Annotated in this window: 71 protein-coding genes and 2 pseudogenes (2 of these 73 cut by a window edge); 72 read left to right on the top strand and 1 reads right to left on the bottom strand. The window is 43.3% G+C overall.

Annotated features, from left to right (window positions below; all coding sequences use genetic code 11):
- The 46 genes from BQ5364_RS11940 to BQ5364_RS11730 form a co-directional block, all read left to right on the top strand.
- Positions 1-168: the final stretch of a hypothetical protein gene (locus BQ5364_RS11940; protein WP_071144362.1), read on the top strand. 204 nt of this gene lie to the left of the window's left edge; 168 of the gene's 372 nt are visible here — the last part of the coding sequence; its start codon lies beyond the left edge, outside the window; its stop codon occupies positions 166-168.
- Positions 131-454, top strand: coding sequence for a long-chain fatty acid--CoA ligase (locus BQ5364_RS11935; protein WP_207729753.1), 324 nt, complete (start codon positions 131-133; stop codon positions 452-454). Before BQ5364_RS11940 ends, BQ5364_RS11935 begins: the two co-directional genes overlap by 38 nt.
- A gap of 11 nt (positions 455-465) precedes the next feature.
- Positions 466-660, top strand: a complete 195-nt coding sequence (locus tag BQ5364_RS11930) for a hypothetical protein (protein ID WP_071144360.1) — start codon at positions 466-468, stop codon at positions 658-660.
- On the top strand, positions 657-968 hold the full coding sequence (locus BQ5364_RS11925) for a hypothetical protein (protein WP_071144359.1): 312 nt from the start codon (positions 657-659) through the stop codon (positions 966-968). Before BQ5364_RS11930 ends, BQ5364_RS11925 begins: the two co-directional genes overlap by 4 nt.
- An 18-nt stretch (positions 969-986) precedes the next feature.
- A complete protein-coding gene (locus tag BQ5364_RS11920; protein WP_071144358.1) occupies positions 987-2,135 on the top strand; it encodes a hypothetical protein in 1,149 nt (382 codons plus the stop codon).
- A 77-nt stretch (positions 2,136-2,212) separates the two neighbouring features.
- The gene (locus BQ5364_RS11915) at positions 2,213-2,881 is read left to right on the top strand and encodes a single-stranded DNA-binding protein (protein WP_071144357.1); all 669 of its coding nucleotides are present in this window, start codon (positions 2,213-2,215) and stop codon (positions 2,879-2,881) included.
- A gap of 5 nt (positions 2,882-2,886) precedes the next feature.
- Positions 2,887-3,204, top strand: a complete 318-nt coding sequence (locus BQ5364_RS11910; protein WP_136017824.1) for a hypothetical protein — start codon at positions 2,887-2,889, stop codon at positions 3,202-3,204.
- A complete protein-coding gene (locus BQ5364_RS11905; RefSeq protein WP_071144355.1) occupies positions 3,201-3,527 on the top strand; it encodes a hypothetical protein in 327 nt (108 codons plus the stop codon). Before BQ5364_RS11910 ends, BQ5364_RS11905 begins: the two co-directional genes overlap by 4 nt.
- Before the next feature lie 177 nt (positions 3,528-3,704).
- Positions 3,705-4,460, top strand: coding sequence for a rolling circle replication-associated protein (locus tag BQ5364_RS11900; protein ID WP_071144354.1), 756 nt, complete (start codon positions 3,705-3,707; stop codon positions 4,458-4,460).
- Positions 4,457-4,600, top strand: a complete 144-nt coding sequence (locus BQ5364_RS17960) for a hypothetical protein (RefSeq protein WP_159431689.1) — start codon at positions 4,457-4,459, stop codon at positions 4,598-4,600. The genes BQ5364_RS11900 and BQ5364_RS17960 overlap by 4 nt, the downstream gene beginning before the upstream one ends.
- A 113-nt stretch (positions 4,601-4,713) precedes the next feature.
- Positions 4,714-5,133 carry a VRR-NUC domain-containing protein gene (locus BQ5364_RS11895; protein ID WP_071144353.1) on the top strand — a complete coding sequence of 140 codons (420 nt, stop codon included), beginning with the start codon at positions 4,714-4,716 and terminating at the stop codon, positions 5,131-5,133.
- 19 nt (positions 5,134-5,152) lie between these two features.
- Positions 5,153-5,941: a ParA family protein gene (locus BQ5364_RS11890; RefSeq protein ID WP_071144352.1), complete on the top strand. Its 789-nt coding sequence runs from the start codon at positions 5,153-5,155 to the stop codon at positions 5,939-5,941.
- 6 nt (positions 5,942-5,947) lie between these two features.
- Positions 5,948-7,231, top strand: coding sequence for a ParB/RepB/Spo0J family partition protein (locus BQ5364_RS11885; protein ID WP_071144351.1), 1,284 nt, complete (start codon positions 5,948-5,950; stop codon positions 7,229-7,231).
- Positions 7,228-7,611 carry a hypothetical protein gene (locus tag BQ5364_RS11880; RefSeq protein WP_071144350.1) on the top strand — a complete coding sequence of 128 codons (384 nt, stop codon included), beginning with the start codon at positions 7,228-7,230 and terminating at the stop codon, positions 7,609-7,611. Before BQ5364_RS11885 ends, BQ5364_RS11880 begins: the two co-directional genes overlap by 4 nt.
- Positions 7,580-7,873 (top strand): hypothetical protein, encoded by a 294-nt coding sequence (locus BQ5364_RS11875; protein WP_071144349.1) that lies wholly within the window; start codon positions 7,580-7,582, stop codon positions 7,871-7,873. The genes BQ5364_RS11880 and BQ5364_RS11875 overlap by 32 nt, the downstream gene beginning before the upstream one ends.
- The gene (locus BQ5364_RS11870) at positions 7,863-8,207 is read left to right on the top strand and encodes a hypothetical protein (protein WP_071144348.1); all 345 of its coding nucleotides are present in this window, start codon (positions 7,863-7,865) and stop codon (positions 8,205-8,207) included. Before BQ5364_RS11875 ends, BQ5364_RS11870 begins: the two co-directional genes overlap by 11 nt.
- Before the next feature lie 209 nt (positions 8,208-8,416).
- Positions 8,417-8,731: an HNH endonuclease gene (locus BQ5364_RS11865; protein WP_071144347.1), complete on the top strand. Its 315-nt coding sequence runs from the start codon at positions 8,417-8,419 to the stop codon at positions 8,729-8,731.
- A gap of 85 nt (positions 8,732-8,816) precedes the next feature.
- Positions 8,817-9,170, top strand: a complete 354-nt coding sequence (locus BQ5364_RS11860; protein WP_071144346.1) for a hypothetical protein — start codon at positions 8,817-8,819, stop codon at positions 9,168-9,170.
- A 5-nt stretch (positions 9,171-9,175) separates the two neighbouring features.
- Positions 9,176-10,828, top strand: coding sequence for a terminase large subunit (locus BQ5364_RS11855; RefSeq protein ID WP_071144345.1), 1,653 nt, complete (start codon positions 9,176-9,178; stop codon positions 10,826-10,828).
- Between the two features lie 17 nt (positions 10,829-10,845).
- Positions 10,846-12,105, top strand: coding sequence for a phage portal protein (locus BQ5364_RS11850; protein WP_071144344.1), 1,260 nt, complete (start codon positions 10,846-10,848; stop codon positions 12,103-12,105).
- Entirely contained in the window at positions 12,095-12,694 is a 600-nt protein-coding gene (locus tag BQ5364_RS11845) for an HK97 family phage prohead protease (RefSeq protein WP_071144343.1), read from the top strand. The genes BQ5364_RS11850 and BQ5364_RS11845 overlap by 11 nt, the downstream gene beginning before the upstream one ends.
- 30 nt (positions 12,695-12,724) lie before the next feature.
- Positions 12,725-13,963: a phage major capsid protein gene (locus tag BQ5364_RS11840; protein WP_071144342.1), complete on the top strand. Its 1,239-nt coding sequence runs from the start codon at positions 12,725-12,727 to the stop codon at positions 13,961-13,963.
- 17 nt (positions 13,964-13,980) lie between these two features.
- On the top strand, positions 13,981-14,367 hold the full coding sequence (locus tag BQ5364_RS11835) for a hypothetical protein (protein WP_071144341.1): 387 nt from the start codon (positions 13,981-13,983) through the stop codon (positions 14,365-14,367).
- A 10-nt stretch (positions 14,368-14,377) separates the two neighbouring features.
- On the top strand, positions 14,378-14,665 hold the full coding sequence (locus tag BQ5364_RS11830) for a phage head-tail connector protein (RefSeq protein WP_071144340.1): 288 nt from the start codon (positions 14,378-14,380) through the stop codon (positions 14,663-14,665).
- Between the two features lies 1 nt (position 14,666).
- Positions 14,667-14,945, top strand: coding sequence for a phage head closure protein (locus BQ5364_RS11825; protein WP_071144339.1), 279 nt, complete (start codon positions 14,667-14,669; stop codon positions 14,943-14,945).
- A complete protein-coding gene (locus BQ5364_RS11820; protein WP_235837166.1) occupies positions 14,942-15,322 on the top strand; it encodes an HK97 gp10 family phage protein in 381 nt (126 codons plus the stop codon). The genes BQ5364_RS11825 and BQ5364_RS11820 overlap by 4 nt, the downstream gene beginning before the upstream one ends.
- On the top strand, positions 15,319-15,669 hold the full coding sequence (locus BQ5364_RS11815) for a hypothetical protein (RefSeq protein ID WP_071144338.1): 351 nt from the start codon (positions 15,319-15,321) through the stop codon (positions 15,667-15,669). Before BQ5364_RS11820 ends, BQ5364_RS11815 begins: the two co-directional genes overlap by 4 nt.
- Before the next feature lie 4 nt (positions 15,670-15,673).
- Positions 15,674-16,213, top strand: coding sequence for a hypothetical protein (locus BQ5364_RS11810; RefSeq protein ID WP_071144337.1), 540 nt, complete (start codon positions 15,674-15,676; stop codon positions 16,211-16,213).
- Between the two features lie 50 nt (positions 16,214-16,263).
- Complete coding sequence (locus tag BQ5364_RS11805) at positions 16,264-16,596, top strand: hypothetical protein (RefSeq protein WP_071144336.1); 333 nt, start codon at positions 16,264-16,266, stop codon at positions 16,594-16,596.
- A gap of 2 nt (positions 16,597-16,598) precedes the next feature.
- Positions 16,599-16,874, top strand: coding sequence for a hypothetical protein (locus tag BQ5364_RS11800; RefSeq protein ID WP_071144335.1), 276 nt, complete (start codon positions 16,599-16,601; stop codon positions 16,872-16,874).
- A gap of 1 nt (position 16,875) precedes the next feature.
- Positions 16,876-19,776, top strand: a complete 2,901-nt coding sequence (locus BQ5364_RS11795; protein WP_071144334.1) for a phage tail tape measure protein — start codon at positions 16,876-16,878, stop codon at positions 19,774-19,776.
- Positions 19,769-20,533 carry a hypothetical protein gene (locus BQ5364_RS11790; RefSeq protein ID WP_071144333.1) on the top strand — a complete coding sequence of 255 codons (765 nt, stop codon included), beginning with the start codon at positions 19,769-19,771 and terminating at the stop codon, positions 20,531-20,533. The genes BQ5364_RS11795 and BQ5364_RS11790 overlap by 8 nt, the downstream gene beginning before the upstream one ends.
- Positions 20,530-23,730 carry a phage tail spike protein gene (locus tag BQ5364_RS11785; RefSeq protein ID WP_071144332.1) on the top strand — a complete coding sequence of 1,067 codons (3,201 nt, stop codon included), beginning with the start codon at positions 20,530-20,532 and terminating at the stop codon, positions 23,728-23,730. Before BQ5364_RS11790 ends, BQ5364_RS11785 begins: the two co-directional genes overlap by 4 nt.
- Positions 23,731-23,741: 11 nt before the next feature.
- The gene (locus tag BQ5364_RS17955) at positions 23,742-23,897 is read left to right on the top strand and encodes a hypothetical protein (protein WP_159431688.1); all 156 of its coding nucleotides are present in this window, start codon (positions 23,742-23,744) and stop codon (positions 23,895-23,897) included.
- A 13-nt stretch (positions 23,898-23,910) separates the two neighbouring features.
- Positions 23,911-24,177: a hypothetical protein gene (locus tag BQ5364_RS11780; protein WP_071144331.1), complete on the top strand. Its 267-nt coding sequence runs from the start codon at positions 23,911-23,913 to the stop codon at positions 24,175-24,177.
- 3 nt (positions 24,178-24,180) lie between these two features.
- Positions 24,181-25,182 (top strand): BppU family phage baseplate upper protein, encoded by a 1,002-nt coding sequence (locus BQ5364_RS11775; RefSeq protein ID WP_071144330.1) that lies wholly within the window; start codon positions 24,181-24,183, stop codon positions 25,180-25,182.
- 10 nt (positions 25,183-25,192) lie between these two features.
- A complete protein-coding gene (locus BQ5364_RS11770) occupies positions 25,193-26,470 on the top strand; it encodes a hypothetical protein (RefSeq protein WP_071144329.1) in 1,278 nt (425 codons plus the stop codon).
- A gap of 383 nt (positions 26,471-26,853) precedes the next feature.
- Entirely contained in the window at positions 26,854-28,017 is a 1,164-nt protein-coding gene (locus BQ5364_RS11765; RefSeq protein ID WP_071144328.1) for an RNA-directed DNA polymerase, read from the top strand.
- A gap of 25 nt (positions 28,018-28,042) precedes the next feature.
- Positions 28,043-28,240 (top strand): hypothetical protein, encoded by a 198-nt coding sequence (locus BQ5364_RS17950; protein WP_071144327.1) that lies wholly within the window; start codon positions 28,043-28,045, stop codon positions 28,238-28,240.
- A 15-nt stretch (positions 28,241-28,255) separates the two neighbouring features.
- On the top strand, positions 28,256-28,405 hold the full coding sequence (locus BQ5364_RS17485) for an XkdX family protein (protein WP_083382825.1): 150 nt from the start codon (positions 28,256-28,258) through the stop codon (positions 28,403-28,405).
- A gap of 16 nt (positions 28,406-28,421) precedes the next feature.
- Positions 28,422-28,778, top strand: a complete 357-nt coding sequence (locus BQ5364_RS11755) for a hypothetical protein (protein ID WP_022400540.1) — start codon at positions 28,422-28,424, stop codon at positions 28,776-28,778.
- A 6-nt stretch (positions 28,779-28,784) separates the two neighbouring features.
- A complete protein-coding gene (locus BQ5364_RS11750; protein ID WP_022400539.1) occupies positions 28,785-29,108 on the top strand; it encodes a hypothetical protein in 324 nt (107 codons plus the stop codon).
- A 21-nt stretch (positions 29,109-29,129) separates the two neighbouring features.
- Positions 29,130-29,456 (top strand): hypothetical protein, encoded by a 327-nt coding sequence (locus tag BQ5364_RS11745; RefSeq protein WP_147398051.1) that lies wholly within the window; start codon positions 29,130-29,132, stop codon positions 29,454-29,456.
- 5 nt (positions 29,457-29,461) lie between these two features.
- Complete coding sequence (locus BQ5364_RS11740) at positions 29,462-29,812, top strand: hypothetical protein (RefSeq protein ID WP_022400537.1); 351 nt, start codon at positions 29,462-29,464, stop codon at positions 29,810-29,812.
- Positions 29,813-29,833: 21 nt separating this feature from the next.
- Positions 29,834-30,928, top strand: a complete 1,095-nt coding sequence (locus tag BQ5364_RS11735) for an endolysin-like domain-containing protein (protein ID WP_022400536.1) — start codon at positions 29,834-29,836, stop codon at positions 30,926-30,928.
- A gap of 1 nt (position 30,929) precedes the next feature.
- A complete protein-coding gene (locus BQ5364_RS11730) occupies positions 30,930-31,112 on the top strand; it encodes a hypothetical protein (RefSeq protein WP_054751093.1) in 183 nt (60 codons plus the stop codon).
- Positions 31,113-31,149: 37 nt separating this feature from the next.
- On the opposite strand, the gene BQ5364_RS11725 is transcribed toward BQ5364_RS11730, so the two are convergent.
- Positions 31,150-32,133: an exonuclease domain-containing protein gene (locus BQ5364_RS11725; protein WP_159431687.1), complete on the bottom strand. Its 984-nt coding sequence runs from the start codon at positions 32,131-32,133 to the stop codon at positions 31,150-31,152.
- A gap of 125 nt (positions 32,134-32,258) precedes the next feature.
- On the opposite strand from BQ5364_RS11725, the gene BQ5364_RS11720 reads away from it, so the two are divergent.
- The 26 genes and pseudogenes from BQ5364_RS11720 to BQ5364_RS11600 all read left to right on the top strand — a co-directional run.
- Positions 32,259-32,510 carry a helix-turn-helix domain-containing protein gene (locus BQ5364_RS11720; protein ID WP_022400534.1) on the top strand — a complete coding sequence of 84 codons (252 nt, stop codon included), beginning with the start codon at positions 32,259-32,261 and terminating at the stop codon, positions 32,508-32,510.
- 121 nt (positions 32,511-32,631) lie between these two features.
- Positions 32,632-32,763 (top strand): hypothetical protein, encoded by a 132-nt coding sequence (locus BQ5364_RS18470; protein ID WP_268874316.1) that lies wholly within the window; start codon positions 32,632-32,634, stop codon positions 32,761-32,763.
- A gap of 115 nt (positions 32,764-32,878) precedes the next feature.
- Positions 32,879-33,043: a helix-turn-helix domain-containing protein gene (locus tag BQ5364_RS11715; RefSeq protein WP_083382821.1), complete on the top strand. Its 165-nt coding sequence runs from the start codon at positions 32,879-32,881 to the stop codon at positions 33,041-33,043.
- Between the two features lie 67 nt (positions 33,044-33,110).
- Positions 33,111-34,163, top strand: a complete 1,053-nt coding sequence (locus BQ5364_RS11710) for an IS30 family transposase (protein WP_071144324.1) — start codon at positions 33,111-33,113, stop codon at positions 34,161-34,163.
- 230 nt (positions 34,164-34,393) lie between these two features.
- Entirely contained in the window at positions 34,394-34,882 is a 489-nt protein-coding gene (locus BQ5364_RS11705) for a DUF6106 family protein (protein ID WP_071144323.1), read from the top strand.
- Positions 34,883-35,023: 141 nt separating this feature from the next.
- Positions 35,024-36,478, top strand: coding sequence for an IMP dehydrogenase (gene guaB / locus BQ5364_RS11700; RefSeq protein ID WP_004611383.1), 1,455 nt, complete (start codon positions 35,024-35,026; stop codon positions 36,476-36,478).
- 97 nt (positions 36,479-36,575) lie between these two features.
- Entirely contained in the window at positions 36,576-37,349 is a 774-nt protein-coding gene (locus BQ5364_RS11695) for a carbohydrate ABC transporter permease (protein WP_071144322.1), read from the top strand.
- Positions 37,342-38,181 carry a carbohydrate ABC transporter permease gene (locus tag BQ5364_RS11690; RefSeq protein ID WP_004611376.1) on the top strand — a complete coding sequence of 280 codons (840 nt, stop codon included), beginning with the start codon at positions 37,342-37,344 and terminating at the stop codon, positions 38,179-38,181. The genes BQ5364_RS11695 and BQ5364_RS11690 overlap by 8 nt, the downstream gene beginning before the upstream one ends.
- Before the next feature lie 28 nt (positions 38,182-38,209).
- Positions 38,210-41,227 carry a beta-galactosidase, LacZ type gene (locus tag BQ5364_RS11685; RefSeq protein WP_071144321.1) on the top strand — a complete coding sequence of 1,006 codons (3,018 nt, stop codon included), beginning with the start codon at positions 38,210-38,212 and terminating at the stop codon, positions 41,225-41,227.
- A gap of 77 nt (positions 41,228-41,304) precedes the next feature.
- Positions 41,305-42,042 (top strand): response regulator, encoded by a 738-nt coding sequence (locus tag BQ5364_RS11680; RefSeq protein WP_235837165.1) that lies wholly within the window; start codon positions 41,305-41,307, stop codon positions 42,040-42,042.
- A 115-nt stretch (positions 42,043-42,157) separates the two neighbouring features.
- Positions 42,158-42,679: a DUF5720 family protein gene (locus tag BQ5364_RS11675; RefSeq protein ID WP_005361050.1), complete on the top strand. Its 522-nt coding sequence runs from the start codon at positions 42,158-42,160 to the stop codon at positions 42,677-42,679.
- 29 nt (positions 42,680-42,708) lie between these two features.
- The gene (locus BQ5364_RS11670) at positions 42,709-43,581 is read left to right on the top strand and encodes a DUF6017 domain-containing protein (RefSeq protein WP_005361053.1); all 873 of its coding nucleotides are present in this window, start codon (positions 42,709-42,711) and stop codon (positions 43,579-43,581) included.
- A 77-nt stretch (positions 43,582-43,658) separates the two neighbouring features.
- Positions 43,659-44,639, top strand: coding sequence for a toprim domain-containing protein (locus tag BQ5364_RS11665; protein ID WP_067536870.1), 981 nt, complete (start codon positions 43,659-43,661; stop codon positions 44,637-44,639).
- Between the two features lie 13 nt (positions 44,640-44,652).
- Entirely contained in the window at positions 44,653-44,877 is a 225-nt protein-coding gene (locus BQ5364_RS11660) for a hypothetical protein (RefSeq protein WP_005361058.1), read from the top strand.
- Between the two features lie 32 nt (positions 44,878-44,909).
- Entirely contained in the window at positions 44,910-45,191 is a 282-nt protein-coding gene (locus tag BQ5364_RS11655; RefSeq protein WP_005361060.1) for a helix-turn-helix domain-containing protein, read from the top strand.
- 196 nt (positions 45,192-45,387) lie between these two features.
- A complete protein-coding gene (locus BQ5364_RS11650) occupies positions 45,388-46,176 on the top strand; it encodes a hypothetical protein (protein ID WP_005361062.1) in 789 nt (262 codons plus the stop codon).
- A 126-nt stretch (positions 46,177-46,302) separates the two neighbouring features.
- Entirely contained in the window at positions 46,303-48,231 is a 1,929-nt protein-coding gene (locus tag BQ5364_RS11645; RefSeq protein WP_235837204.1) for an LPD1 domain-containing protein, read from the top strand.
- Between the two features lie 18 nt (positions 48,232-48,249).
- The gene (locus tag BQ5364_RS11640) at positions 48,250-49,080 is read left to right on the top strand and encodes a hypothetical protein (protein WP_071144318.1); all 831 of its coding nucleotides are present in this window, start codon (positions 48,250-48,252) and stop codon (positions 49,078-49,080) included.
- Positions 49,077-49,493: a DUF3846 domain-containing protein gene (locus BQ5364_RS11635; RefSeq protein WP_015542959.1), complete on the top strand. Its 417-nt coding sequence runs from the start codon at positions 49,077-49,079 to the stop codon at positions 49,491-49,493. The genes BQ5364_RS11640 and BQ5364_RS11635 overlap by 4 nt, the downstream gene beginning before the upstream one ends.
- A 17-nt stretch (positions 49,494-49,510) precedes the next feature.
- The gene (locus BQ5364_RS11630; protein ID WP_071144317.1) at positions 49,511-50,326 is read left to right on the top strand and encodes a hypothetical protein; all 816 of its coding nucleotides are present in this window, start codon (positions 49,511-49,513) and stop codon (positions 50,324-50,326) included.
- 51 nt (positions 50,327-50,377) lie between these two features.
- The gene (locus tag BQ5364_RS11625; protein ID WP_071144316.1) at positions 50,378-50,848 is read left to right on the top strand and encodes a PcfB family protein; all 471 of its coding nucleotides are present in this window, start codon (positions 50,378-50,380) and stop codon (positions 50,846-50,848) included.
- Positions 50,845-52,281 (top strand): annotated as a pseudogene (locus BQ5364_RS11620) (VirD4-like conjugal transfer protein, CD1115 family); the annotation flags it as partial. The gene BQ5364_RS11625 and the pseudogene BQ5364_RS11620, both read left to right, overlap by 4 nt.
- A 594-nt stretch (positions 52,282-52,875) precedes the next feature.
- Positions 52,876-54,693 (top strand): reverse transcriptase/maturase family protein, encoded by a 1,818-nt coding sequence (locus tag BQ5364_RS11615; protein WP_032512178.1) that lies wholly within the window; start codon positions 52,876-52,878, stop codon positions 54,691-54,693.
- Positions 54,694-54,800: 107 nt separating this feature from the next.
- Positions 54,801-55,205 (top strand): annotated as a pseudogene (locus BQ5364_RS11610) (TraM recognition domain-containing protein); the annotation flags it as partial.
- 245 nt (positions 55,206-55,450) lie between these two features.
- Complete coding sequence (locus tag BQ5364_RS11605) at positions 55,451-55,666, top strand: Maff2 family mobile element protein (RefSeq protein WP_005361081.1); 216 nt, start codon at positions 55,451-55,453, stop codon at positions 55,664-55,666.
- A 10-nt stretch (positions 55,667-55,676) separates the two neighbouring features.
- On the top strand, positions 55,677-55,922 hold the beginning of the coding sequence (locus BQ5364_RS11600) for a VirB6/TrbL-like conjugal transfer protein, CD1112 family (RefSeq protein WP_071144314.1). 618 nt of this gene lie beyond the right edge of the window; the window shows 246 of its 864 coding nt (coding positions 1-246); it begins with the start codon at positions 55,677-55,679; its stop codon lies off the right edge, out of view.

The following is a 55,922-nucleotide window of genomic DNA, read 5'->3' as shown; positions in this document are numbered from 1 at the left end:
GATTTGGATATTATCACGATTTCAGCATTTTTCATGCCGATAGCATTATCACTTACCTTTAGCAAGGAAATGTGGATAATGGACGCTTATTATTGGGAAGTAAAAGAAAGAGAGGAAAAACGTGAGCGATATGTACATAAGAAGCCAAGACAGAGAAAAGCTGTATAGGCTGGGTGGAAATTACGCATGTGTGGAGTATGGCAGCGCAACAGCAAGAGCCAAAAAGGGGCAAGAGCCAAAAGAAACACACAGCATTTTTATTTCTGACGGAGTATTAGAAGAAATAGGAACATACGAAACAAAAGAGCGTTGTTTAGAGGTCATAGACGAAATACAGAAAGCGTGCGTTTCTTATTTGTATTCAGCGGGCAGTAGCGGATTTTTAAAAGGTGCGCCAGCATTTCCGCCGTTTGCAGCGGAGATACCAAGAATATATGAAATGCCAGAGAAATAGGAGAAAAAGCAATGAAAATTAAAATTGTACAGCATGTACCAACAAAGCCAAGCCCGGAAATAGGCAAGGTATACGAGGTAACAAAAACAAATGAGCCAAACGAAAGAAATGGCGGCACAGTATATTTTGTAATGTGTGAGGGCGTAGAGGTGGGCGTATTTGCAGAAGAAATGGAGATTGTAGAGGACGGGGCTGTAGAAGAATGACGCTAGAGCAATTTATAGAGCCAATACACAACATTACAAGAATACGCATTGTTAAAGGCAAGGGCAGCAGGTACGAAACCAGTGAGGCAGACGTATACATAGGCTGGCTAGGGATATTGCGGGAAGATAAAAGCCAGATCAGTAAAGAGATATGGCAGGCAGAGGTAAAGGATTTTGCAGTAGTGCCGGATATCCAGCATAAGGACTGGCAAAAGCTGGGGTTAATGAAACCATTAGAGCCGGGAGAACACCCGCAGTATAAATTTAGTGATTTGACAATGACACTGTATTACACATTTTGCATATAAGAAACGAGGTAAAAAAGTATGAGTGAAGCAATGGCAGCAGTAGAAAAAGCTGTACGGTTTGGAATTAAGATTAACAAAAATGAAGAGGACAGCAACAAGCGGGTAACATACCTGTATGATGCTGTAGGTATGATACCTGCGGTAATGGATTTTGTAGAGGGTGCATTTAACTATGGTAGCTGGGGCGGTGTGGAATTTGTAAAGAATAACTACCCTTGCATGGTTAAGTTTGACGGTACAGAGGATTACAGATTAAGCCCGGACAATTACGAACTGAAAGAGGACGGGGCAAAGAGCGATATCACAGATATTTATTATGCAGGTAATGCAATGTCCGCTTTTAAAGGCGGCTGGCTGTGTCAGTACGAAACAGCTACAGACGAATATATCATTTGGAGCAACGTAAAATACGATGCTGAATACAACGCATACCACAGAACAGGAAAAGACGGCACATTAAATGCCGGATTCTACAGACACATTTATACACCGTCACTGGTTGAGAATGTAGCACGCAGCCTTAGTGGTTGTCAGACTATCGGAGATATGACAGCGGAGCAGGAAAACGAGGCTTGCAAGGCAAACGGCGATAAATGGGGCATGAGTTCATGGTGGGAATGGAACTACATTATTTGCCTGTTAAAGATTATGGCAAAAACAGACGATTTGCAGACGGCTTACGGAATAGGAAATAGCAGAACCGGGCAGCCAGCAACCACAGGAACATTAAACGACAAAGGGCAGTTTTACGGTACGTCGGATTTCAGAACACAGGTTAAGGTATTCCACACAGAGGCATTGTGGGGCGATAAATGGGAGCGTTTAACAAAGCTGATCTGTGCAGACGGAATTGTAAAGGTATTGCCGTATGGAGAGCCAAACTTTACAGGAGAGGGATATACAGACGTATACCGCTACATGTGGAATGATTGGCGTTATGGCTATGTAGATAAAACCGTAATGACACCATACGGACGCTTGCCAATCTCATTTAATGGGACAAGCCATAAATATGCAGCAGACGGCGGGGCAGTAGATACAGAAATTGTGGCTGTGCCTCTTGTGGGCGGCTGCTGCCACAGCGGGCTGTATTGCGGGGCTTGCGTGTACTTGGGCCTACACCGCTGGCTATGCGTACTGGTGCATTGCGCCCGGTCTTTCTTGTGAAATGCCTGCGGCTGCGGAGCAGTAAAGGGGGAACGGGGGATTTTTCCCCCGCACCCGGAAAGGAGAACGAACAGAAAATGAACAATGAAAATTTTGCCGGAATCATGGGAACGGTAAAGCAGGCAGAGATAACAAACGGGGTATGCGGATACGATACAGAAAACCGTTATGCAGTCCTGCGGGTATGTGTACCGAGAAAAAGCGGGGCAGAGGATACGGTAATTGTAGCTGCAAAGATAAAGGAAAATGAAAACATAGACGCAGAAGCAATAGCAAGAAATATGGTAGCTGGCAGAGATATTATGGCAACGGGTATTTTGCAGAAAGCCATAAATACAGAAAGCGGGCATACGGCTGTATTTATCCTTGCAGAGCAGGTTGCAACAGTAGCGTTTCCGGAATATCAGAACGGTGTGCAATTAACGGCGGAAATTGTGAATAACCCGGAAGTAAGAGAAACACCAAGGGGAAAACATATAGCTGATGTAATGCTGAAAGTGGAGAACCGCATACAGGGCGGAAACGTACATATTCCATGTATTTTCTGGCAGGAGAACGCCAGCGAGATTGCAAAGTACAAAAGAGGCACGATTGTAAAAATCACAGGCAGATTACAGAGCCGGGAGTATGTGAAAAAGCATTACGGCGATAATAACGCAGAATCAGAAGAGAAAAGAACCACTTTCGAGGTATCGGTAGAAAAGATGCAGGTATGGTGGCAGCCGGAAACAGTAGAAAGGAATTAGACAAAATGAAAAACAGATTTTTTGTAAATGGAGATCGTACAGCAAAGGTACAGGAAATTTCAATACCAATACATGGAAAAGGCGGAGAGTTGGGCATAAAGGCAGTTACCGGATTAGTGGGACTGATTGAAACATTGAAAGACTGTAATACATGCAGAGAGGTACAGGCTGTATATGATGGGATTTGTGGTTATAATGCCTGCTGCCTTAGATGCGAATTTATTGACGAAAAGGGCGCAGATGAACTTATGGAGTTGGTAGGTATGCTTACCGTACGGGAAATGGAAAGATGCAAGAAGAATTGCGAGAAAGATAAAAAATGAAATTTGCATGGACAGAAAAGGACAAAGAGCGGTTTTTTAAGAGAGCCGAGAGGCAATTAAAAGCCGCTGGTATTGATTTTGTACAAGTGGACAGGTCACAGATAGGCGTAAAAGAGTGGGACGCAGAGAAGCAGACCGCAGGCACAGTTTATGTATGGCTGACATCATACCCGTATAACCATTTCAGCACAAGGAAACGTGGATTATTAAAAAGGTTGGGAAACTGGGAATGTACAGACCATTTCAAGAGAGGCGAAAGCAAGCCAATACATATGCACTCACGCCTTATTTACACCTCATACAGAGAGGAAAAGAAACAATGAAAAAAGAAAGCCCCTACGGTACTGGAATACCATAGGGGCAAAGCTATAAGCCTTAATAAATTACCTAATAAAAGTATAAACGGCGTATGGCGAAAAGTCAAGGAAATTGCAGGCGTAGAGCCTGCCTTTACCACTTGATAAAAGTATTAACTATCCGACAAAAGAGAGGTAAAACATATGCCGTATGTAGAGAGAATTACAAGAGCAGGAAAGACGATAGAGGTAGAGCGTTACTTTACCAGCAGATACAAAAAACCGGGCATAAAGAGAGGGGACAAAGTAAAGCCAACCAAGGAAGAGCAAAAAAAGGTTAATACCAGAGCAGCAGAGAGAAAATTACGATTACTGTTAAACGCCAATTTTGGATATGGGGATTATCATTTAGAACTGGACTACATACGGAAAAAGGGACAGCCGGATAGAAGCAGGGAGCAGATGCGCAAGGACATGGATATTTTTTTACGTGAGTTACGCAAAGAGTGCAAAAAGACAGGCATAGAGCTTAAATATGTGCATGTTATGGAGATTGGTAAAAGAGGGGCACGCCACCACCATTTAGTTATCAACAAGATTGATACAGAGATTTTGCAACGGTGCTGGTATAAAGCGTATGAGGGACATAACCGGGTTAAAGTATTCCCGTTAGATGATTCTGGAAACTATGCAAAGCTGGCGAGTTATTTTATCAAGTACACAGATACGCACAGAACAGAGGCAGACGGGGCATTACAGGGCAAGCGTTGGAATTGCAGCAAAAACCTTGTAAGACCAGAGCCGGAAATAAGAATAATTTCAGATCGTGCATGGTTCAAATCAGAGCCGAAAGCGATAAAAGGTTACTACGTGGACAAAGACAGCGTAAGCAAAGGAGTACATAGCCCGGAATACTACGGATACGGGTACATGAGGTACACGCTGGTAAAACTGGAATGAAAGGGGTTGATAGTTTGATTGTGATAGCTGCGATAGCAATATTTATGGCAGGCGTGGTTGCGGGCATGGTGTTAATGGCACTTGCAGTTGCTGCCAAAAGAAACAATGAGCGGATAGAGAGGGCAGAAAAACATGATTGACAAAATTATTTACTGGTTATTCCAAACGAGGAAAGATTGCAAGCATTGCTGCCTATGGTGTGAGTATTACGATTTATGTCGTTCAGAAGTAAAACGAGGAAAGGGGCGAAAGAATGAGAAATTTTAGGCTTGACGATGAAAGCGGGCATCAAGAGGCATTATTTGAGTGGGCAGCATACCACATGGACTGTATGCCGGAACTTGAATATATGCACCATATCCCAAACGGGGGAAAGAGAGATAAAAGGACAGCGGTAGCACTGAAAAGGCAAGGCGTAAAAGCTGGCGTGCCGGATATTTGCTTACCAGTGGCAAGAAATGGATATCATGGGTTGTACATCGAACTGAAAGCAGGAAAAAACAAGGCTACAAAGAGCCAAGAAAAGTGGCAGAAGTTTTTAAACAGCCAAGGGTATTATGCAGTGATCTGTTACGGCTGGCATGAAGCGGCAAAAGTGATAGAAGAATATTTATTAAAAGCCGACAATGACAAAGCGGCAGCAGTATTGCAGGAAATGGAAAGCGAAGAATAAACACGAAAGAGGTAAAAGTATGAGAGTGATTAGCGTTTTAAATTTAAAAGGCGGCGTAGCAAAGACCTTTACGGCAGCAAACGTAGCATATGAGCTTTACAGGAGAGGTTACAGAGTATTGCTGATTGACAACGACAAGCAGGGCAATTTAAGCAAAGCGTACAGCAGATACGATGCAGAGAACATAGCACCAGTTACAAAGTTGCTGGCTGGGGACTGGGACAGCGTAGACGAACTGATACAGCATACAGAGTATGAGGGCATCGACATTGTAACGGCGAATATGTCATTGTTTGGGGCTACATGGAATTTAACCAAAGAGGACAGCGAAAACCAGATTGAAAGATACAAAGCACTGGTATACGCCAAAGTGCAGTATTACGGAGATTGCACCGTATACGGAAAATATGATTACTGCATCATTGATAACCCGCCAGATATCGGGCTGAATGTTGTAAATGCATTGGCGATTACGGACGAGGTAATAGTACCTGTAAAGGTGGACGAGGACGCATTAGAGGGGCTGGATATTGTCACAGAGCAGATAGAGGACGCAAAAGCATTTAACCCGGCGTTAAAACTGGCTGGTGTTTTGATTACGTCATACCAGAACACAGACGGAGAGGCAGCAGGCGTAGAGTGGTTGGAGCAGAACACAGATTTTAATATTTTGGGGATTATCCGATATTCCAAGAAAGTAGCAGAAAACACATTTTTACGAAAGCCCATTTATGAGTACAGCCCATGTTGTGCAGCAGCGCAGGGATACAAGAAGTTTGTAACAGCATACACAGGAAAAGCGAGGTAAAAAGATATGGCAAAGTTTGGCATTAACGATATTCTGAACGCAAAGACAAAGGCAGCCGGGCAGCAGGCGCAGGGATACAAAGAAATCTATTTAAGCCCGTATGAGGTAAAGGCAGCCGAAGAGAACACGCACCAGAAGTTAGAGGGCATAGAAGAACTGGCAGACAGCTTTTTACACGTAGGGCAGGAGCAGCCAACGGTTTTGGCAAGGGTAAACGGAGAATACCGCATAATTGACGGGCACAGACGTAACGAAGCAAACAAGCTGAATTTGGAGCGAGGGCACAAAGAGTATGAAAAAGTGCTTTTCCGTTCAAAGGATATGAGCGAGGCTATGTATGAGTTATCGTTGCTGGCTGGCAATGGATACACGCAGGAGCTGACGGCATACGAAAAAACGAGATTGGTAGAGAGAACAAAGGTGGCACTTATCCGGGCAAAGAAAGAGGACGGATTGGAGATTAAAGGAAAAATGCGTGATCTGATAGCCTCAATGCTGAACGAAAGCAGCACAAACGTAGCACGTATGGAAAGTATCAACAACAATGCAACGCCGGAAATCAAAGAGCAGTTAAAAAGTGGCAGTATTGGAGTAACGGCAGCGTATGAGGCTGCGAAGCTGCCAGAGGCAGAGCAAAAGGAAATTGCGGAGCAGGCAGCAGCCGGGAAAGAGATACGGGCAAATGAGATTGCACAGAAAGTTGCGGAGAAGAAAGCAACAGAAAAAGCAGATAAGCTGGAAGAGCCAAGACCGGGGGACGATTACGAAATAGCGCACCCGGAAAGTATTACATCATTGTGCTACTCATGCCTATATTATTCAGAGTGCAACGTAAAAACGGGAACATGCCAGAAGTGCGATAAATACCAGAATAAGGCAGAGGCAGAAAAAACGGACGAACAGCGGTACAGTGAAGAACAGGACAGAATAGACCGGGAAACAAAAGCGAAGCTGCGGCAGCAGGCAGACAATGAAAAAATGGAGCATCTGCCAAGTGATGCAGCAAAGCAGCCAAAGGTACACAGAATAAGATTAGCAAAAATGTTTTTTGAAGATGTGGCAAGCGGCAAAAAGTCGTTTGAACTGCGGAAGAATGACAGAGGCTATAAACAGGGCGATATTTTAGAGCTGGCAGAGTACACGAACGGAGAGGTAACAGGAAGAATCATAAAGGCAGAGGTAACGTATATGTTACAGGAATATGCAGGACTTGCAGAGGGGTACTGCATCATGGCAATTAAGGTAATGGGCATTGTGTCCGAAACGGACACCAAAGGAGCAGAGGCGTGATAGAGGATAAAATAAAACAAGAATACGAATGGCAGCATAGAGAAATAGGGCAACCGACACTTGATGAATTATTTAGCGAAATCAATGAGGCATTGGGGATAGAGCTGTGGATATGGCAAAAAACATACATGACAATGGGAACATACAGACAAATGGGAGCAACCACAGCTCAATGTTTACGGGTGTTGCTTTTTAGCGAAACGACACCGTTAGACTATTCAAGTCCACCAAGAACTGCAAGGGAAGATTGCGAAAGACAACAGTTAAGAGAAATATATCAAAAATTGAATGAGGCAGGAATACAGACAAGAAAGGTGTTTTGGAGCAGGGAAGAAAAGAGGCGATGGTATGAATCACAGACAGTGGAAAAAGAATTATAAAAAGCGATACGGATATAATCCACCTGCATACATGGATAAGCGAAAGAGAAGAAAGGCAAGGGCGCAACAGTCCTTGCCTTGCGCTGGTATATCGGTGGAGCAGATAACGCAGGCAATGGAAACATTTACAGAGGCAGTATTTGCCGCAGCAGGGAACATATGCGATGCACTGGCGCAGATGTTTGGCAGACAGGCGCAGGCATTTAATGCTGTGGCAGAGCAGTACAAAGACGATAAGGCAGGAGCGGTACATGGGAAATAACAAAGAGATACAGAGGCAGCAGTATAACAGAACGGTGGCGATGTTAAAGCAGTACAGAGATGCACAGTTTTTTTTGCAGCACACAACAGACGAAGAGAGCAAACAGAGGACAGAGGCAGCAGTACAGCATATTACGGCGGCACTGGAAGAGATACAGCGGCGCAGGCAGCAGGCGGAAAGAGAGGAAGAGTATACAGCGTTGTGTATGTATTACATGCAGGGCTATACATACGAGCAGATTGAGAAAGAATTGAATACCGGGAAAGATACACCAAGACGCTGGATTACGGCAGCAGTAAAGGAGCTGGCAGTTATGATTTATGGGATTGAGTAAAGCTATGCGGAATAGCTGCACAAATTTTGCGGTATATTTGCACAAATCCTGCGGTGGACAGGGAAACGGTGCGGGCGGTATAATACAACTGTTAAGGACGCACGAAAGAACTTAAATGTTTTTTCGTTGCGCCCTTTTTGTTTTTCATCATACTTTTACCTCCTGCCCAACGCATGAAACCTAGGGCGTTGGGTAAAGAAAGAGGCAACATGAAAGAGTGGGCAGAATTGTTTTATAAATCTAAAGAGTGGGCGCAGACGAGGGACGCATACATGACAGCACAGCATTACTTGTGTGAACGCTGCGGAGAGCCAGCAAAGATTGTACACCACAAGATTTGGCTGACACCAAAGAACATACACGAGCAGAGTATTACGTTATGCTGGGACAACTTAGAGGCATTGTGTCAGGACTGTCACAACAAAGAGCATCATGCAAAGAACGTGCGTGCAAAACGATATGCGTTTACGGCTGACGGCGAACTAATCCCCCCATTCAAAAAAAATATTTTTCACTCACGATAGACCGAGGGGTAACCCTAATTTTACTCTGCAAGGTCGCACATGCGTGGTGTAGAGGGGGTGGGGTGTATCGAAAGGGGTAAAAGAAATGGCAGCACGAAAGGAAAAGAGTAAAGAAGCCAAGATAAAGAGTGAAAAGACAAGATTAAAAGGGATTTTCAAGGACTTAGACGAAAATAAAAAGAAGTTGGTAACGCCGCTGATAGAAAAGGCTGCTTTTATGTCGATAGAACTTGATGAATTGCAGAACGTGATAGAGGAAACGGGCTGGACAAGTGAGTACAAAAACGGAGAGAACCAGTACGGGACAAAGAAAAGCCCGGAAGCAGAAACATACATAGCATTATCAAAGAATTATGCGGCTATCATCAAGCAATTAACAGAGCTTGTGCCTGCGGCAAAACGCAAGCAAAGCAAGCTGGCAGCCCTTAGAGAAGAATAGGGCAAATGCCATATAAAAATTATATCTATGAGTACTACGCAAAGATAAGCAGCGGCGAGATCATCGTAGGAAAATGGATTAAAAAAATATTTGAAATCATCATAAACGGGCTGCAAACGCAGGAGTATTTTTTTAATGCAAAGGCAGCCAATAAAGCTATAAAATTCATAGAAACATTTTGCCACCATAGCAAGGGGCGTAATGATTTAATCACGTTGGAATTATGGCAAAAAGCTATAGTTTCCACCATTTTTGGCATACAAGATGCAGAAAAAATACGTGTTTTTCGTGAAATTTTTATTGTTATCGGACGAAAAAACGGTAAAAGTTTGTTTGCGTCTGCGCTAATCGCATACATGGCTTACTTAGAGCCGGAGTATGGACAGGAAATATACTGTTTAGCACCAAAATTAGACCAAGCAGCCCTTGTATATGACGGATTTTATCAAATGGTACAGGCAGAGGAAGAGTTGGAAGAACTGGCGAAAAAACGGCGCAGCGATATCTATATTGCAGAGAGCAATACCGTTATCAAGCCGATTGCATTTAATGCCAAAAAGTCAGACGGTTTTAACCCGCAGCTTGTTGTATGTGATGAAATGGCGGCATGGAGCGGGGACGCTGGATTAAAGCAGTATGAGGTTATGAAGTCTGCTTTAGGCGCACGTAAACAGCCGATGATTTTAAGCATAAGTACAGCCGGATATATCAACGATAGTATCTATGATGAGCTAATGAAGCGTAGCACAAGTTTCTTAAAGGGAAACAGCAAAGAGCGCAGGTTATTACCATTTTTGTACATGATTGATGATGTGGAAAAATGGAACGACATAGACGAACTGAAAAAAGCAAACCCTAATATGGGCGTATCAGTAAAAGAGAGTTTCTTTATTGATGAAATTGCAGTAGCAGAGGGCAGTTTAAGTAAAAAAGCAGAGTTCCTTACCAAATACTGCAATATCAAACAGAACAGCTCTATTGCATGGCTGGAATATCAGACAGTGGAAAAAGCAGAAATATTAAAAACGCTGGAAGATTTTAAAGAGTGCTATGCAGTGGGCGGCATAGATTTGAGCCAAACAACAGACTTGACAGCTGCAAGCGTGGTTATAGAGAAAGAGGGCGTATTATACGCATTTACGCAATTCTTTATGCCTAAAAACAGGCTGGAAACCTTGCAGGCAACAGATGGAGTACCGTATGACATTTTCGTTAAGAAAGGCATTATCACTTTATCCGGCGATAATTACGTTAATTACAAAGACGTATTTAACTGGTATGTATGGTTGCTGGAAACATACGGCATAAGGGTTTTAAAAATCGGATACGATAGGTACAGCGCACAGTACCTTGTGGACGATCTGAAAAATTACGGATTCCATACAGACGATGTTTACCAAGGCGAAAACCTCACACCTGTAATACGGGAGTTTGAGGGCATTATTAAAGACGGCGATTTTAAAATTGCAAACAATAAATTGCTACAGTCGCATTTCTTAAATGTGGCATTAAAGCACAACATGGAAACAAGGAAGTTCCGCCCGATAAAGATAGAGCAGCGGGCGCATATAGACGGTTTTGTATCTGTCATAGATGCAATGACAGTAAGACAGAAATATCACGAAGAGGTAGGGGAACTACTGAAAAACGCCGCATAGAAAGGAGAGTAAACGGCATGAGATTTTTAGATTATCTTTTTCATGGCAAAGAATTAAAAGCCATAGGAAATTATTTTAAAATGCTGAACGGCTACAGCCCGACATTTACCAGCTTTAGCGGCGGTGTATATGAAATGGATTTGACAAGGACAGCGGTAAACAATTTTGCCACTCATTGCAGCAAATTAAAGCCAGAGATTGAGGGCAGTGCCCTTAAAACATTGGAAAAGACATTACAGCATAAACCAAATTGTTTTATGGACACGACAAAATTTATTAAGCGTCTGGCAACGTATGTGGCTGTAGAGCATACAGCGTTCATTATTCCGATAGAGGACGAATACGGGCGTTTATGCGGCTGGTATCCATTGCGTGCCGAACGCTGCGAGGTAATAGAGTGCGAGGGGCAGTTATATTTGCGTTACCTGTTTGCAAATGGCAGTTATGGAGCTATTGAGTTTGAGCGTGTGGGGATTATGACAGATTTTGAATATAAAGACGATCTGTTTGGAGAGGATAACAGCACACTTGCACCCACAATGCAGTTGATACATACGCAAAACGAGGGAATCATAAACGCAGTAAAAAACTCTGCAAATATCCGATTTTTAGCAAAGGTTGCAAACATGCTGAAACCAGAGGATATAAAGAAAGAGCGCAAGCGTTTTACAGAGGACAATTTAAGCGCAGACAATGATAGCGGAATGATTATTTATGATAATAAATTTTCCGACTTGAAGCAGGTAGAGAGTAAACCGTATACACCTAACGCATTGCAGATGCAACACATACAGGAAAATGTTTGTACACATTTTGGTACGAATATGGATATTTTGCAGAACAAATTTGACGAGAATACATGGAACGCCTATTACGAGGGAAAAATAGAGCCTTTTGCAATTCAATTATCTTTAGTAATGACAAACATGAGCTTTACAGAAAGAGAGCGGGCGTGTGGAAATGCTATTTTCTTTTCTGCAAACCGTTTGCAATACGCCAGCAATGCTACAAAGTTGAGCGTAAGCACGCAGCTATTTGACAGGGCATTACTAAACAGAAATGGCGTAATGGATATATGGAATATGGCGCATGTTGAGGACGGAGAAAAATATTATATCCGCAAAGAGTATACAGAGGTAAGCGAACTGCAAAAAGGCAATGAGCCACAAGTAGTTATACAGCAAGTCCCGCAGGCAGGGGAACAGAACCCACAACCAGAAGCGGGAGAAACACAAGACGGACAAACAGAGAAAGAGGGTGTTAATAATGCCAGTTAAAAAAGAACGGGAATACAGAACGCTGGTAACACCACTCACTGCCCAAGTTGCGAGCGATAAGCGCATAAATACAGAATGTTATGTAGAGGGATACGCCACTACATTTAACGTACCGTATCTTTTATATGAATTTGAGGACGGTACAAAGATTTACGAAAGAATTGACGCACACGCACTGGATAATGCAGATATGAGTGACGTTATCATGCAGTACGACCATACAGGCAGGGTATTTGCCAGACAGTCCAACAAAACATTGATTTTAGAGCCAGATGCGAAAGGATTATTTGTGGCAGCAGATTTAAGTAAAACAGATTTGGCAAGGGGCTTGTATCAGGACATTGACGCAGGCATGATAACAAAAATGTCATGGGCGTTTACCGTAGCAGAGGAAAGCTACGACAGGGAAACACACACAAGAACGATTCTAAAAATCAAAAAAGTTTATGATGTATCAGCCGTAAGTATTCCGGCAAATAACGATACTGAAATAAGTGCCCGTAATTTTGCAAATAGGAGTTATGAGCAGGAAAAGCAGGAGTTGCTTAAAAGGCGGGCTATGATACTAAAGATTAAGACGAGCTTATAAAAGCGAAAATGAAAAGGAGAAAAACAGAGCATGAGATTAAAAGAAATTGAGGCAAGATTAGCAGAAATCAGAGAAGAGCTGAACACCAGAGCGGCAGAGCTTACAGACGAAGAAATGACAGCACTTGAAGCAGAGGTAACAGCATTACAGGAAGAAAGAACCTCTTTGCAGGCGGCAGCAGAAAAACGTAAAAATTTACTTGCAAGAATTGCTGCGGGAGAGCCTACAGGCGGCGCAGGCACAGAGCCTATGACATTTAGAAACTTTGCAGGAGCAGGCGGCGCAGGTGCAGCAGCAACAGAGCCAGAGGATAAGTACGACACTGTAGCATACAGAAAAGCATTTATGAACTATGTGTGCAGGGGCGTGGTTATTCCGCAGGAGTATAGAGCGGCAGAAAACACTACAACAGCAGACAGCGGCGCAGTAATTCCAACCTCTATTATGAATGAGATTATTACAAAGCTGGAAAGCTACGGCAGCATTTACGCAAAAGTACGCAAGATTAACGTACAGGGCGGCGTATCCATTCCGATTGCAGATTTAAAACCTACGGCACACTGGATTGCAGAGGAAAAGAGCAGCGATGACCAGAAAGCATCTGCAAAAACTTCTGTAACATTCAACTATTACGGCTTAGAGTGCAAAATTTCACAGAGCATTTTAGCCAATGTCGTTACTCTGAAAATGTTTACTGATCTGTTTGTACCTATGGCAACAGAGGCAATGGTAAAGGCTATTGAGATTGCCATTTTCAACGGTACAGGAGAGGGGCAGCCGCTGGGTGTCACAAAGGACAGCAGGGTAACAACGGTTGTTACGCTGACACAGGAAGAGTATGAGAGCTGGAATGGCTGGCACAAAGTAAAAGGCAAAATGAAAAAGGCGTACAGAAATGGCAGTTTCGTTATGAATCAGTCCACGTTTGATACAGGCATTGACGGCATGGAAGATAAGAACGGGCAGCCGATTGGACGTACAAACTATGGCGTGAACGGAGAGGAAACATACCGTTTCATGGGCAAGAACGTGGAAACTGTAGAGGACGATGTGTTACCGAGCTGGGACGATGCAAACGAGGGAGATGTAATTGCGGTATTTATGAGTTTCTCTGATTACGTTATCAATACCAACATGGAAATGCAGGTAGTGAAGTGGACAGACCACGACAACAACAAAATCAAAAATAAGTGCTTAATGGTTGTGGACGGCAAGGTAGCCGATGCAAACGGCATTATCTTAGTAAAAAAGGGCGTTAAGTCGGTATAAGGAAAGAGAGGCACAATATGGCACATTTTGATGTAAAAGAGCTTGAAAAGCGAAAAAAGGAAGATTTACAGAAACTTGCAAATGAGCTGGGGTTGAGTGACATCGGAACGAAAGAAGAGCTTGCAAAGAGAATTGCGGCAGTAGATGCAGAAGAGCAGGAAGAGAAAGAAACGCAGCAGGGAGAGCCGCAACAGCCGGAAGTACCGGGAGAAGCAGAACAGGAAACGCCAACGCCGGAAGTGTCCGAAACGGACACCGAAAAAGCCAGTGTGAAAGTAACGATTATTGAAACCTACAAAGATAAACAGGCACAGCAGACATTTAGACCGGGCAAAGAATTTGTTGTAACAACAGAGCGGGCAGAGGTTTTGGTGGCAGCAGGAGTGGCGAAAATCACAAAGTAGAGGCGGTTTTATGGAAACAATATTAACAGATACCATAAAAAGCAGCATGAGGATTTTAAGCAAATCCGCAGTGATTGAACAGGACATAAACAACAGTATTGCAGCCTGCAAGTTGGATTTACAGCTTGCAGGCGTGGTAAATATCAACGAAAATGATGCGCTCATTATCAGAGCCGTTACGTTGTTTGTGAAAGCAGAGTTTAATTACCAAAATGCAGCAGATAGATACAAACAGAGTTATGAGGCGTTGAAAATGTCGCTGTGTCTTGCCGGAGATTACAACACAAAAGAGGGATAAGATGCAGGAAGAAATTACGTTATGTGAGCAGATCAATGACAGCGAGGTAGAGAAAACTATTATTTTCTGTGACGTTGAGAGCATTACGCAAAGTGAGTTTGAGGCGGTAGGGCAAAAGGACATAAAGCCGCAATATAAATTTGTGGTATGGAGTTTTGAATACAGCAATCAAACAGAGATTGAATACAACGGGCAGAGGCTGACGGTATACCGAACATACAAACGGAAGAACGAAGAAAAGACAGAATTGTATGCTGAAAAGCGGGTGGGCAGACGTTGAGCAAAGAAGTAGATATAAAAGACCTTGCAACAGAGATTGCAGCCGGGCTTACAGAGTACGACCAGAATGTAGCAGACGAAATAAAAACGATAGTTGATGATGTGGCACAAGAGGGCGTGGACGAACTGCAACAGAGCAGCCCAAAACTGACAGGCAGTTATAGAAGAGGTTGGAGAAAAAAACAGACCTATGCAGATACCCGCACCAAAAGAAATACTGTGTTTAACAAAACGGATTATCAGATTACGCATTTACTGGAATATGGACATGCAAGCAGAAATGGCGGGCGTGTAAAGCCGAGGGTACATATTAAGCCTGTAGAGGAAAAAATGGTAACAGAATTGCAGGAGCGCATAGAAAAGGCGGTGCAGCAGTGAGATTAGAAACAATTATTGACAGGGCAAAAGCAACGGGGCTGCCACTTGCAAAAGATGCGTTCCGGGAAACAAAGGAAAACCCGTTACCAGAGCCGCCGTATCTTGTGTATATCGTGCCGCAGGTAGTGGGGCGTGGAAGTGATGAAAGAATTTTGTTACATGAGATACACGCAGCACTGGAACTGTACACAGACAAGGTGGTAGACGGCAGTTTAGAGAAAGAAATTGAAGAAAAAGTGTTATTTGATGTGGATTACACAAAGTACCAAGATACGATTGAAAGCGAGGATATGGTACAGACCGCATACGAATTTACAATTTACGAGAAAGTGAAAAAGAAAGGATAAGGATATGGACAGCGAAAGAATTATTTTAGGCAGTGGAAAGCTGTATTGCATGGTTTTTACTGGGGAAATCCCGGAAGATACAGCGATTGAAACAGACGAAAACCAGCTTGCACATATCAAGGGCGGCGCATCGTTGGAGTACACCGCAGAAACATATACAGCAAAGGACGATTTGGGCGTTGTGCAGAAAACGATTTTAACCAGCGAAGATGTGACATTAAAGGCAGGCTTGCTTACATGGTGCGCAAAGACACTTGAAAAGCTGTGTGCAACAGCGAGAGTAACCGAAACAGCCAAAAAGAGAACCGTAAAAATCGGTGGAATCAAAAACCAGAACCATAAAAAATATCTCATTAGATTTTTACACGAAGATAGTGAGGACGGAGATATCAGAGTAACGATTGTGGGAAGAAATGAGGCGGGCTTTAGCTTTACATTTGCCAAAGATGCAGAAAGCACAATAGAGCCGCAGTTTAAGGCACACCCAATGGATAAAGACGGTACATTACTGATTTTTGACGAGGATATCGTTACAGAAGCGTAAAGAAAAGGCTGCGGGGCAATTCCCGCAGCCAAAAATAAGGAGAGTAAAGCATGGCAAACAAAAGTTTTAATTTTGGAAAAATGAAACGAAGTTTTTATACAACAACACTGAAAGACGGCAAAGTAGTAATTGTAAACATGCCGAAGAAAAGCACATTTGAAAAGATGCAGGAAATTAGCGAGCTGGACGAAGAGGAAGTAGACGGCAAAGAGGTATATAAAACAATGCTGTCACTTATGGCTGAAATCTTATCTAACAATAAAAATGGGGAGCGGATTACAGCAGAGTATTTGGAAAGTGAAGAGTACGACATTGAGGAAATCGTGGCATACATTAACGATTACGGCGATTTTGTCAATTCGATTAAGAATAACCCAAATTAAAAATGCCGTATTATCCGGGCGGCGGCAGCGGGGACGAAGTGCATTATAGATTGAATACAAAAGGGGAAAAACTGGTAATTGATTATCTGAATATCACGATATCTGACGTACAGGAAATGCCCATAGATTTGTATTTGTATTTTATGCGAGAGGCAAATATACACAGGCTCATGCAGACGAAAGAGGGCAGAGAGTACTTAGATAATTGCTGGAGAATGGAACAAACAAAGCCGGATAGAAAGAAACTACGGGAAAAGATGCGGAAAGGAGAGCGGTAGCATGGCAGCAGGAAACATTAAAGGCATTACCATAGAAATTGGCGGCGATACTACCAAATTATCAAAAGCACTTTCCGGGGTAAACAGCTCATGCAGTTCTTTACAGAAAGAATTGAGGGAAGTAGACAAGCTATTAAAACTAGATCCCTCAAATACAGAGCTTTTGGCACAAAAACAAAAGATTCTGAAAGAAGCTATAGGAAGTACAAAAGAAAAGCTGGATACGCTGAAAGAAGCGGAAAAACAGGTACAGGAGCAGTTTGAAAATGGCGAAGTAAGCGAGGAACAGTACCGAGCGTTACAAAGAGAAATTGCATCAACAGAAATCAAACTGGGAGATTTGGAGCAGCAGGCGCAGGAAAGCAATAAAGAGCTTGAGGGCGTGGCTGATGCAGCAGACGATACAGCAGAAAAAGTAAGCAAGATTGATGCAGCGGCAAGTGCGCTGGACACTGTGAGCAATAAAGCAGGAGCAGCGGCAAAAGCATTAGCACCGTTATCAGCAGGAGCGGCAGCGGTGGGGGCTGCATCGTATGCGGCAGCAATGGACATAGATAATGGCTATGACATTGTGATAACCAAAACAGGCGCAACAGGCGAAGCACTGGAAAGCCTGCAAGGCAGCATGGAAAACATATTTACAAGTTTGCCGATTGATGCAGAAACAGCAGGTACGGCAATCGGAGAAGTAAATACACGTTTCCAGCTTACAGGGGAAGAACTTGAAAAACTGTCACAGCAGTTTATAGAGTTCTCTGAAATCAATGATACAGACCTCAATACATCAATAGATAACGTTGATACGATTTTAAATAAATTCAATGTTGACGCATCACAGGCAGGCAATGTGCTGGGACTTCTGACAAAGACAGGACAGGATACCGGGTTATCAATGGATACGTTGGAAAATTCATTGATGCAGAACGGCAGCACCTTAAAAGAAATGGGGCTGGGGATTACAGAAAGTGTAAATTTACTGGCTGCATTTGAGAACAACGGTGTTGATGCAACAACAGCAATGGCAGGATTGAAAAAGTCCGTTAAGAATTATACCGCAGAGGGATTAAGCACAAATGAAGCACTGCAAAAGACGATTGACAGAATCAAAAACGCCAGCACAGAAACAGAGGCGTTATCTATAGCGCAGGAAACGTTTGGCTCTAAAGGTTTTGCGGAAATGGCGCAGGCGATCCGAGAGGGTAAGTTGAGCTTAGACGATTTGGGCGCATCGTTGGACGATTACGGGAACGTAGTACAGGATACCTATGAGGCAACATTAGACCCATGGGACGAAGCGAAAACAACGCTGAATAATCTGAAACTTGCGGGCAGTGATTTGGCAGGCACAGCGTTATCAGCATTGAAGCCTGCCATTGAAAAAGTAACAAGTGCAGTAAAGAACTTTACGGACTGGTTTAGAAACTTGTCAGATGGGCAGAAAGAAACGATTGCTATTATTCTGGCAGTTGTGGCAGCTTTAGCCCCGGCATTATTGATTATAAGCAAGGTGGCGGGGGCGATATCGGGCATAATAAACGTATGCAAGATGTTAAAGCCTGCGATTGCAGCAGTAAATGCAGTAATGGCAGCGAATCCAGTAATGATAGTAGTGATAGCAATAGCCGCATTGGTGGCGGCGTTGGTTGTCCTATATAACAAGTGTGAATGGTTTAGAGAAATAGTTGACGGCATTTTTTCTGCAATCAAAGATTTTGTAGGAAATGCCATTGATGCAATCAAAGAATTTATAAGCGCAGTATGGGACAAAATGCAGGAGATATGGGGATTTATACAGCCGTACATAGAAATGATATGGGGCGTAATTCAGCAGATCATGGCAGATATCGCACAGATTTTTAGCGATACATGGGAAATTATAAAGGCTGTGTGGGATTTGGTAGCACCGTATTTTATGATTTTGTGGGAAGCAATAAAAACTGTATTTTCTGTAGTTGGCGAAGTATTAAGCGGCTTCTTTTCGGTTGCGTGGGAGCTGATAAAAACCGTTTGGGACGTTGCGGTAATGTACTTTACTACAATTTGGGAAAATATCAAAATTGTATTTTCTGTGGTAGCGGAAGTGCTGGGGGCGTTCTTTAGTACGGCGTGGGAAGTCATAAAGGCGGTATGGGACGTTGTAGTAGCGTATTTCCAAGCAGTATGGAATGGTATTAAAACAATCTTTTCAGTAGTAAAAGATGTATTAACGGGGAATTTCAGTGACGCATGGAACGGAATTAAAAGCATTTGGGCTGGGTTTGCTAATTTCTTCAGCACAGCATGGAACAGTGTAAAAATAATATTCAGTGCGGTAGGAAATTTCTTTAGGACAACATTTAGTGCAGCGTGGGAGGCTGTAAAACAGGTATTTGCAAACTGGGGCAGCTTTTTCAGCGGTTTATGGGACAGAATCAAAAGCACGTTTTCTAATTTGGGTACTGCAATATCAAATGCAATCAGTGGTGCAGTACGTGCCGGAATCAACGGAGTAATAAGTACGATTGAAAGAACCATTAACAGTGCAATAGGGCTGATAAATGGGGCAATCGGCTTAATCAATAAGATACCGGGCGTAAATATAGGCGGGCTGGGATATTTAAGCCTGCCAAGGCTGGCACATGGCGGTGTATTACAGAACGGTGCGGCAATGGTTGCAGAGGCGGGACCAGAGTTAATACAAATGGTAAACGGTCAGACGATTGTAACGCCATTGACACCAACGGCAAGAAATACCGCAATGGATACCGTAAACGGTAAACAGGGCGGCAGTACAACAAATGAAATTCAGTTAAAAATTGAGAATTTTTACAACAATAGGGAACAGGACATAAGAGAACTTACAGAGGAAATATTGGAAATTGCAGACCAAATAAAAGAAAGGGAAGAGGCGGCATATGCTTAGTGAATATTTTGAAAGCGCAAATAGCTTTACCTATAATGGCATAAATTCGTTGGATATGGGCTTATTTATTACCGGGCAGAGTGCCGCTGATTCAGCAGCAGAGCCGGAGATTGACACCGTAGAAGTGCCAGCAAGAGGCATTTTGATACAGGACAACAGAATAGACACGCTGGACAACCAGAGATTTAAAGACTATGAGCAGAAATATACATGCTGCGTAGATGCCACGCAGGGCAGGAGCTTAGAAGAACTGGCACACAGCATTTATATGTGGCTGTATGCGCCGGGAATAGAGTATAGCAGGCTGTACGACACTTACAATACAGAACGTTATAGGCTGGCGTATATAAACAGTAACGCCAGCGTGTCAGAACTGGCAAAGCGGTTACTGGGAGAGATAGAAATAACATTCATGTGCAAAGCATATGAAAGACGGCTGAACGGGGATAAGACAATAACCCTAACGAAAGCAGCAACCATATACAACACAGAGGGATTTACGGCAACGCCGTATATAAAAATAACGGGAAGTGGTGGCATTACGCTGTATATCAATAACCGGGCACACACCTTTAAAGATGTGAACGAATACATTGAGATTGACGGCGAAATAATGAACGCATATAAAGGTGATCTGCTACAAAACAGTAAAATGGTTACTGAACTTTTCCCGAAGCTGACAGCAGGAGCAAATAACATAAGCTGGGCTGGCAATGTAACAAAAGTGGAAATTATACCGAGGTGGTGCAGACTTTGATACCGATTCTATATGATGCCTTAGAAAAAGATTTTACGACAAATGGAATAGGGTTTTTAACAGATGCGGTAAGCTGCATTGTAACCGAGGAAAGAAACGGAATATATGAGCTTGCGTTGACGTATCCGACAAAAGGACATTTGGCGAAATACTTAGAGAATGACGCAATCATAAAAGCAAAGGCGAATGATGAAGATAACCCGCAGCTTTTCCGTATTTACAACCATACGAAAGCTGTAGGAGAAAATACAACATGGTACGGGGAACATATCAGTTATGAACTGAACGGCAACCCGGTAGACTGTTTTACAGTAAGTGAGGTAAACGGAGAACGGGCATTACATGAGTTGCTGGACGCAGCGATATTGCCGCATGAGTTTACCTGTGCAAGTGATATTACCACAACCAACAGCACCAGTATAGACGGGGCTGTAAGCGTCAGAAACGCTATGGGCGGCACAGAGGGCAGCTTATTGGACGTATGGGGTGGAGAATATCACTACGACAATTACAGAGTAGAGCTTTTAAAAGCAAGGGGCGTAGACAATGGCGTAACGATTGAGTACGGCAAGAATCTGATAGATGCAAAGCAGGAAAAGAATATTGCAGATGTTGTAACGGTAATTTTCCCATATGCGAAATATACCGCAGAGGGAGCGGAGCAGAAAACATACATAACATTGCCGGAAAAGGTATTACAGCATGAGAATGCAAACAAATATGCAACGCTGCGGTGTGAGATTGTAGACTTTTCCGGGGAATGGGAAAGCGGAACAATAATTACTACTGACATGCTGCGAGCAAAGGCAAAAGAGTATTTGGGCAAATTAAGTATAGAGCCAAAAGTAAATATTACCTTGTCTTTTGCATCGTTGAAGAAAACCAAAGATTATAAAAATATAAAGGCTTTTGAGAGTGTAAAGCTGTGCGATATTGTTACGGTTAAAATCTTGCCGCTTGATATCAACGTAAAAGCAAAGATTACGAAAGTAAAATATGACAGCATAAAAGAACGTTACGAATCGCTTGAAATTGGAGCAGCCCGCACGAATCTGACTAAAACCATTACTGCGGCACAGAAAGAGGCGCAGGAGCTGATAGTAAAGAACCAGACAAGAGCGGAGCAAATCAAAAAGCAGATTGAGAACACCATTAAAAATGTGACTGCGGCAATCACTGGCAACAGCGGTGGTTATGTGGTATTACACCCGGAAAAGAACCCACAGGAAATATTTATACTTGATACGCCGGATACGTCAAAAGCTAAAAACGTATGGCGTTGGAATCTTGCCGGACTGGGGCACAGCAGTACGGGAGTAAATGGAGAGTTCACGACAGCAATAACCGCAGACGGTCAGATAGTAGCAGATTTTATTACCGCCGGGGAATTAACCGGGGCAATATTAAAAGCTGGGACAGTGTATGCAGAGGCGTTAGATGTTGAGTACAGGAACAAAGTAACTAAACACGCAACAGATGCAGCAGAGGCAGCATTAAACAGCGCAAAGCAGTATGCGAATGGGTTACAAGAAAGTACCAACAAAGAAATTCAAGACGTAAATAACGCTATTGACGATATCAACAATGAACTGGAAACAACAGTAGCAGACGGGATAATAACGGAATCTGAAAAGGCTGCCATACAGAAAATGTTGCAGATCATTGTGAAAGAAAAAGAAGAGGCAGACGCAAAACACGAAGAGTTATTTGATAATGATTATGTGCCGTCTGCGGAATTGAATGCAATGCATAAAGCGTGGCTTACTGTATTTGGAACTGCCAATACTGCCAAATATAATGTGCTGGTTACAGCAATCAACAACGTTATAAATTCTGAAACAAAAGAAGAGATTGAAAAAAACATGGAAACATACCGAACAGCATACAGCGAGTATGGCAGTGCGGTTACGGAGTATCAAACAGCCGTTTCTATTGCAATAGAGGCAGCAGCAAATGCCTATGCAGCAGAGAAAGCAAACAGTGTGGGCGAAACCGTCACAAAGGAAATGACGGCAAAAATTGAAAGCACAGCATCAGAAATTACATTGCTATGCAAAACTATTGAAGAGCATAACATGCACAATTATGTAGCAGGTGGAGATTTCAAGGACGGTTTTACAGATGAATGGTATACGAGCAGTGAAAATAATGAGGTTATTACGGATAGCACGCTGGGGGTATGCGCCAAGATCTCAAAAACTTCCAGCACACCATCATACATACGGTGCAAGATTGGCGTATTGCCAGCCGGAACGTATAGAGTGCGGTATAAGGCAGCAGCGGCAAGCGGGAGCGAAAGCAACGCAAGAGTACAGTGTACTTTTTATTCCACACAGACAACGGCATACGGATTACTGAAAAGCACAGAATGGACAACCGTAGAAAGAGAGGTAACATTACCAGAAAGCACCAGCACAAGGTATTTATATTTGTATGCCTATACGCAAGGGGCAGCGGTATATGTAAAAGATGTAGAAGTGCTGGGGCAGATGTCGGTATATACAGAGGCACAGTTAAAAATAAACAGTGATTCTATTACGCAGGAAGTTAAAAGAGCAAAAGGGATAGAGGACGAATTAAGAGCCTCTATTAAAGTAAATGCTGAAAATATCACAAGCTGCGTAACAAAAGGAAATGTAGGTAGCTATATTACACAGTACTACAACAATGTCATTGTTGCATTTAATAACAGCTCAAAATATGTGCAGATTAACGCAGGAGAAATTGCAATTTATGATTATGGTGTAAGTGCCTCTAAAAAACGTGCTGTATTTGATGAACAGGGAAACCATTTTTACCGAGATAATTATTATGTTGGAAAAATTGGCACAAACCAGTGGGTAGATAATAATGCACATAAAGGGCTTGTATTTGATTTAGAAACGCAAGGAAAGTATATGGCATGGGCACAAAAACCTACAGAGGGGGCAAGCAGTTATACAACCATATTATGTTATTCGAGGGCGAACAGCATATTTACACAAGTGGGCTTACATCTGGGGTGCAATATGTATGGGCATGGCTGGATACTGGACAATGTAGACCTGCGGAACTGTAGCGCAAATGGTTATACAACTTTTACAGGGACATTACCAGTTGTATTGGAAATACATAAAACAGACAATAACGGCGGTATTGGTTGGACATATGGAAACGTGTATATAAAGAATGGCTTAATAACAAGTATTCCACAATAAAGGAGCAGGACATGGAAAAAGAACAGGTTGAAATTACAGAAGAGGCAACACCGTTGCCGCTTGAATTAAATAAAGCACCAGCACCATTACAGGAAGAGGAAAACAAAGCAAAGACGGATACATTTAATTTTACAGAGGCAGTATTGATTGCAATGAATGAAGAATAAAGGAGAGTGCGCAATGAGCAAAGAACAGGAAGAAATGCAGCAGGCAACAGAGGAACATATAGAGCAGCCGTTACCAGATGAACCAAAAGAGGAACAGAGTGAGCCAATGGGAATACTTACAAGCCGAGCGCATGAAGATATGACATTAGCAATTTTACAAGTACAGGCAGCCTATGGACTGCCAGCATATTTAACAGATCTGATTGTAACGGCAGTACTTGCGGATATCAGGGGCTGTGCAAATAAGGATTTGCTTAATGCATTGAGCAGAAAGGAGTAGCACATGGCGTTACAGAATGTACAGAGAATACAGATTGAGCTTGACGGCAGCGCACCTTTTGAGTATGTCGTGGCGAAAGCTGGGGAAAAAGAAAGCCGGATAGTAGAAGTTACACTATTGGAGAATAAGAAAGAGTTTACCATACCAGCCGGGACAACAGCCAAAATCAAGTATTACAAGCCGGACGGCAAATTTGTATTAAACAATGCCACAATAAGCGGAAATGTTATTACAGTGACATATACAGAGCAGATGCTGGCGGTTTCCGGCACTGGGCGTGGGGAAATTGTTTTATACAACGGAACAGCCGTATTACGAAGCGCAACGTATTACACGAAGATTACGCCAACGGTGTACAAGGAAAACGGGCTGATAAGCGATAATGAGTTTCTGGATATGGCAGAAAGCATTATTGCGATGAATAAGCAGACTGATAAGGCGATAAATGCAACCAAGAGCGCAGAACAGGCTGCAACAGATGCCAATACAGCAGCGGCAGCAGCAAACAGCGCAGCGAAAGCCGGAAATGCAGCAGCCGCAGCCGGGAACAATGCAGCCAAGGCGGCAAACGATGCAGCAGAGGCAGCAAATGCGGCGGCAAACAGCGTAGACAAGACAAAGAAAGATGCGACAGCGGCAGCAGGAGCAGCCAACAGTGCAGCAAATGCAGCCAACGAAGCCGCTACAGCCGCCAACAATGCGGCGAAAGCAGGAAATGCAGCAGCCGCAGCCGGGAACAGCGCAGCTAAGGCAGCGAATGATGCAGCATCGGCGGCAAATGAAGCCAAAGCCAATACAGTAACAGCAACACAGAACGCACAGACAGCAACCAGCGAGGCGAACACAAAGGCAGCCGCCGCCAATAATGCAGCCGCAGCGGCAAATAAAGCGGCGGCAGCCTGTGAGAATATGGCAAAGGGAATTAACAGCATGACGGACGGCACAACGGGCATTACCTACACAATAGGGATTAATGGCGGCATGGTGTATTTAGAATCAGTATAAGGAGCAGAGCATGGCAAGAATTTATTTAGCAGATAAAGAAACATTGGACAGTACACACGCAAATACAAACGCAATTCTGGCTGCATTAGAGGAAAGCGGCGGGGAACATAAAAAAGCGGTACGCTATGGTATCAAAATCAATAAGAGCGACAGCGGAAAAAAGAGCCGGGTAACATACTTATATGATGCTGTAGGCATGACACCTGCGGCAATGAATTATACGGACGGCACATTTAACTATGGTAGCTGGGGCAATGTTGAATTTGTAAAGAATAACTACCCTTGCATGGTTAAATTTGACGGCACAGAGGACTACAAGTTACTGGCAACAAATTACGCATTAAAGGCAGACGGTACAACGGCAAGTGATGCGGCAAACGTGGATTATGCAGGTAATGCAATGGCAGCATTTATGGGCGGCTGGCTGTGCCAGTACGAAACAGCTACAGACGAATATATCATTTGGAGCAATGTAAAATATGATGACGGGTACAACGCATACCACAGAACTGCACCAGACGGAATTATCAGAGAGGGATTTTACCGCAGAATCTATACACCTACATTATTAAGCAACGTGGCAAGGTCTTTAAGCGGGCAGCAGCCAATGGCAAGCAAAAATGCAACGCAGGAACGTACATACATTAAAGCAAACGGCGATGTATGGGAGCATACAAGCTGGTGGGAATGGAATTATATTATTGCACTGTTAAAGATTATGGCAAAAACAGAGGATTTACAAGAAGCATACGGCAATGGAAATATGAGCGGTTATGTGAATGATTCAACGAAGTATTACGGAGTACTTGCCTCAGGCAGTATGGACGATAAAGGGCAGTTTTACGGATATAATGCCGGAAACAAGCAGATTAAGGTATTCCATACAGAGGCAATGTGGGGCGATCAGTGGGAGCGTATCTGTCAAATGGTATGCGATAAAGGTGTTGTGAAAGTGCAGCCGTATGGGGATTGCAATTTAACTGGCGCAGGATTTGAAAAAGTACTGGATTTTGCAGATTACGGAGTAAGCGGTAGTGTTGGTGGTTACATGAAAGATACTGTTATGACGAAAGCGGGACGTTTCCCGGTAACATATACAGGTAGCAGCTCAACATATTTGTGTGATTACTTTTGGTTGAATACGGGCATTGTGGCTGTGCCTCTTGTGGGCGGCAGCTGCAACCGCGGGCTGTGTTGCGGGGCTTGCGTGGACTTGGGCAACACCGCTGGCGGTGCGAACTGGATCATTGCGCCCGGTCTTTCTTGCAAAATGCCTAACGCTGCGTAAGCAGCAAAAGGGGGAACGGGGGATTTTTCCCCCGCAGGAAAGTACAACATACGAAAATATAACGGTAGAGAGAATATAATAGGGGATTTCCGGGGCGTGGCTGTGCCTCTTGTGGGCGGCAACTGCAACAACGGGCTGAATTGCGGGGCTTACGTGAACTTGAACAACACCGCTGGCAATGCGAACTGGAACATTGCGCCCGGTCATTCTTATCAAATTATGGAAGATTAACCAAATGCCCCGGAAATTCCTACACCGCTGGCGGTTGAAATACCGCTGAAAGTGAAAATACAGCCGCAAAAGGTGCAGTATGGTAGCCGGGGCGAAACCCTTAGTTGTATAGCGTGGCGAATTACTGCAAGGCGATAAGAAAGAGAATAAGAATGATTAGTTTTAATGGCGTAAGCGAACAACTGTATATACCAGAGGAACAAATAAAAGATATATACAATGCATCAAAAGGAAAGAGTAAGAAAGAACAGGCGCAGATAGTAAAAGCGAATGTAGAACACTACAGAAAAGAACTGGATAAAAGATTAAAGAACAATACATTTGCACCGAAAAGACATAAAACAAAAATCATACAGGAAAATTCTTGTAAGAAAACACGAAAGATAGTAAAGCCACAATATATGTATGAGCAAATGGCGCACCATTCCGTAATGCGGGTATTTGTGCCGATTGCAATGAGGGGAATGTATTACCATGTGTACGGGAGTATACCGGGAAAAGGTGTACACAGAGGAAAAAGAACCGTAGAACGGTGGATAAGAGAGGATAGCAGAAACTGCAAGTACATATATAAGCTGGATATACGGCATTTCTTTGAGAGTGTGCCGCACAGAAGATTAAAGAAAGCACTAAAACGGAAAATCAGAGATAGGGAGTTGCTAAAGAAATTATTTATTATCATAGACAGCCATAAACCGGGGCTGCCATTGGGCTATTACCCGTCACAGTGGTTCGGTAATTTTTATTTGCAGCCACTAGATCACTTTATCATGGAGCAGTTACATGTAAAGCATTACATACGGTATATGGACGATATGGTTATATTCGGAAACAATAAAAAGGAACTGCATAAAGCGAGGCTGCAAATTGAGAAATTTATAACGGAAGAGCTGGGATTACAAATAAAGAAAAACTGGCAGGTATTCCGTTTTGACTATGTAGACAGAAAAGGCAAGCGCAGAGGCAGACCACTGGACTTTATGGGGTTCAAATTTTATAGAGATAGAACAACGATACGAAAGAGCATATTACAGGGCATACGTGGCAAGGTCAACCGGGTAAAGCGAAAAGAAAAGATTACGTGGGTAGATGCAGGTAGTTTACTTTCTAGGCTGGGCTGGATTTGGCATAGTGACACTTACGCATATTACGAAAGATACATAAAACCATATGTAAAAGTGAAAGTGCTAAAAACGCTGGTTTCAAAGCACGCAAGAAAGGAGAACATACGCAATGGAATGGTACGCAGCAGAAAGCACCGCAGAAGAAAAACCGAAAGAGCTGGATATAACAAGCAGCCCGCACCTTGTATATAAGAGGCGCAATATTGAAAGAGTACCAATGAGCAACGAAAATGAGGAAAGCAAGGCAGGCGAAAAGTGGGTATATGAAGAATGTACGCAGGATAAAGAAGAGTATGAGAGCCAGCAGGCAGAATTATTAAGCCCAACTACAGAGGCAATCATGCAGGAAATTTCTGCATTGCAGATGCAGCAGACAGAAACGCAGATCACACTTGAAATGTTAATGGAGCAGTAGAAAGGCGGCACAGACATGTACGAAGAACTGAAAAAGAAATACGATAAAGGCTATATCACAAAGGCAACATTAAAAGGCTGGGTACGCATTGAGCGTAAGGTAAAGGGCAGAGGGATTACAGAGGAACAGTACGAGCAGATTACAGGCGAAAAATACGAGGCATAGGAGAAACACAGAGAAAATGGTAGAACAGGTAACAACTTACATTACGGCAAACTGGGTAGCATGGTTATTTGCCGGAGCGTATGCAATTCTTATTGCACTTTATAAAAAAGAGAAACAGCAGCATAAGGAAGAAAGAGAAGAAAACAAGGCAGTGCGTGAGGGATTGCAGGCACTTTTGCGGCAGCAAATCATAGATATTTGCCTAAAGTATGAGGAACGCAAAGAAGCCCCGGCATGGGCAAAGCAGGCTGAAACATCAGCATATAAAGCCTATGAAAAGCTGGGCGGCAATGATGTAGCACACGCAATGCATGAAAGATTTATGCAACTGCCATTATCAGACGGTAATTTAGAAACAGAAAGGATACATTAGCAGTAAATGACATATCGCAGGAGAAAGCGGCGTAGAAGAGTGACACCACAGGCGGCGGTAAGCTGGCTGTGGGAGTTCAGTAAAAAAGTGGTGTGGACGGTAACACTCTTATACATTGTGTCGTTTGTGTTCGCAATGGTTTTATGTTGGCGAGAGCTACAGTTCATAGGAAACACAGCGGCAATAACAACACTGATTACAGAATCAAACGAAACATTCCGGGTAGTTGTTGGTGGATATCTGATTAAAGCAGGAATAGAAAACGCCTGCAAGATTGTTACCAGTAAGCAAACGCCGCAGGAAGAAACAGACGATAACGCAGAGGGGTAAGGTGGTAATATGGGCTTTATCATGGAAAATATCAGAGTTATAGGAATTGTGTACCTTATAGGTGCAATCATTACTTTTATTGGTTTATTTGCTTTTTTTACGTGGGCAGCAAAGGCAGATGCCAAGGAACAGGAATTATACCCGGAATATCCGATAGAAGATGAAAACGAACCATTCAGCTTGTACATAACGGTTGTATTTATTATTTCCATTATGACGGCAATTATATGGTGGGGCGTACCGCTTTTGTTGGGTGGGTTGCTTCTTTATGACAAGATAACGCAGGAGTACCCGCAGTTAATGGGTGGCATGAATGACACAGAAGAAAAAGAAAACGGAAAGGAATAGAGAAAATGGAAAAAGTACTTTTTTATGTAGCGGCAGCATTGATTGCTGTAATGGTTTTGACACTGTGGGTAAATATTATTGTGGCAATCACAAAAAAGGTTGTTGCGTGGGACAAGTTCCCGGTGCAGGTGTGGGTAATGATTGTAGCCATTGCCTCTACATTGATTACCGCAGCAGCATTTGCACAGTATTTTAATATTGCAATGTTGTGGTATTACTGGGTAGCAGCTATTGCGCTGGGCTTTTTGGTATGCTATGCGGCAATGTTTGGATATGACAACCTTTATAAGCAAATCATGGAAACTGTACAAAAGATAAGGGAACTACTGGCAGGAATCACAAAAGACGCTGAATAGAAAGAATGAGGATAAAACTATATGAGCGTATTGATTGGACACGCAAGCATCAGCGAGAACGGAACTATTAACGGAAAAAAGGGAGATCAGACGGGAAAAGAGGTATGTGTAAGAAACTTTTATAGTAAACCATGGGATTTTATGGCAATCCACCCGGACGCAAACGTAAGAGAGAAGCACGCAAAAGCGGTAGAGGCAGGCTGTGCAAATAACAATATCGGATACGGACAGGGCGATAGAAACACGCTGAACACAGAGGCAAAGAAAGTAAATTATGATTTGTCAAAAGTAGGGCTGTGCAATACGGACTGTAGCGAGTTCCAGAACGTGTGCGCCGTTGCATCTGGCGCAGCAGGCGTAACGCATGGCAGTAATGGGTGGACTACAGCAACCATGCGTAACGCATTAAAGGCTGCGGGCTACAAAATCATTACAGACAGTGCATTTCTGAAAAATGAAAATTACTGTGTAAGAGGTGCAATCTATGTAAAAGAAAGCTCACACACCGTATGCGGGCTGACAAATGGAACATACGCAGCACAGACGCTTGCAAAAGCCGGGATTGGCGGGTACGCCGGAAATAACAACTATTCTGGCAAAGGAATTGGTACAGCGGTTGCAAAATGCGATATGAACATCAGAAGCGTAGCAGAAGTAAAGAGCAATACTGTATACAGTTCGATTAAAGCGGGCACAAAAGTAGAAGTGCTGGAGGTGTTGGCAAATGGCTGGTATAAGATTGTATGGGCGGGCGCATCTTGCGGCTATGCTTATACATCGAATACAAACAATAAGTATTATACATATACCGCCAACAGCAAAAACAACAGTACCAGCACAAGCGGCAGCAGTGGATTAAAGCAGACGCAGAAACCAGAATCAGCGTTGTGTTTTGATAAGACGCTGGCGGGTGCATATGTTGTTACAGCGGACAAATTGCACATGAGAGCAGGAGCAGGAAAAACAAAAGCGGACTATGGAACTATCGCAGAGGGTGGCAAAGTACATTGTTACGGATATTACAACAAAGAAAAGGGGACAGGTGCAAAATGGCTGTATGTTGCCTGCGGAAACGTAACGGGATACTGCCATAGCGATTATCTGAAAAGAGCATAATATGGACGCACAAACAGCGGGCAGAGTTTTGGCGGCGTTGGTAATATGTAGCGGGCACAATAAAGGCTGTGACGAGTGCCCGGCATACGATGTAGAAGCCACAGGAGAAGCACAGCAGAAACGATGCAATGAATTATTGAGCGATAGCAATATTGAAAAAGCATTAGAAACAATGAGAGGATAAAAGAAAGGGTAGCGGTGTGAGCCGTTACCCTTTTTGCCTACTGATTTAAAACCAGATCATAAAATACGTTTTCAGATAAAATCTGTATGTCCTTGCCTTTTAAAATAAGTGATTCAGCCTTTTTCTGTTTATTGCTTTTACCGTCTTTTATGAGACTGCAAAAATCATTATTGCCGAGAATTAAATAATTTGTTTTGGCTGTGACGTTATCCCCGCACTGCCCGCCGAGGTTTACCACAAGTTGCATGGCATCTTTACGCTGCATCTTTTCTAATGTGCCAGTGAATACACAGAGCTTGCCGTAAAGCGGGTGGCTGATATCAAAATTATCTGTAGTTGCCGTAATATCTTTTGCATGTAGCTGGCGGCTGGAATAAGAAGCCTTAAAGCTGTCAAAGTCCCCGTATTGTGAAATTGCATCAGAAAGCAATGCTTGATAGCAGGTGTTGCAGGCTTCACAATCAGCATAGGAGCGGTGCGCCGGGGAAGAAACTTTATAATGAGCGGCAACCGTTTCTAGTTTGTGGTTTTTCAGTTCCGGCAGCAGTTTCCTTGCAAAGCGCATTACATCAACAAAGGAATTGGTAAAATCAATGCTGTGCGTATCCTGCAATACGTCATAAATAAAATTGATATCGAAATTTACGTTATATCCTACAAGGATATCAGAACCGACAAAATCATAGAAAGATTTAATTGCATCGGAAATGGTGGGAGCATCAGCAACCAGATCGTTTGTTATCCCGGTCAATTCGGTTATAAAGCTGTCAATAGGTTCGGTGGGTTTAACAAGAGTAGTAAAAGAATCAACTAAAGAACCGTTTGAGTAGCGCAGTGCGGATAGTTCGATGATTTCACAATAACGGGAGTCCAGCCCGGTTGTTTCAATGTCGATTACCGTATAAGTATCTGGTGCGGCAATGAGGCTGTGCCCTTTATTTGGGCGGCTGGGTTTTTCTGATTTATCAGACGTAGCAACAAAAGGTTTCCCGTTTTCATCAATACCGATAGAAATGAACATAGTAAATACCCTCTTTCGTTTGAAAATTATAGTCATGCTGACCTTTAACACAATTATGCTTTTGAAATGTGGTAAAGTCAAGAAAAATTCTGATTATTAACACAAAGACGATAGGGGCGTACTGAATGAAAATATACGCATACAAAGGGAAAGATAATTTATGTGGGGAACGCATAAGGTTGGCGAGAGCGAAAAACAGAATTACACAAAGCGATTTAGCAGCACGTATGCAGGTAGCTGGGGTTACAATAGAAAGAGATTCGATAAGCCGGATAGAGCGGGGCACAAGAATTGTAACAGATTACGAATTGAAAATATTTTCTAAAGCGTTGGGCGTAAGCATGGAATGGCTGACAGACGAAAGCGGGACACTGTAACAATAGTTATGGTGTTTTTCTTTATAAAAAATACACCCAATGAGTAAAAAATGATTGACAAATGTACTCAATGGGTATATAATATAATTGTAGCAAGGGAACAGCAGGAAAGGAGTTAAAAATGGAGAACGAAGAAATGAGCAAAGCCGATTTAATAGCAATGTTGGTATCAATTAGAGAAGTAGCAAGAACAAACGGGGAAACACATACAGTAGAACATATAGAAAAGATTCTTGAAGAAGTAAGAAAATAAAATAGAATAAAGGGAACACACGAGGGGCGGATACCTAAACAATCCTGCTAACCGCCCCAAGTGCTATAATGTAAATATAGCAGGAATAAAACAGAAAATCAAGGGGCGTGATAAAATGACGATTGAAGAGGCACGCAAACAGCGGGGCATGAGCAGGCGTGAGGTATCGGAATGGTTAGAGATACCATATAGAACGCTGACAAACTGGGAGAACGGGATACGGAGCTGCCCGCATTACATTGAAAAGCTGATAGTAGAAAAGATATTGCAGGGCAAATAGCAAAAAGCACACAGAGAGCCGCAGGACAACAACGCCTGCGGCTTGTTTTACGAAAGAGGGCGGGAACATGGCAAATCAAAAGGGTAGCAGACAATTAAAACACAATGATAGAATCAGATTAGAAGCCTTGTATAATGCAGGGCACAAGGTTGTAGAGATTGCAGAGATTTTAAATGTACACCGCAGTACGATTTATAACGAGTTGAAGCGTGGGCAATATGAACATTTGAACAGTGATTATACAAGAGAAATGAGATACAGCGCAGACCTTGCACAACGGAAATATGAGGAAAATTTAAAAGTGCGAGGAACACAATTAAAGATAGGAAATGATATTAAGCTGGCAAATTACATAGAGGACAAAATAATAAATGAAGATTACAGCCCGGACGCAATCATAGGGGAACTGACAGCAGAGGGACGCTGGGGAGAATTTCAAACCAGAATATGCACCACTACAGTATACAGCTATATTGATAAGGGAATCTTTTTAAAGGTAACAAATAAGGATTTGCCAGTAAAGAAGAACAAAAAGCGCAAATATAATAAGGTAAAGAAACAGAAAAGGGTAGAAGCAGGGGAAAGCATAGAAAACAGACCAGAAGCAATAAACAACCGGGAAGAGTTCGGACATTGGGAAATGGATAGCGTAATAGGACAGCGGGGGAAATCGAAAAATACATTGCTGACACTCACGGAGCGAAAGACACGAGCAGAAATTATTTTTAAATTGCCAGATCACAGTGCAGAGGCAGTAGTGGCAGCAGTTGACAGATTAGAGAAACGCTGGGGCGAAATGTTTAAGACGGTGTTTAAGAGTATCACAGTAGACAACGGCACAGAGTTTGCGTATTGCGCAGAGTTGGAGCGTTCAGCGATAGGCGAGGGGAAAAGAACCAAAATGTATTATTGCCACCCGTACAGCAGTTGGGAGCGTGGCACAAACGAGGTAACAAATAAAATGGTACGCCGCCGAGTTCCAAAGGGTACAAATTTTGACGGACGGACAGAGGAAGAAATACAGGCAGTGGAAGAGTGGATAAATAAGTATCCAAGGCGCATACATGGGTATAAATCAGCAGGGCAGTTATTTGATGAAGAACTTAAAAGAATCAGTTAATCTATTAAAAGGGTATAATGGCTGGCTGGAAACGGTACAGCCTTATTGGATTGCTTACAAAAAGAACAGTAGAAACAGAATATACAATAAAAGTACATATGTTTTGTACAAAATGCCGATATTGAAATTTTGTCGAAAAAAAGGTTGAAATTTTTAAATTAGAAGAAAGCTTGTAGAGTATATTGAAGTTGTGCTACAATAATAATATGAATTTACAAGTGGAGGTTAGTATGAGTGACTATTACACAGAACAATTAGTAAAACAAAAAGCAAAAGCATCATCAATGATAGCAAAGACAGCGTTGATAGTAGTTACGGTGTTGTCGTTTTTTCTTGTGCTGCTGTTTCCGATGGCGATGATTATTCCGGTCATTATGGTTGTTGTGGATATCGTTTTATTCAAGCGTTTTGATCTGGAATTTGAATATCTGTATGTCAACGGAGATCTTGATATTGATAAGATTATGGCAAAACAAAAAAGAAAAAGAGTGTTTGAGATGAATGTAAGAGATATGGAAGTACTTGCACCTACAGGCTCTATTGAACTGCAGCAGTATCAGAGAACAAAAACATATGATTTTAGTTCCGGAGTGGAAGGCGCAAGAACATATGAGATGGTGACAATCTCTCAGGGACAGACTGTGAAAATTATTTTTGAGCCAAATAAAACGATTTTGGAAGGCATGAAAATGCTTGCGCCGAGAAAAGTGTTTATTTAGTCTTGACAGAAACGAATCTTTTTTGTAATATAACACTACCTTATAAAAAACGTTTATATAAGGAATTATTTATAAGTATTCCTTATTAGTGTATTATTATACAATAATCAGACCAAAAAGAGAAAGAGAGGATGAAAGATCATGGGAAAAATTATTGGAGAAGGTATTACATTTGATGATGTACTGTTAGTACCTGCATATTCAGAGGTAATTCCAAACCAAGTAGATTTATCAACTAATTTAACTAAAAAAATCAGATTAAACATTCCGATGATGAGCGCAGGCATGGATACTGTAACAGAACACCGTATGGCAATTGCGATGGCTCGTCAGGGAGGTATTGGTATTATCCATAAAAATATGTCGATTGAACAGCAGGCAGAAGAAGTCGACAAGGTAAAACGTTCAGAAAATGGTGTCATCACAGATCCATTTTCGTTGTCACCAGAGCATACACTGCAAGATGCAGATGATTTGATGGGAAAATTCCGTATTTCGGGTGTACCTATCACAGAGGGGAAAAAATTAGTTGGTATTATTACGAACCGTGATTTAAAGTTTGAAGAAGATTTTACAAAGAAAATCAAAGAATCAATGACTTCAGAAGGATTGATTACTGCACCGGAAGGCATCACTTTGGAAGAAGCAAAGAAAATCCTCGCAAAAGCAAGAAAAGAAAAATTACCGATCGTAGATAAAGATTTTAACTTAAAAGGTCTTATTACAATCAAAGATATTGAAAAGCAGATCAAATACCCATTGTCAGCAAAAGATGAACAAGGACGTCTGTTATGTGGTGCGGCAGTTGGAATTACAGCAAACTGCGTAGAACGTGTGGATGCGCTTGTAAAGGCTCATGTGGATGTTGTTGTTATGGACTCAGCACATGGACACTCTGCGAATGTAATCAGAACAGTGAAGATGGTAAAAGAAAAATATCCGGATCTTCAGGTGATTGCAGGTAATGTGGCAACAGGAGAGGCAGCAAGAGCTTTGATTGAAGCTGGAGTAGATGCGGTGAAGGTTGGTATCGGACCTGGATCCATCTGTACAACACGTGTTGTTGCAGGTATCGGTGTGCCACAGATTTCAGCAATCATGGACTGCTATGAGGCAGCAAAAGAAGCTGGAATTCCAATCATCGCAGATGGTGGTATCAAATATTCAGGTGATATGACAAAGGCGATAGCAGCAGGTGCCAATGTATGTATGATGGGAAGCATTTTTGCGGGATGTGATGAAAGCCCTGGAACATTCGAATTATTCCAAGGAAGAAAATATAAAGTGTACCGTGGTATGGGATCTATTGCAGCGATGGAGAACGGAAGTAAAGACCGCTATTTCCAGACAGATGCAAAGAAACTGGTTCCGGAAGGAGTAGAAGGTCGTGTCGCATACAAAGGAACAGTAGAAGATACTGTGTTCCAGCTTATGGGAGGTCTTCGCTCTGGTATGGGTTATTGTGGAACGCCTACGATTGAAGATTTGAAAGAAGAAGGAAGATTTGTAAAAATTTCTGCAGCTTCTTTGAAAGAAAGTCATCCACATGATATTCATATTACAAAAGAAGCACCAAACTATAGTGTAGATGAATAAAAGAATTATGTAAAAAATAGATTGCGTATTAGCGAAATCTATTTTTTATGTGTGCCGAGCATAGAAATTTGCTTCATTTTACAAAAAAAGTACAAAAATCACATCATTTCAGACAGGTGTCGGCAACAATTTAACTTTTGATGGGTTGACAAATTATAAGAGATTATTGACAGATACAACATTTAAAAAAGCATTGATAAATACAGTATTGTTCTTGGTTATCCAAGTGCCGATTATGATTTTATTGGCATTGGTCATTTCGTCCATGCTGAATGATAAGAAACTGAAATTCAGAGGAGTATTTCGTACAGCAATCTTTTTACCATGTGTGACATCATTAGTAGCATATTCTATTATTTTTAAAAGTTTATTTGCAACGGATGGTTTCATTAACTCTTTACTGATGAATCTGCATGTGATTTCAGAACCGATTTCATGGATTACACATCCGATTTGGGCGAAGATATTGATCATTATTGCGATTACATGGCGCTGGACAGGTTATAATATGGTGTTTTATCTGTCAGGATTACAGAGCATTGACGATTCGATTTATGAGGCAGCAAATATTGACGGTGCAAATGCATTCCAAAAATTCAGATATATGACATTGCCGCTGCTGAAACCAATTATTCTTTTTACGACAATAAATTCTACAATTGGTACGCTTCAGCTGTTCGATGAAACGATGAATATTACCCAGGGAGGACCGGCAAATGCGACAATCACGATTTCGCAGTATATTTACAATCTCTTGTTTAAATATTCACCAGATTTCGGATATGCAGCAGCAGTTTCCTATGTTGTCGTAGTGTTGATAGTTGTCTTATCATTTATTCAGAAGAAGGTAGGTGAAGGAAAAGATGCGTAAAAAAGTGTTAAATGTATTTCGATATGTTTTTTTGTCGATTGTATCGTTTATTTCGGTGTTCCCGTTCTTTTGGATGATTGTGGCGGCAACAAACAAGTCGGTAGAAGTTACAAAAGGAACAATGATTCCGGGAACATATTTTTTCGAGAATCTGAAAACATTGTTGGCGTCAGATCTTCAGTATGTAAATGCATTTAAAAACTCAATTATAATTGCGATAGTTACAACAGCGCTTGCGATGGTTGTGTCATCAGCGGCGGGATATGCATTTGTTGTGTACAAAACAAAAGCTAGAGAAAGGGTATTCAATTTTATCTTTCTGTCTATGATGGTTCCGTTTGCAGCATTGATGGTTCCTCTGTTCCGGTTGTTCAGTAAATTCTCTAACATGGGACCGCTGAAAGTAATTGCGTTGAATACACCAATGGCTGTTATTATTATCGCAATTGCCACAGCCTTTTTGATTTTCTTTTTCAAACAAAATGCACAGACATTTCCAAAGGAACTGATTGAAGCAGCAAGAATAGATGGCTTGTCAGAAGTGAAAATTTTTATTAAAATCTTTATGCCAACGATGAAATCAACATATGCGGCAGCGATTGTTGTAACATTTATGACAAGCTGGAACAATTATTTATGGCCGTTGATTGCATTGCAGTCACCAGAAAAGAGAACTCTGCCACTTGTACTTTCGGCAATGGGGTCCTCTTATACACCGGATTATGGTATGATGATGACTGCGGTTGTCATTGCAACACTTCCGACAGCGTTGATTTTCTTTGTGATGCAGAAGCAGTTTGTTGCAGGTATGACAGGTTCGGTAAAAGGATAAATATAGAAGAAATAAAGGAGAAAGAGATATGTTGATGAGTGAACCAAGACTTACATGGTTGGAAGACCCAGAAGTGTTTGCTGTAAATAGAAAAGAAGCACATTCAGATCATGTTTATTATGAAAATACAGAAGAGATGGTGTTAGGGGCTGACATGCCTCTTCGCCAGTCTTTGAATGGAACATGGTATTTTAGCTATGCGAAAAATCCGACTGTGAGAGTGAAAGATTTTTATAAGAAAGACTTTGATTGCAGAATGTTTGATTCGATTGAAGTACCGGGACATATTCAGACGCAAGGATATGACCGATGCCAATATATCAACACGATGTATCCATGGGATGGAACAGAGTATCTGCGTCCGCCGATGGTATCGAAAGAATATAACCCGGTGGGAAGTTATGTAAAATACTTTGTACTTGAAAAAAATTTACAGGATAAACCGGTATTTGTTTCCTTCCAAGGTGTAGAGACAGCTTTTTATGTATGGCTGAACGGAGTGTTTATTGGATACAGTGAGGACAGTTTTACACCTGCGGAGTTTGAGCTTACCCCGTATCTTCAGGACGGTGAAAATAAACTGGCCGTTGAAGTTTACAAACGGAGCAGCGCAAGCTGGCTGGAGGATCAGGATTTTTGGAGATTTTCCGGAATTTTCCGCGATGTGTATTTGTATGCAGTTCCAAAAACACATATTGAAGATTTATCTGTAAAAAGCACACTGGACAATTCTTACAAAAACGGGAAATTATATCTCAAATTAAAAATTTCGGGACATACAGATTGTGCAGTAAAAGCAGTGCTTCTAAATGCAGAAGAAAAGATTGTTTTTGAAAAAAATATAAAGGGAAACTCTATATGTGAAATTAGCGGAGAAGTTGAAAATGTACATGCATGGAGTGCAGAAGACCCATATTTGTATCAATTATATCTGTATGTGGAAGATCAGAAAGGAAATCTGATCGAAGCAGTTCCGGAATTGGTTGGATTCCGAACATTTGAGATGATTGACAAAGTAATGCATATCAATGGAAAACGAATTGTATTTAAAGGTGTGAACCGGCATGAATTTAATGTGCGAAGAGGTCGTTCTATTAAGAAGGAAGATATGCTTTGGGATATTGAGTTTATGAAACAGCACAATATCAATGCAGTTCGTACTTCGCATTATCCAAATGAGAGTCTTTGGTATCGTCTGTGCGACATTTACGGAATTTATCTCATCGATGAGACAAACTTGGAATCCCACGGTTCATGGCAGAAGATGGGGGAGTGTGAACCTTCTTGGAATGTTCCCGGAAGCAGACCGGAGTGGAAAGAGGCAGTTTTGGATCGGGCGAAATCGATGTTTGAAAGAGATAAAAATCATCCATCTATTTTAATTTGGTCTTGTGGAAATGAATCTTATGCGGGTACTTGCATTGAGGCGATGTCAGACTATTTCCATGAAAAAGATGACACAAGATTAGTTCATTATGAGGGTGTATTCTGGAATCGTGAATTTGATCATATTAGTGATATGGAAAGTCGTATGTATGCAAAGCCGGCGGAGATAGAAGCGTTTCTAAGTAATGATCCGAAAAAACCATATATCAGTTGTGAGTATATGCATGCAATGGGAAATTCTTGCGGTGGCATGAAATTATATACGGATTTAGAGTCAAAATATGAATTGTATCAAGGCGGATTTATTTGGGATTATATCGATCAGTCGATGCTTCGGAAGAATGAGCAAGGTGAGGAAGTGTTTGCTTATGGTGGAGATTATGATGACAGAGCAACAGACTATGAATTCTGTACAAATGGAATCGTATATGCAGATCGAAAAATCTCTCCGAAAGCACAGGAAGTAAAGCAACTCTATGCGAATGTGAAACTGACTCCGGACGAAAATGGAGTGCTTATAAAAAATGAGAATTTATTTATTTCCACAGAAGCTTATACACTTGTCTATCGTATGATGCTAGATGGTTATCCTGTCTTTGAAAGTATGCGAAACGTAGTTGTACAGGCGCAAGAAGAACAGTATGTGAAATTGGATTATCCAAATATAGATGAGCCTGGAGAGTACACTTATGAAGTGGCAATGGAATTGACGGAGGACACGATTTGGGCAGATGCAGGACATGAGATCTGTTTTGGACAATTTGTCAAGAAGGTTACGGAAGAGGAAGAACAAACGACGAAAAAGATGCAGGTGATTTATGGCGATGTCAATATTGGAGTGAAGGGTGAAGGCTTTCTGGCAATGTTCTCAAAAAGTGAGGGAGGTCTTGCATCACTTCAGTATGATGGAACAGAGTATATTACACGGGCGCCGAAGACGAGTTATTGGAGAGCATGTACCGACAATGACCGTGGGGCAAAACAGGGATTTGACCGCAGTATGTGGCTGACTGCCGGTTTGTATCAAAAAGTCATTGATGTGAAAGTGGAGGAATTGGAAGAACAGGTTCGGATTACGTTTGAGTATGAACTGCCGACGATTCCAAAAGCATACAGTACAATTTCCTATGTGATGTCAGGTGACGGTGTTGTGCATGTACACTTGTTGTACAAAGGGACAGAAGGTCTTCCTGAAATACCGGCATTCGGAATGGATTTCAAACTCAAAGAGAGATATCATAATTTTGAATATTATGGATATGGTCCGGAGGAAAACTATGTCGACCGAATGGAAGGTGCAAGACTTGGCATTTTTGAGGGTACAGCAAAAGAAAATTTATCGAATTATCTGATTCCTCAGGAGTGTGGAAATCGTGTAGGAACAAGATGGCTGAAAGTGACAGATGAGTATGGCAGGGGTCTTCAATTTACATGTGAAGAGATTCCATTTGAGAGCAGCGTCCTTCCATATAGCGCGTACGAACTTGAGAATGCATTACATCAGGAAGAATTACCGAAAATACATTATACATGGGTTCGAATTCTTGCAAAACAGATGGGTGTTGGAGGAGATGACAGCTGGGGAGCACCGGTGCACGAACAGTATCGGATACCATCGGATAAAAATTTGGAAATTGCTTTCCATGTCAGTAAATTGTGATATAATAAGATATAGTTGGGTAAAAGGGCGAAGGGTCGAAGATTCTTCGTCCTTAGACTATAGATTGAGGTGTAAGGATGGCAGAATATTGTAAAGTGGTAATTATTGATGATGAATTTATTATGCGTCAAGGAATGAAGCACATGCTGGATTGGGAAAAGGAAGGTTTCCAAATTGTCGGTGAAGCTTCCAACGGGCAGGAAGGCTTGGAAGTGATTGAAAAGACAAAACCGAGTATTGTACTCACAGATATCGTGATGCCTGTGCTTGATGGAATTGAATTTTCAGAAATTTTAAATAAACGTTTTCCGGAAATGCAGCTTGTGATATTGAGTAGTTACGATAAATTTGAATATGTGAAGGCTACATTTCTAAATGGGGTAGTGGATTATATTTTAAAACCGACATTAAATCCGGAAATTTTGCTTTCAACTTTGAAAAAAGTGGCTGGAAAAATTCCGGGAATGGAACTTGAGCGAAAAGAAATTGATTCCGTTCAAAGCCAGATGGAACGGTTTTTATGTGGTTATCAAGAAAAGTTAGATGAAGCATTGTTTGTGGAGTATTTTCCGCATACACTGTATCGACTTTTGGGGATCAATTTGAAAAAAGTGTGTGGAAATCAAAAAGATAAGATAGCATCTGTGCAGGAAAGTATTTTCGATTTTTTTCAGAGTAAGAAAGAGTATGTGCATTGCCATGTTTTTTTAGAGGAAGAGGTATTCTGTTGTATCTTTAACTTTCGTGTCAAAGATGAAAAGCTTGTATTGGCGGATGGAAAGGTAACATTGAGATACCAGCAAAATGTGGCATAACAGCGGCAAACTTGCTTTGTATATAAAATTTAATAGTGTATAAGCCAAAGGGCGTTTCACTTTTATAGGTGGACGCCCTTTTTTCATACTCATTTTCGAGAGAAAGGAGATCCACATGGAATTAAACGAAATGGAAAAAAAGCTGCTCTTTCAAGTGGAGGGCGATTATCAGACAAAGATCCTGAATGAACTTTATATGACCGTGCGGTATTCAAATAATTCCGAACAGCGGGAGGCGGCAGAAGGTCTTATGGCAAAACTTCGTGTTCTGTCAAATGCAGAGTGCATGGACTTGGTAAAAGATATTCAGAAGAATTACCGTCTGCCCTATCCAGCCCGGACGATTGGAGAAAAGATCGCCGAGGCCAGACAACAATCAGGGGCAGAAAAATTGAAGGGGCATGACATCATGGCACTTGAACGCTTTGATCCAGAAGTAAAGCACATGATCGTCTTTGATGTATTGTCTTACGATTCCCCTGTTGGCGACAAAGGCGATAAGATGCGCTTGTTCCTTACAGATGCCGGCTATCAGAAATTTTTAGAGAGCCAGGAACGGGGCGAAGTGAAACTGAAAAACCATGCGAAGGTCTCTGACGGTCATCTCCATTATGACCGCAGGGATCATGCCTTGTAACGGAATAGTCGAAGAAAGGAGGCGGTACAATGGCAGTATTCCGTGTAGAGAAAACAAAGGACTTTACGATAATGAGCAATCACCATCTGCGCAATACGGAGTTGTCCTTAAAGGCAAAGGGGCTTTTATCACTTATGTTGTCGCTGCCGGAAGATTGGGATTATACCACAAAGGGACTCGCCCATATCTGCAAGGATGGTGTGGATTCTATCACTACTGCCCTGAAGGAACTGGAGCGGCATGGTTATCTCACCAGACAGCGCCTCCGCTATGATAACGGGCAGTTGGGAGACATTGAATATACGATCCATGAGCAGCCTGTAAGTACCGAAAACACAGGGCTTTCACCTAAACGGGAAAATCCAAGACAGGTAAAACCAGAACAGGCAAAACCTAAACAGGCGGAACCTGAACAGGAAAATCCGGCACAATTAAATACTAATCCATTAAAAACAAAAAAATCAAAAAAAGATAAATCAATAACTTATCCATCAATCTATCCGGCAGAGCCGGAAGCGGCAAACCGCACGGATGGGATGGATCGGATAGAGCTGATAGAAGCCTATCGTGAAATCATCAAAGAAAATATTGAATATGACTTACTGGTCTTACGGTATGGCAGGGAACGTTTGGATGAAGCCCTTGAACTTATGCTTGAAGTGATTTTGTCGAAACGCCCTTACATTCGCATTGCCGGAGATGATTTTCCGAGGGAAATCGTCAAGAGCCGGTTCCTGAAGATCAATTCCGGCCACTTAGAGTATGTCTTTGACTGTATCGACAAGAACACAACGAAGGTCGGAAACATCAAAGCGTATCTGCTGGCGGCGCTGTATAATGCCCCGGCTACAATGGACAGCTATTACCGTGCCGAGGTCAATCACGACCTGTACGGCTGTTAGGCACCTTTGGGTGTCTTTTTTCATTTCATCACAGGAAGGAGGCAAAGCACAATGAAAAGAAACACTGTGCCGGTACTATGCCCGGCGTAACCAAAGAACAGATTCAGGCAGCGCGGGAAGCTGACTTGTTTACTTACCTGCAATTCCATGAACCCGGCGTGCTGAAACAGGATGGACCTAATTTCCGGCATAAGGAGCATGACAGTCTGGTATATGTGACCGGGAAAAGGTACTGGTACTGGAACAGCCGCGGACGGAGTATCAATGCGCTGGACTACCTGATCCAGATTCGGGGATATGGTCTTGTGGATGCGGTTCATGCTCTGGTAGGTGGCGAAATCCCACAGGAACCGGCTTACCGAAGTACGGCAGAAATACAGGTATCAAAAGAGCCGGAAAAGAAAACATTCGCTCTCCCCTGGGCCAGACGTTGCGCGACCGCTGCGGTCTTCTATTTGCAGAAACGGGGGATCAGCTCAGAAGTCATTCGCCAGTGTTTACAAGCCGGGATTTTTTACGAAGCCCGGTATCATGGAGAACCGGTTTGTGTGTTTGTTGGGAAAGATGATTCCGGGAAAGCGAAGTTTGCCTGTATGCGCAGTATCAGCGGCAATCTCAAAAAGGATGTCTATGGCAGCGACAAAGGATATAACTTTTGTTATCCCCCGCAAAGTCCGGGCAGCCGGCATGTGGCAGTCTTTGAAGCTCCTATTGATGCGCTTTCCCATGCGACACTTCAAGAGCTGGAGGGATGGAAATGGAATGGTTATCGCTTGTCTTTGGGCGGTACTTCCCATGTGGCGCTGACTTCTTTCCTGGAACGCCACCCGGAGATACGGCGTGTTACCCTTTATATGGACCACGACCTTGCCGGATTTGTCAATGCCCGGAAAATCAAGACCATGCTTCACGAGGATAAACGTTTCCGTCATATCCGGGTAAGTGTCAACCCTCCCCGGATGGGAAAAGATTACAATGAGAAATTGCTGCTGGTTCGGGAACAACTGCAAACCAGCCAGCACCAACGCCGCCCAAAAGAGGCGGCTGTTTCAATTTAGGGAGGATTTCAACATGAATGGATCTCAACATATCTGCTTTACAGACAGCGCCGGAAAAGCGCTGTTTTCCATTCCCGACAATGGTTTACTCTGCCTGTTCTATGGAAACGGGGACAGGCACTTTGCTGTTTGTCATCGTCTGGATGACACCCATGCAGAAATTGACGGGGTAAATTATTCGATGCCGGACTTTGCCAAAAGGATGAAACACAACCAGATCAGCTTTGCCCCGGCATAAGGCTGGAAAACAAATAACAGGAGGATTTGAAAATGAAAAAAATTGAAAATACCGCTTTGCAGATGATTGCCGAGGCTTCCCGGTGTCCAGACTACGGCCCCGATATGGTTAAATCGCTGATGAAAAAGCTGGACATGAACGAAAAGGGCTTTGCGCTTTTGATGAATGTTGCCCCATCCACAGTGCGTCTTTGGACCAGCGGAGCTGCACAGCCTTGCGGCACAGCAAAACGCCTCATGCAGATTTATGAAACCGGTCCGGAGATTGTCGGCAAGATTGCCGGCGGGCAGCTACCGGCAGATGGGAGGGATTGATTAAATGGCGGGGACAGATAGCCAGCCGTTTGCGGAAAATGAGCAGGTCAAAGAGCTGCTTCACATGAAAGGAGGAATTTGATTGAATCAGGAATCACTACCGCAGATTCATTTAATCCGCGATACAGACTTATCCGTCTTTGCGTATGAACTCCATATTTTTGCCGGAGATTTTCTTAGAGAATGCGAATTCAATATGCGTTCTCTGGCAACAAATACCGGGGCTGATTCCATTGCCATCATGGGGAAAAATCACATGTGGCTTTCCGACGCCTTATTTGCTTATTGTTCTACGGCGGATCTTCATCAAATGATCTTAACAACGGAGTTCATCGGAGCGAGGGCTTTCCTGTTTCATACGGATCGGAGCGAGGGCGGTCACTTGTACGGAGATGTCCTGATGATGGATTTAGACACGCTGCGGCAGGATATAAAAAGAAATATCCTCTATCCCTGCGGCGTCAATATTGAACGCAAAGATGGTTCAGCGGCTACGGTCAGCCTGAAAGAATGGACTGAAATGGAGCTTTACGAAAAAGATGCTCTGAAAAGTTGGGGATTTTCTTATGCCCCGAATCAAGTTACGGAATGGCAGTACCACTATTCCACGATGTTCAGACAGTGGATGGATCAGGCATTTCGTTATATGCCCCAGGATTTAGAAGAACGCCTGAATATGCAATATATGGAGGCAGCCCAGAACCCGGATATGGATAAGTACCGCATACCACAGGGAACGGCAAAGCAGATGCTTCTTTATGACGAAGCCCCTGTGTATCGCCTTCTTCCATCCGGTTCGGAGAAAATTGCGCCCATCGCGGCAATCTCTACGGGCCTGTGGTATGAAAATTACCGGGAGTTTGCCATTGCACCGGAGGATTTAGGCGCTCTGGACAAACTGATCCGCAGGGAAACTGACCGGCTCACAGGAAACCTCCCACAACTTCACAAAAACGAAGAACGCCGCCCTGCCCCGGAGCGATAAGAATTTTACACTGACTGGAGGTGATGAAGATTGGCAGGAGTGCATGAAGATTTCGGCGAAAAGATCGGCGGTGCGAAAAAAGACCTGTGGAAAGACCGCGGGCTGTATGCAGATGATCTGGAAGCCATGAATGAGCGCGAAGCCGAAAAATTTGTGAAAAAGGATAATGTTTGGAAAAAGCCGGACTATGCAGCCATGCTGGAGGAAGGGATTCCTCTTGGCGTGGTCTATTTTATTAAAAAAGCAAGAGACGGCTTAAACGCTTCCCCTCAGTATTACCGCACGGATGACACCCCGGAAAAACGGACCGCGAGACAAAAGGAATATATAAAAACAGTCCGGGAATTGCAGACAGTGCTTTCAGATGTCCGTACTGTGGAGGATGCTGTGAGAGCCTATGACCGCTTTTTCGTTGACAATGGATATTTAGAAAAGGTACAGGGCTGGGGAAGCGGAATCCATTACCGGGCAACGAAAAAGGGACAGGACAATCCCGTGATCACAAACAAATTGTCCAATACCATGCTGATCCGCTCAGCTGAATATTTTGAGCGCAACTTTACTCAGGAAGCAAAAAAGGAACAGTTTTGTGTTTCCAAAGAGCAGAAAATACCGAAAGGTTATGCGATCCACTTCAACGACGGGAAACAGACCTATTCTAAAAATGGGGACTGGAAACCCGGTACCTACTATGTGACAAAAGGCTATTCGATCCTGCGGACCAATTTTGGGACCAAAGAAGCTGCCCTGAAATGGGTGCAGGAACTTGCCAAAGGCAGGAACAAAAACGGAAAGATCCGTTTTGTCCCTCCACAGCTTGCCCATGTCAAACGTACCGGACCGGATTATCGGAATGGCGTGGAGATCACCGGACAGCATTATCTTGATACCTTTGGGTTCCGCGGCGGTGAGTTTGGAAACTGGATGAACCAGAACGACCGGCAGACCTCCCTTAACATGGGATTTGAAGCACTAAAGGATCTGGCGTCAGCCCTTAAGATCAGCGATAAAGATATTGCTTATCAGGGAACACTTGCTATCGCTTTTGGTGCAAGAGGCAGCGGCAATGCTGCAGCTCATTATGAACCTTTGCGTACAGTCATCAATCTTACGAAAATGCACGGGGCCGGTTCGCTGGCACATGAATGGTGGCATGGACTTGACGATTATCTTGGTACAAAGATGGGCGCAAAAGGGATGCTGTCAGAACAGCCCCGCCTCTATGCACCGTTCCAAAAACTCATTGACACCATGAAGTATAAACCGGAAACACCGGAACAGGCAGCAAAGCGCACGGAAGCACAAACAGAACGCACCCGGAAAAATGCGGCAAGCTGGCTGGATTCCTCGGTTCTTGCCTCCCTGAAACGGTATGGCAATGAGGAACAGATGGAAGCCTACGCAGTCTTGCGGGAAGCATTTTTGTCCGGCGAACCCGGCTCTGTGGAACAGATCAGCGCATTTAAGAAGAATGTTACCGGCCGGGTAATTCCCAAAAGTGAACGGGAACGGCTGGAAATTTTTGAGCGTATGCTTTCCGGGATGCAGGCACAGGAAGCTCCGCAGATTGGACGGACGGAAACTGATTTTTACCGTAATTCGGTACGTATGGGAAAAGAATGTGAAAAAGACGGCGGTTATTGGGACAGCAACGTGGAAATGACAGCCAGAGCCTTTGCCTGTTATATCAAGGACAAACTGCCCTACACATCGGATTATCTGGCAGGCCATGCCGACTGTGCCCTTACCCTGGTTTCCGGTAAAGGCGGAGAAATGGAGGTATTGAAAGCCTTCCCTGTGGGGGAAGAACGCCGTGCGATCAACGCTGTTTTTGACGAGATCATTCAGGATTTGAAACGGGAACAGCTATTGACCCATGCTGATGTAACGCTTCCCCTCTCTGTTTCTGAACTTCATGAGGCAGCGGACGGTCAACTATCCATGTTCGGCGTCGGCCGTCCTTCCGTGATGGATCAGCTTGCGGCAAACAGACCGGCAGATAAAAAATCACCGGCACAGACGATTTCCAGAAAAAACCATGAGCCGGAAATATAGCAGGAGGTGAACAGCATTTTGGAAGAAAACAGGGATTACCATGCCTACCGGTATGGCGACCACTTAACGCCGGGATCAGATCTTAAAATTGAACACAGCGTAGTTTGTGAAAATGTGGATATTTCTACTCTGATCACAATGGGAACAGATAGCCTGGAAGCCATGCGCCAAGAAAGTATCGACGGGGAGCAGAAAGCCTATGAAATCGTGGTGGCTGCCGCAAAACAGTGGGAACAGCAGGCAGCGGCAACACAGACGATCAACCGGGCTTTGGAATATCTTCGTACACCGGAGATTGAACATACCGGCAACCAGTGGAAAGACACCGATAACTGGAGGGCGGATCAGAAAATCAGCAACCGGGTCTATCAGATGACCTGCAGTATTTGGGAAGATACGAAATATGACAGAGAAACCAAACAGAGTGTTCCGATTGCCTGGTATGTGACATGGGAAGTCCGTATTCATTCCCCGAAGCAGGGATATGGAGCAAAGATTGCCGGACAAAACCAGAAACGATATACAGATAAGAACGCAGCCATAAAATACCTGGACGGGCGAAAGAAAGCCTATTCCCATTTATTCACGGAAATTTCCCCGCCAATCCCGAAAGAATATGAGCACCATTTTATGGTTCACGGTACTCTTTTACCTGGCTATACGGTTGAAGGACTGGAACAGGCCAAAACGGAACATGCCGCCGCCGAGGTTTCGGAGGGCGGTATTTTTACACCCAAAAACCGGGAGAAGCCTTCCGTCCTGGGGAAGCTCTCTGTGGCAAAAACTCAGGAAAAAACGCCAACCGCTCCCGGTACGACAATGAAAAAGAAGGAGGATATACAATTATGAAAGTGTTAATGGTAGAGCCGGGCAAGTCCCCTTATGCTGCGGAGATCGAAAGTGGTCTGAAATCCTTGCAGGCGGCAGTGGGCGGAGATATTCAGGCGGTCTATCCGTATGAGGACCCGGTGGCTCTGATCTGTAATGAAGAAGGCAAGCTGATGGGGCTGCCTCTGAACCGGGCTCTCTTTGATGATGACGGCCACATCTATGATATTGTGTCCGGGAATTTTCTGATCGTTGGTCTTGGCGAGGAAAATTTTACAGACCTTTCCCCGGATCTGATGGAGAAATATGGGGAGCAATTCAAGTACCCTGAAAAATTTGCAAGGCTTGCCGGCGAGATCATTGCAGTCAAGCAGCCTGCAACCAATGAGCGCCGGGAAAAACCGATGATGCACCATTCCGGCCCGGATTTGTAGAAAGAAAGGAGCCAATTATGTTAATGGCAGTAAATGAACCTTATGCCCTTATGGTGCAGCCGGACGATATTCTGATCTCTCCCCGTGAGGTAGATGAACATTTTGGGACGATGGTATGCTTTCATCCCCGCTATGCGCTGGGCGACCATCACAACCATATGGACAAAGATGACTTCCTGCGGGAAATGTATTTAGATACCGTAGGACATGATGAAGCCGGCATGAAACGCTATGAACGGATGGTAAACATTGTAAGCAGCCGTTTCCGGCATGGACCAAAGACAGAGGAACGGGCGATCGATGAAGCAATGCAGAACGTAATTTCGGAAAAGTATCTGATGCTCCCCCTTTATCTCTACGACCACTCCGGTCTTGCCATGAGTACAGAAAGTTTCTCAGGCAGGGCTCCTCATGCAGAATGGGACAGCGGACAGGTTGGCTGGATCTATGTTTCCAAAGAAGATGCCCTAAAGGAATTTGACGCTGACAAGATGACCGGCGCCATCCGGCAGAAAGCGGACGCACTGATGCGCAGTGAAGTCGCCGCTTATGATTTCTATCTGCGTGGCGAATGTTATGGGTTTGAGCTTTATAAAAACGGGGAGTTGTCGGATAGCTGCTGGGGCTTTATGGGTAACTTTTCCGATGTGTTGAAAGATATGGCGGAATACCTCCCGGATGAGTGCAAAGGGATGGTCTATCATCTGGAGGAACAGGAACGCCCGGCTACGATCATCAAGACGCTTTTGAAACACGCTAAAATTCAGGTCGATCAGGCAGCAAAAGCCTTTGAACACGCTTCCCGACAGCAGGTTCTTGGGGAAAGCCGGTAAAAAGTTATTTCCATATTATAAATACCGATTTTATCAGAAAGGAGGATGCTCTTGCAGGAAGATCTCGAACAACGAACGGTTTCTGTTTCTATACAGGCAGCAAAACTGTCAGGGCGGGTACTGCGTGCGGCTATTGCTGCGGTACTCCAAAAGATGGAACAGGAACGTACAATGCCAAGAGTCGGACGCAACAGTATGAAGCGGCTGACTTATAAAGACCCCGGAGCTAATACCATTGAAGTTTCAGGACGAATCCGCTCTTTTGAACGGTATGCCAGGAAACATCAGGTACGCTACCATATAGAAAAGGAACTTGGGACCGATCCCCCAAAATGGACGGTATATTTCAAGGCAAACCAGGCGGATGCACTGACGGCAGCATTTAAGGAATATACAAAGAAAGACCTTACACGCAGCACCAGACCGTCGCTGCTTACACAGCTTCATAAGTTCAAAGAACTGGCGCAGTCGCTTGGCCGTGACCGTGTAAAGAACAAAGAACACGGAGGACCGGAACGATGAAGATCGATGCAGAAACAATGAAAAAACAGGTCATTCTCCATCTGCCTTATGTTCTGTTCCTTCTGGTATTTGCCAAGCTGGGCGAGGCGGTGCGTCTGGCTCCCGGAGCGGACGCTTCCCAAAAGCTGTTAGGACTGTCCGAAGGCTTTGCCCTTGCGTTTCAGAGTATGTGGCCGGGGGCGGCAATGGACTGGCTGATCGGTTTATGCGGTGCAGCCATTATGCGGCTGGCAGTCTATCTTAGAGGGAAAGACGCTAAGAAATACCGCAAAAATGTGGAATACGGTTCAGCTCGTTGGGGAAATAAAGCCGATATTGCCCCGTTTATGGACCCAAAGCCGGAAAACAATATCATTCTTACCCAAAGTGAAGGACTGATGTTAAACGGAAGGCCCAAAAATCCGGCCAATGCAAGAAATAAAAATGTACTGGTAGTCGGAGGATCAGGTTCGGGAAAAACGCGCTTTTTCATCAAGCCCAATCTGATGCAAATGCACAGTTCCTACGTCGTCACCGATCCGAAAGGTACAGTCCTTGTGGAATGCGGAAAGATGTTACAGCGAGGCACGCCAAAGCTGGACAAGGACGGAAAGCCTGTGCGGAATGAAAAAGGAAAGATCATCTATGAGCCCTATAAAATACGGGTATTCAATACGATCAATTTTCAGAAAAGTATGCACTTTAACCCATTCGCCTACATTCATTCCGAGAAAGATATTTTGAAAATCGTCACGACTCTGATCTCCAATACCAAAGGCGAAGGAAAAGCCGGAGACGATTTCTGGGTCAAAGCAGAAACCCTGCTCTATACGGCACTGATCGGATATATCTACTATGAAGCCCCGGCAAACGAACAGAATTTTGCCACACTGGTAGAAATGCTGAACGCAATGGAGGTCCGTGAGGATGATGAATCGTTCAAAAATGCCGTTGACCTTCTCTTTGACGCGCTGGAACAAAAAGACCCGGATCATTTTGCCCTGCGTCAATATAAGAAATATAAGCTCGCTGCCGGAAAAACAGCAAAGTCGATCCTTATTTCCTGTGCTTCCAGACTGGCTCCTTTTGACATTAAAGAAGTCAGGGAAATTACCATGTATGACGAACTGGATCTGGATATGCTGGGGGATGAACGGACTGCTCTTTTCCTTATTATGAGTGATACGGACGGGACCTTTGCATTTTTGATCAGTCTGATCTATTCCATTTTGTTTAACCGCTTGTGCGAACGGGCAGATGATATATATGGCGGAAGGCTTCCCATCCATGTACGCTGCCTGATCGACGAGGCGGCAAATATCGGGCAGATCCCGAACCTGGAGCGTCTTATGGCGACCATCCGAAGCCGTGAGATCTCTGCCTGCCTGGTGCTGCAGGCGCAAAGCCAGCTCAAAGCCCTGTATAAAGACAACATGGACACCGTCATCGGTAACTGTGTGCGCCCAGAAGTCGCCAGCGCATTATAAATTCGGCGGCGTGGTATTTATGGAATACTGCCTTTAGCAAGCAGTAGGTAAAAGTATCAAGTGATGAAAAATCACAGCCTATTATTCTACAACTTATCCGAGAGGGGAAACCCGAAGGGGAGTGTAGCATGTTGTCGCTTTTGTCAATGGATAAAAGCCTGAATGATAAGGTACTAATCCTGTGTATCTGAAAATTCAAGAATAAAAATTCGTGTATGAGGTACAAAGCTAAACTGCCTGAACGATAGCCAGAGTGGGGGAATCCGCACTCCGCATACGAAAAGGATTGAAACGTATGCTATTCCATGTTGGTTTCATTTCGCAGTTATGAAAGCAAGCGATACTCATGGAAGGACAACCGCAAGACAGCGGGTAAATGGCGAAAGTCGGTGCCGACAACACGAAACGCTAATTCCATAAATACTAACTGGGGATGACCTAAACCTGGTAACGGGCATGGTCACACAGCTCCCATAGTAGTCTGAGACGTTAATGACGTTCACATGGCGAAGGGGAGCAGCTTATTTACTAATACGATATGAAAGGACGGTGCGAGAGGCATTGAGAAATCCAATCCAAGTATTAAGTAGTTTGACGGAAAAGTCAAAGAATGAATCTTACAGGTTTCAAAGATTATATCGGAATCTGTACAATCCAGAGTTCTATTGGCTTGCATATAAAAACATATATGCAAACACAGGCAGTATGACTGCCGGTGCAGATGGAACTACTATTGATGGCATGAGTGACGAAAGAATCCAAAGGATTATTGAATCCATGCGAGATAAAAGTTACCTGCCAAAACCTGCACGCAGGGAATATATTGCTAAGAAAAACAGTAATAAAAAGCGTCCGTTGGGAATCCAGTCGGGCAATGACAAACTGGTGCAGGAAGTAGTGAAGATGATTTTAGAAAGCATTTATGAGCCTGTGTTTAAGAAAACATCTCATGGGTTCAGACCAAACAAAAGCTGTCAGACAGCATTATACCAGATACAGAAAACCTTTACGGGAACGAACTGGTTTGTTGAGGGCGATATACACGCCTGCTTCGACAGTTTTAATCACCACACAATCATCAGATTGCTGAGAAAACGTATTGATGATGAAATGTTTCTACAACTCATCTGGAAATTTCTAAAAGCAGGCTATATGGAGCAATGGACGTACAATCGGACATACAGCGGAGTACCGCAGGGTTCAGGTGTCAGTCCAGTGCTTGCAAATGTGTACCTTCACGAATTAGATAAATTTATGGAGGAATATGCACAGAAATATAACCGAGGAAAGAAGAAACAAATGAACTCCGACTACAAGAAAGTTGTCAAAAAGGCATCCTATTATAGATGTATGGGCAAAAAGAAGTGGGCGGATTTATCTCCAGAAGAACGCTGGGAACGCAATAAACATTTGAAAATGCTTGAAAAGCAAACACGACAGCTAACTCCGACCGAACCTTTGGATGAGACGTATAAACGGATTCAGTACACCCGATACGCTGATGATTTCATCATTGGAGTAATTGGGAGCAAAGCGGACGCAGAACAGATGAAAGCTGACGTCGGCAGATTTCTCAGGGAAGAACTGGATTTGGAAATGTCCGAAACCAAAACCAAAGTTACGCATACAGGAGACAGAGCCAGATTTTTAGGCTATGACATTACGGTATCCAGAAGTCAGGATTTAAAGAAATCCGCAGGAGGATACAAAATCAGAAGCAATGCAGGAGTGGTGAAATTACTTGTACCCAGAGAAAAATGGGTGGGAAAGTTACTGGAATATCATGCAATCAAAATCAAGATTAACGAAAACGGAAAAGAAAGATTTGTAGCCCTACACAGAGGAAAACTGGTAAATCAAAGCGATATAGAGATTCTGGCGAGATATAATGCGGAAGTTCGTGGACTGTACAACTATTATGCCATAGCGAATGATTCCTTTAAGATAGGCAGATTTGCCAATCTTATGAAGTACAGTATGTACAAGACATTTGCTTGTAAGTATAAAACAAATGTTCACGAAATCAAGCGCAGATACTGTGTTGGAGGTCTGTTTACAATCGCATACGATACCAGAGCAGGAAGGAAAACCACGACCTTTTACAGAGACGGGTTTAAGCGAAAAGAATCAGCTACAAAGTTTGACAATGTGAGCGAACTTCCGCAATTCTCAAAATACGCTAAAACCAACACTCTGAAACAGAGAGTGGAACGCCATACCTGTGAACTCTGTGGAAAGGATTGCAGAAATCTGGAAATCCATCAAGTAAAGAAACTAAAAGACTTAAAGGGCAATGCGGAGTGGGTACTCCTTATGCGCAAAAGGAGAAGGAAAACTCTTGTGGTATGCCCCGAATGTCATAAACTGATTCATTCTTAATACCGCAAATACAATAAGCGGAAAGCCGTATACATCGAGAGGTGTACGTGCGGTTTGGGAGGGAGGGGACGCAAGTCCTGCAAAGGATGAGCTGAACCTTACCTCATGACGCCTCTCTTTTCTTAGGAGGCAAAGAAGAAACCACCTTAAAAAGCTGGAACTCCCTATTGGGGAAAGAGACCATCGACCTGTATAACACCAGTGTCACAAAGGGCAATCAGGAATCCCACGGACAAAATTTTCAAAAGCTGGGAAAGGATCTGATGTCGGTGGATGAACTGGCAGTTATGGACGGGGGCAAATGTCTGCTGCAGATCAGGGGTGTGCGGCCGTTCCTCTCCCGGAAATACGATATAACCAAACACCCAAATTACAAACTGCTTTCCGATTTTAATGAGAAGAACGCTTTTAATATCGAAAAGTTTCTTTCTACCCGGATGCCGATGCGTCCCGGTGAACGATACCGCAATTATGAAGTCACAGCCGAAGATCTGGCTTCCCAGACTTTATAGAGTTGTTCCTGCCTGTCAAAGCATGATGCCCCGGCAGGCTTTGTTTTTGTCACGATGAAAGGAGGATTTTTTGAGGATTCGTGATTCTCCCTGAAAAGTAAATAACCGCAGGATTCTTCCTGCCCCATGCCGCCGTGCTGTTTGAAACAGATTTTTTTCTAAAAACAGTGCGGCGACTTTTTTTGTTTCCGGCCTGATACGGCCATATCACAAATTAAAATTTCTGAAATTAAAGGAGGAACATTATGGCATTTTTTGCAAGCGCGATTGATACTTTGAAGATCCTTGTGATCGCCCTGGGCGCAGGTCTGGGCGCATGGGGTGTTGTAAACCTTCTCGAAGGTTACGGAAATGATAACCCAGGTGCAAAATCCCAGGGGATCAAGCAGCTTATGGCAGGCGGAGGTATCGCTCTGGTTGGTGCAACGCTGATTCCGCTGCTTTCCGGCCTGTTCGGTTAAGGGCTGATTTATGGGCAGTCTGTTTGAACGGATAACAGACTGGATTAAAGAGGGCTTGATCGATGCGATCACCGGACAGTACACCAGCATTTTCAACTCCGTCAACAATCAGGTTGCGGATGTGGCAAATCAAGTAGGACAGACCCCGCAGGGCTGGAATGGCGGCGTATTTTCCATGATCCAAAATCTTTCGGAAACTGTCGTCATTCCCATTGCGGGCATGATCCTGACCTTTGTTCTGGTGTATGAACTGATC

This window comes from Coprococcus phoceensis, from assembly GCF_900104635.1.
GTDB classification, from domain to species: Bacteria; Bacillota; Clostridia; order Lachnospirales; family Lachnospiraceae; genus Faecalimonas; species Faecalimonas phoceensis.
This window is presented reverse-complemented; position numbering and strand designations above follow the sequence as displayed.

Excerpts from the sequence above, each read along its gene's own strand:
- BQ5364_RS11935 (WP_207729753.1), top strand. The coding sequence starts at position 131 with ATGTACATAAGAAGCCAAGACAGAGAAAAGCTGTATAGGCTGGGTGGA.
- BQ5364_RS11930 (WP_071144360.1), top strand. The coding sequence starts at position 466 with ATGAAAATTAAAATTGTACAGCATGTACCAACAAAGCCAAGCCCGGAA.
- BQ5364_RS11925 (WP_071144359.1), top strand. The coding sequence starts at position 657 with ATGACGCTAGAGCAATTTATAGAGCCAATACACAACATTACAAGAATA.
- BQ5364_RS11920 (WP_071144358.1), top strand. The coding sequence starts at position 987 with ATGAGTGAAGCAATGGCAGCAGTAGAAAAAGCTGTACGGTTTGGAATT.
- BQ5364_RS11915 (WP_071144357.1), top strand. The coding sequence starts at position 2,213 with ATGAACAATGAAAATTTTGCCGGAATCATGGGAACGGTAAAGCAGGCA.
- BQ5364_RS11910 (WP_136017824.1), top strand. The coding sequence starts at position 2,887 with ATGAAAAACAGATTTTTTGTAAATGGAGATCGTACAGCAAAGGTACAG.
- BQ5364_RS11905 (WP_071144355.1), top strand. The coding sequence starts at position 3,201 with ATGAAATTTGCATGGACAGAAAAGGACAAAGAGCGGTTTTTTAAGAGA.
- BQ5364_RS11900 (WP_071144354.1), top strand. The coding sequence starts at position 3,705 with ATGCCGTATGTAGAGAGAATTACAAGAGCAGGAAAGACGATAGAGGTA.
- BQ5364_RS17960 (WP_159431689.1), top strand. The coding sequence starts at position 4,457 with ATGAAAGGGGTTGATAGTTTGATTGTGATAGCTGCGATAGCAATATTT.
- BQ5364_RS11895 (WP_071144353.1), top strand. The coding sequence starts at position 4,714 with ATGAGAAATTTTAGGCTTGACGATGAAAGCGGGCATCAAGAGGCATTA.
- BQ5364_RS11890 (WP_071144352.1), top strand. The coding sequence starts at position 5,153 with ATGAGAGTGATTAGCGTTTTAAATTTAAAAGGCGGCGTAGCAAAGACC.
- BQ5364_RS11885 (WP_071144351.1), top strand. The coding sequence starts at position 5,948 with ATGGCAAAGTTTGGCATTAACGATATTCTGAACGCAAAGACAAAGGCA.
- BQ5364_RS11875 (WP_071144349.1), top strand. The coding sequence starts at position 7,580 with ATGAATCACAGACAGTGGAAAAAGAATTATAAAAAGCGATACGGATAT.
- BQ5364_RS11870 (WP_071144348.1), top strand. The coding sequence starts at position 7,863 with ATGGGAAATAACAAAGAGATACAGAGGCAGCAGTATAACAGAACGGTG.
- BQ5364_RS11865 (WP_071144347.1), top strand. The coding sequence starts at position 8,417 with ATGAAAGAGTGGGCAGAATTGTTTTATAAATCTAAAGAGTGGGCGCAG.
- BQ5364_RS11860 (WP_071144346.1), top strand. The coding sequence starts at position 8,817 with ATGGCAGCACGAAAGGAAAAGAGTAAAGAAGCCAAGATAAAGAGTGAA.
- BQ5364_RS11855 (WP_071144345.1), top strand. The coding sequence starts at position 9,176 with ATGCCATATAAAAATTATATCTATGAGTACTACGCAAAGATAAGCAGC.
- BQ5364_RS11850 (WP_071144344.1), top strand. The coding sequence starts at position 10,846 with ATGAGATTTTTAGATTATCTTTTTCATGGCAAAGAATTAAAAGCCATA.
- BQ5364_RS11845 (WP_071144343.1), top strand. The coding sequence starts at position 12,095 with ATGCCAGTTAAAAAAGAACGGGAATACAGAACGCTGGTAACACCACTC.
- BQ5364_RS11840 (WP_071144342.1), top strand. The coding sequence starts at position 12,725 with ATGAGATTAAAAGAAATTGAGGCAAGATTAGCAGAAATCAGAGAAGAG.
- BQ5364_RS11835 (WP_071144341.1), top strand. The coding sequence starts at position 13,981 with ATGGCACATTTTGATGTAAAAGAGCTTGAAAAGCGAAAAAAGGAAGAT.
- BQ5364_RS11830 (WP_071144340.1), top strand. The coding sequence starts at position 14,378 with ATGGAAACAATATTAACAGATACCATAAAAAGCAGCATGAGGATTTTA.
- BQ5364_RS11825 (WP_071144339.1), top strand. The coding sequence starts at position 14,667 with ATGCAGGAAGAAATTACGTTATGTGAGCAGATCAATGACAGCGAGGTA.
- BQ5364_RS11810 (WP_071144337.1), top strand. The coding sequence starts at position 15,674 with ATGGACAGCGAAAGAATTATTTTAGGCAGTGGAAAGCTGTATTGCATG.
- BQ5364_RS11805 (WP_071144336.1), top strand. The coding sequence starts at position 16,264 with ATGGCAAACAAAAGTTTTAATTTTGGAAAAATGAAACGAAGTTTTTAT.
- BQ5364_RS11800 (WP_071144335.1), top strand. The coding sequence starts at position 16,599 with ATGCCGTATTATCCGGGCGGCGGCAGCGGGGACGAAGTGCATTATAGA.
- BQ5364_RS11795 (WP_071144334.1), top strand. The coding sequence starts at position 16,876 with ATGGCAGCAGGAAACATTAAAGGCATTACCATAGAAATTGGCGGCGAT.
- BQ5364_RS11790 (WP_071144333.1), top strand. The coding sequence starts at position 19,769 with ATGCTTAGTGAATATTTTGAAAGCGCAAATAGCTTTACCTATAATGGC.
- BQ5364_RS17955 (WP_159431688.1), top strand. The coding sequence starts at position 23,742 with ATGGAAAAAGAACAGGTTGAAATTACAGAAGAGGCAACACCGTTGCCG.
- BQ5364_RS11780 (WP_071144331.1), top strand. The coding sequence starts at position 23,911 with ATGAGCAAAGAACAGGAAGAAATGCAGCAGGCAACAGAGGAACATATA.
- BQ5364_RS11775 (WP_071144330.1), top strand. The coding sequence starts at position 24,181 with ATGGCGTTACAGAATGTACAGAGAATACAGATTGAGCTTGACGGCAGC.
- BQ5364_RS11770 (WP_071144329.1), top strand. The coding sequence starts at position 25,193 with ATGGCAAGAATTTATTTAGCAGATAAAGAAACATTGGACAGTACACAC.
- BQ5364_RS11765 (WP_071144328.1), top strand. The coding sequence starts at position 26,854 with ATGATTAGTTTTAATGGCGTAAGCGAACAACTGTATATACCAGAGGAA.
- BQ5364_RS17950 (WP_071144327.1), top strand. The coding sequence starts at position 28,043 with ATGAGCAACGAAAATGAGGAAAGCAAGGCAGGCGAAAAGTGGGTATAT.
- BQ5364_RS17485 (WP_083382825.1), top strand. The coding sequence starts at position 28,256 with ATGTACGAAGAACTGAAAAAGAAATACGATAAAGGCTATATCACAAAG.
- BQ5364_RS11755 (WP_022400540.1), top strand. The coding sequence starts at position 28,422 with ATGGTAGAACAGGTAACAACTTACATTACGGCAAACTGGGTAGCATGG.
- BQ5364_RS11750 (WP_022400539.1), top strand. The coding sequence starts at position 28,785 with ATGACATATCGCAGGAGAAAGCGGCGTAGAAGAGTGACACCACAGGCG.
- BQ5364_RS11745 (WP_147398051.1), top strand. The coding sequence starts at position 29,130 with ATGGAAAATATCAGAGTTATAGGAATTGTGTACCTTATAGGTGCAATC.
- BQ5364_RS11740 (WP_022400537.1), top strand. The coding sequence starts at position 29,462 with ATGGAAAAAGTACTTTTTTATGTAGCGGCAGCATTGATTGCTGTAATG.
- BQ5364_RS11735 (WP_022400536.1), top strand. The coding sequence starts at position 29,834 with ATGAGCGTATTGATTGGACACGCAAGCATCAGCGAGAACGGAACTATT.
- BQ5364_RS11730 (WP_054751093.1), top strand. The coding sequence starts at position 30,930 with ATGGACGCACAAACAGCGGGCAGAGTTTTGGCGGCGTTGGTAATATGT.
- BQ5364_RS11725 (WP_159431687.1), bottom strand. The coding sequence starts at position 32,133 with ATGTTCATTTCTATCGGTATTGATGAAAACGGGAAACCTTTTGTTGCT.
- BQ5364_RS11720 (WP_022400534.1), top strand. The coding sequence starts at position 32,259 with ATGAAAATATACGCATACAAAGGGAAAGATAATTTATGTGGGGAACGC.
- BQ5364_RS18470 (WP_268874316.1), top strand. The coding sequence starts at position 32,632 with ATGGAGAACGAAGAAATGAGCAAAGCCGATTTAATAGCAATGTTGGTA.
- BQ5364_RS11715 (WP_083382821.1), top strand. The coding sequence starts at position 32,879 with ATGACGATTGAAGAGGCACGCAAACAGCGGGGCATGAGCAGGCGTGAG.
- BQ5364_RS11710 (WP_071144324.1), top strand. The coding sequence starts at position 33,111 with ATGGCAAATCAAAAGGGTAGCAGACAATTAAAACACAATGATAGAATC.
- BQ5364_RS11705 (WP_071144323.1), top strand. The coding sequence starts at position 34,394 with ATGAGTGACTATTACACAGAACAATTAGTAAAACAAAAAGCAAAAGCA.
- guaB (WP_004611383.1), top strand. The coding sequence starts at position 35,024 with ATGGGAAAAATTATTGGAGAAGGTATTACATTTGATGATGTACTGTTA.
- BQ5364_RS11690 (WP_004611376.1), top strand. The coding sequence starts at position 37,342 with ATGCGTAAAAAAGTGTTAAATGTATTTCGATATGTTTTTTTGTCGATT.
- BQ5364_RS11685 (WP_071144321.1), top strand. The coding sequence starts at position 38,210 with ATGTTGATGAGTGAACCAAGACTTACATGGTTGGAAGACCCAGAAGTG.
- BQ5364_RS11680 (WP_235837165.1), top strand. The coding sequence starts at position 41,305 with ATGGCAGAATATTGTAAAGTGGTAATTATTGATGATGAATTTATTATG.
- BQ5364_RS11675 (WP_005361050.1), top strand. The coding sequence starts at position 42,158 with ATGGAATTAAACGAAATGGAAAAAAAGCTGCTCTTTCAAGTGGAGGGC.
- BQ5364_RS11670 (WP_005361053.1), top strand. The coding sequence starts at position 42,709 with ATGGCAGTATTCCGTGTAGAGAAAACAAAGGACTTTACGATAATGAGC.
- BQ5364_RS11665 (WP_067536870.1), top strand. The coding sequence starts at position 43,659 with ATGCCCGGCGTAACCAAAGAACAGATTCAGGCAGCGCGGGAAGCTGAC.
- BQ5364_RS11660 (WP_005361058.1), top strand. The coding sequence starts at position 44,653 with ATGAATGGATCTCAACATATCTGCTTTACAGACAGCGCCGGAAAAGCG.
- BQ5364_RS11655 (WP_005361060.1), top strand. The coding sequence starts at position 44,910 with ATGAAAAAAATTGAAAATACCGCTTTGCAGATGATTGCCGAGGCTTCC.
- BQ5364_RS11650 (WP_005361062.1), top strand. The coding sequence starts at position 45,388 with ATGCGTTCTCTGGCAACAAATACCGGGGCTGATTCCATTGCCATCATG.
- BQ5364_RS11645 (WP_235837204.1), top strand. The coding sequence starts at position 46,303 with ATGAATGAGCGCGAAGCCGAAAAATTTGTGAAAAAGGATAATGTTTGG.
- BQ5364_RS11635 (WP_015542959.1), top strand. The coding sequence starts at position 49,077 with ATGAAAGTGTTAATGGTAGAGCCGGGCAAGTCCCCTTATGCTGCGGAG.
- BQ5364_RS11630 (WP_071144317.1), top strand. The coding sequence starts at position 49,511 with ATGTTAATGGCAGTAAATGAACCTTATGCCCTTATGGTGCAGCCGGAC.
- BQ5364_RS11605 (WP_005361081.1), top strand. The coding sequence starts at position 55,451 with ATGGCATTTTTTGCAAGCGCGATTGATACTTTGAAGATCCTTGTGATC.